We start from the raw sequence: 55,522 nt of genomic DNA on the forward strand, positions 1-55,522 counted from the left end.
CCGGGGCCTCGAGCGGCATCGGCCGCGCCGCGGCAGAGATCTACGCCGACGCCGGAGCGACCGTCGTCGTGCTCGGCCGGGACCAGCACCGGCTGGATGAGGTCAGGGACGCGATTGCCGCCACCGGGGGCACGGCCCACGCCTATGCCGCCGACCTGGCCGCGCCGGGCGCTGTCGACGAGGTGCTGGCGCGGATCGTGGCGGAGGTGGGCCGCCCGACGGTGGTGGTGGCCAATGCCGGCATCGCCGGAGGCGGCAGCTATCGCACGGAGGACGGGGCCATCGGCCGGTATTCGGACGAGGAGTGGCGGGATGTGGTGGCCACCAACCTCAACGGCACCTTCGAGACCGTCCGGGCCGCCGCCCGCGTGCTGCCGGACCACGGCCGGATCCTCGTGACCTCGTCTACCGCCGGCCTGCGCACCGATCCGATGGTCTCCTATGCCTATGGCGCCACCAAGGCCGGGATCATCAACCTTGCCCGGCAGGCCGCCCTGGAACTCGCACCCCGCGGGATCCGCGTCAACGTGATCGCCCCCGGCCCCTTCAAGGGCACTCGGATCGGTGGGGACGCCGTGCTGGACGAGGCGGGGGAGCGGATGTGGGAGGAGACCATCCCGCTGGCCCGGATGGGCACCATGGCGGAGATCCAGGCACCGATGCTCTTCCTCGTGGCGCCGGGCAACTCCTTCGTCACCGGTGCCGTCCTGGCCGTGGACGGCGGAGCGCTCGCACTCTCACACGGCATGTTCTGACTGACCCGACCCTGACCCACCAAGGAGAATCCATGACCACCCTGACGAACAAAGTCCTGCTGATCACCGGCGGAGCGAGCGGCATCGGCCGCGCCACCGTGCGCCGCTGCGCCGAGAAGGGTGCCAAGGTGATCGTGGCCGACCTGAATCTCGCCGGCGCCCAGTCGGTGGCCGACGAGGTGGCGGCAGCCGGTGGCACGGCACACGCCGTGGCCGTCGATGTCTCGGACTTCGCCGCCGTCGAGCGGGCCGTGCAGTCCGCCGTGGACGCCTTCGGCCGCCTGGACGGGATCTTCAACAACGCGGGCATCGCCGGCGGCAAGCCGCTGCTGGACCACGATCCGGCCAAGGACTACCACCCCATGATCCGGATCGACCAGGACGGCGTGTACTACGGCATCCTGGCCGCGGCACGGCAGTTCGTGAAGCAGGGCGGGGGAGGGGTCATCGTCAACACGTCCTCCATCTACGGCGAGCAGGCCGCCGAGCTGTCCTTCACCTACAGCGCCGCCAAGGCCGCCGTCATCTCCTTCACCCGCTCGGCCGCCTACGAGCTGGCCGAGCACGGAACCCGCGTGCTGGCGATCACCCCGGGACGTGCGAACACCGCGATCATCCAGCAGTTCCCCCAGAAGCTGCGGGACCTGTTCGCCTCCGAGCAGCTGCGCAACAAGATGACCGAGCCGGAGGAGATCGCGAACGTGGTGGCCTTCCTGTTCTCCGAGGAGTCCAACGCCATGAACGGCACGGTGGTGAGCGTGGATGACGGCTACTCGGTGTTCAAGCACCGCTTCGAGCTGCCGGAGTTCTGAGGTGCGGGTGGACCTGGCCTGCCAGAGCGCGGCGTTCACCACGGACCCCTTCAGCGAGGAGTTCACCCGCTCGCTTCCAGTCCTGAAGGACGCCGGATACCGGCGCGTGGTGCTCGGCCCGCTGGATCCGTCCAGCCGCGGAATCGAGGCCCTCGGACAGCGGATTCACGACGCCGGCCTGGTCCCGATCACGATGGCCGTCCAGTCCCCGGGGGCGAACGTCACGTCTGACGAGCCGACCGTGCGCCGGCGCGGTTTCGAGCAATTGCGCCGGTTCGTGGACATGACAGGGCGGATGGGCGGGGATCATCTCAACGGGGTGCCCTACGGCGTCCACGGTGACACCACCGCTCGGCCCGCAGAGGGAACGCTCGCCAACACGGCGCAACTGGTGGGTGACGTGGCTGATGAGGCCGCCGCCGCCGGGGTCCTCATGACCTTCGAGGTGGTCAACCGGTACGAGACCGCCGTGCTGAACACCGCGGCCCAGGCCGTGCGGTTCGTGGAGCTCTCCGGCTCGAGGAACCTGAAGATCCACCTGGACACCTTCCACATGGCCATCGAGGAACCGGACCTGGTCGGGGCCGTGGCCCAGGCCCTGCCCCACCTCGGGTACCTGGAGTTCGGGCAGTCCTCCCGCGGGCTGCTTTCCACCGGTTCCCTGGACCTGGCCCGGATCCTGGAGGAGGTCCAGGCCCTGGGCTATGTGGGTCGGTACGGCGTGGAGGGATTCAGTCGTGCCGTCATGCAGGAGCCGGTGGCCGATGCGCTGAAGATCTGGGACACCACCTTTTGCACGGGCGAGGAGTTCGTCCGTGACGCTGCCGGCCTGTTCGTTTGACGCTTCACCGGAGGACCTGATCGAGACCTGCCCCACGGCCGGCGCGAGACGCCGGGCCGGGGTGGATAGATTGGGTGGCATGTCCCCGGAACGCGATGACCTGCTGGCCTATCCCCGCCCGTCCGTGGCGGCCGACGTCGTGCTTCTGACCGTGGCCGACGGGGAACTGAACGTGGTCCTGCGGAAGCGGGACCAGGGCAGCCATGCGGGGGAGTGGATGCTGCCGGGCACCATGCTGCGCGAACGCGAGCGGCTGGGTGACGCGGTGCTGCGGTGCCTGGACACGCGGATGCACATCCAGGGCCGCTCGCCGCGGCAACTGCACGTCTTCGACGACCCGGCCCGGGACGAACGCGGTTGGGTGCTGACCGTGACCCACCTGGACGTACTGCCGTTGTCCGCGTTGACGCTGGGTCTGCAGCATGGCCATGGCCAGCTGCGACCGGTGTCCCAGGTGCACGGCCTGCCCTTCAGCCACGACGAGATCATCGCGTGGGCCGTGAAGATGGTGCGCTGGGAGTACGGCCAGGCCCCGGACCCGTGGAACCTGCTGGACTCCCAATTCACCATGACCCAGCTTCGCCAAGCCCATGATGCCGTGGCGGGAGCCGTCCATCAGAAGGACACCTTCCGGCGGACCATGGAGCCGCTCCTCGAGGCACTCGAAGAGCGGGCCGTGCCGCCAGGCGGCAACGGCCTGGGCCGTCCGGCCCGGATCTACCGGAAACGCCCGGACGGGTACCAGCCCGTGCTGATCATGGCCTAGCGCTACGGGATCGGGAGGGTCTCCCCGCCGCGGATCCTCTTCATGACCATGGTGGAGCCCAGGCGCTGGACGCCGGGCAGGCTGCCGAGGGCGGTGTCGTAGAGCTGCTGGTAGGCCGCCAGGTCCGGGGTGAGGATGCGCAGGAGGTAGTCGGGCTCGCCGAAAAGCCGCTGGGCCTCGACGATCTCCGGGATCTCCCGCGCGGCGGCCTCGAACGCGCCGACGGTCTCGACGTCGGTACGCCCCATGGTGACGAAGACGATGGCCTCGAAGTGCAGGCCGATGGCCTCCGGGGAGACCACGGCTCGGTAGCGCTCGATCGCCCGCGACTGCTCGAGGTCCTTGAGCCGGCGGTGGCAGGCGGAGAGGCTGAGGCCGACTTTCTGGGCCAGCACGGTGGCGCTCATGCGCCCGTCCTCCTGCAGGAGGGAGAGGATCTCCCGGTTGATCGCGTCCATGCCGGAAAGTATTCCACCCCAGGGGCGATTTCGTGCGGTAATTCGAAGCACATCTCGCGCGATTCTCCGTACGATCTACAGCCAGGAGAAGGGGAGTGCAGTATGGACGCGGCATTGATGGCACAGTTCTGGCTCGTGGCGGTACTGCTCGCCCTGACGCCGGGGGCCGACTGGGCGTACGCGATCTCCGCCGGCCTGCGCGCGCGGTCCGTGGTGCCCGCCGTGGCCGGCATGGTCACCGGCTACGCGCTCGTGGTGACCCTCGTGGCCGTGGGTGCCGGTGCCCTCGTGACGCAGTACCCCGCGGCACTGACCGTGCTGACCCTGGCCGGGTCGGTGTACCTACTCCACCTCGGGATCACCACTCTGGTCGCACGGACGGAGGCGCCCTCCGCCAGCGACGAACCACTGGGGACCGGCCCGCTGTCCCAGTTCCTCCGGGGTGCCGGGATCAGTGGAATCAACCCCAAGGGGTTGCTCTTGCTGCTCGCGCTCCTGCCCCAGTTCACGTCGGGTGGCGGAGCCTGGTCCTCGACAACCCAGATGTTCGCCCTGGGGAGCCTGCACGTGGCCAACTGCGCGGTCATCTACCTCGTGGTGGCCCTGCTGGCGAAGCGCATCCTCCGCTCGCGGCCCCGCGTCAGCGCCGCAGTGGTCAAGGTCGCCGGGATCCTCATGACCCTGATCGGGGCCAGCATCCTCCTCGAGCAGGGGCTGGCCGTCCTCTGAGGGGTGTCAGTCCCCCAGGGGTGCCTTGCTGCCTGATGGGAGTGAGATACCCGGCACCGTCCGGTTGTTCCACGGCGCGAAAGTGGCCGGTCCGGCACCGGCCTCACGGGTACCCTGGCGGATGAACCCTGGGCGGTCTTCCCGGGGACCAGACCGTTCCGCGTGGCTGTGGAGAAGACGGCCGCCAGGACCGACTGATCAGGAGACTCCGCTGTGAAGATCCAAGCACTCGTCGTTGAGGAGAAGAACGCCCCGTTCGTCAGGGAGGAGCTTGAACTCGAGCGGCCGGGCCCGGGGGAGGTGCTGGTGCGGGTGGTCGCCTCCGGGGTGTGCCACACGGACGCCATCACCCAGGCCGGAGACATGCCCCTGCCGCTGCCCGGAGTGCTCGGCCACGAGGGTTCGGGGGTGGTGGAGGCCGTCGGCGAAGACGTGGGTTCGGTAGCGGTGGGGGACCACGTCATCCTGGGCTGGCCCTACTGCGGCCAATGCCGGAACTGCCGCCGTGGCGAGCACCGCTACTGCGAGCTGCTCGGTCCGGCCGTGGCCAGCGGACAGCGGTTCATCGGCCCACAGGCCGGCACCTCCGCGTATACCCGTGCCGACGGATCCACGCTGTCCGGGCACTTCTTCGGCCAGTCCTCCTTCGCGACCTATGCACTGGCCAACGCGAATGCCATCGTGGCCGTGGACCCCGAGGTGCCACTGGAGTTGGTGGGCGTGCTGGCCTGCGGCATCACCACCGGTGCGGGTGCCATCCTGAACACCGCCCGTCCCGCCGCCGGGGAGTCCGTGGTCATCTACGGCGCGGGCGCGGTGGGACTCGCGGCGATCATGGCGGCCCGGAACACCCCGGCCACCACGATCATCGCCATCGACCTGCATGATTCCCGCTTGGACCTGGCTACCCGGTACGGCGCCACCCACGTCATCAACTCCGGCCGGGAGAACGCGCTGGAGCGGATCCTGGAGATCTGCGGCGGGCCGGCGGACTATGCCGTGGACTGCACCGGGGTGGTCGCCGTGATCGAGGAGGCAGCCGAGGCGATCGGGATGCTCGGCACGCTGATCCTGATTGGCGGGGCGCCGGCTGAGGCCCGGTTCAGCCTGGACCACCAGCGGACCCTGTGGGGCAAGCACGTGGTGGGCACCCTGGGCGGGTCCGGCACCTCTCAGGACCTGGTCCCCGCCCTGATCGCGCTGTACCAGCAGGGCCGGTTCCCATTCGACGAGCTGGTCCGGTACTACGACTTCGACCAGGTTGACCAGGCCTTCGCCGACTCCAAGTCCGGCGAGACCATCAAGCCGGTGCTGCGGATCGGCTAGTGCAGGGTGTTCGATGAACCGGAGCCGGACTATCGGCGTTGCTCGAACGCCGCGTCGAAGGACGCGGACGGCGCCGGGAAGTCCAGCTTCCTCAGCACCGCGAGGGCCTCCGGTGCACCGTGCAACCGGTCCATCCCCGCGTCCTCCCACTCGATCGAAATCGGGCCGTCGTAGCCGATCGCCGCCAGCGAGCGGAACGCGTCCTCCCACGGCACGTCACCCCGTCCCACCGAGACGAAGTCCCAGCCGCGCCGCGGGTCACCCCACGGCAGGTGTGAGCCGAGCACGCCGTTGCGGCCTCCGCCCATCCGCATCCGCGTGTCCTTGCAGTCCACGTGGTAGATCCGGTCGGCGAAGTCGGAGATGAACGCCACCGGATCGATCCCCTGCCACATCATGTGGCTCGGGTCCCAGTTCAGGCCGAACGCCTCGCGGTGGCCCACGGCTTCCAGCGTCTTGACGGTCGACCAGTAGTCGTAGGCGATCTCGGTCGGGTGTACCTCAAGGGCGAACCGCACCCCGCACTCGTCGAAGACATCCAGGATGGGGTTCCACCGGTCGGCGAAGTCTTGATAGCCGGCGTCGATGACCTCCCGCGGCACCGGCGGGAACAGGGTCACGTACTGCCAGATCGAGGACCCGGTGAATCCGACGACGGTGTCCACTCCCAGCCGCCGGGCCAGCCGAGCGGTGTTCTTGAGCTCCTCGGCCGCCCGCTGACGGACGCCCTCCGGATCGCCGTCGCCCCACACCCGGTCGCCGACGATCGCCTGGTGGCGGAAGTCGATCGGATCGTCGCAGACCGTCTGACCCGTCAGGTGGTTCGAGATGGTCCAGACACTCAACCCATACCGCTCCAGGATGCCGAGGCGCTCGGCGATGTAGTCGTCATCGTCCCAGCGCCAGGCGTCGAGGTGCCCGCCGGAGACCGCGATCTCCAATCCGTCGTAGCCCCAGCCGGACGCGAGGCGGGCGACCTCTTCGAGGGGCAGGTCGACCCATTGGCCGGTGAACAAGGTGTAGTTGAGTGCCATCCGGTTGCTCCTTCGGTACGGGGTTCTGTGCTGCTGCTCGGTGGTGCGGCAACGCTGTCGCTAGCCCGTCGCCGTCCAGGCGCTGCCGTGCTCCGCGCTGCGCTGGACGCCATCGAGAACGCGCTGCACCTGGTAGCCGTCGGCGAAGGAGGGCTCGGGCTGCCGACCCTCGGTGACGGCCTCGACGAAGTCCCGGGCCTGGTGCACGAAGCCGTGCTCGTAGCCGAGTGCGTGACCGGTGGGCCACCAGGCGGACATATAGGGGTGCTCGGGCTCAGTGACCATGATGTCGGTGAAGCCCTGCCGGGTGCCGGGGGCCGTCGCGTCATAGAAGCCCAACGAGTTGTAGTCCTCCAGGTCGAACGCGATCGCGCCGAGGGATCCGGAGACCTCGATGCGCAGGGAGTTCTTGCGCCCGGTGGCCATGCGGGTGGCCTCGAAGGAGCCGATGGCGCCGCCATCGAAACGGGCGGTGAACAGCGCGGCGTCGTCCACGGACACCCGGCCGCGCTCCGACGCCGAGTTCGGGAGGGGCCGTTCCTCGACGAACGTGTTCAGGATGCCGCTCACGCCGGCCACCTTCTGGCCGGTGATGAACTGAGACAGGTCGACGGCATGGGCCCCCAGGTCACCGAGCGCGCCGGAGCCGGCATGCTCCTGCTGGAGCCGCCACGTCAGGGGTGCCTCGGCGTCGTGCAGCCAGTCCTGCAAGTAGGCGGCACGGATCTGGCGGACCTCGCCGACAGCACCGGACCGGACGAGATCGCGGGCGAAAGCCGCCGCAGGCACCCGGCGGTAGGTGAACCCGATCATGGCGAAGACGTTCGCCCCGGTCCGTTCAGCGGCCTCGGCCATCGCCGCGGCCTCCTCGAGGGTGTTCGCCAGTGGCTTCTCGCACAACACGTGCTTGCCGGCCTGCAGTGCGGCGATGGCCATCTCGGCGTGAGAGCCGCCGGGGGTCACGATGTCCACCACGTCGATGTCCTCACGCTCGATGGCGGCCCGCCAGTCCGTGGCGGTCTCCGCCCACCCCCACCGGGCGGCGGCGGCCTCGACGCCGGCGGCCTGACGGCCAACCAGCAACGTCATCTCCGGACGGGCAGACAGATCGAAGAACCTGGGCGCCACCCGCCATCCCTGCGAATGGGCGGCTCCCATGAAACCGTGCCCGATCAGGGCGATCCTCAGTGGTGGTACGGGGCGGGGCATGGTCTCTCCTGCAGGGGGCGTCGGCTGGACGACGGATGGATGACGGCTCGTTGAGGGCGGCCTGCGGGGCGGGGCGTTCCGCGGGGGAACGTCCCGCCCCGCACTGGATGGCTCTACGACTCGAACGCGGTGGGGAGGTACTCCTCAACGTTCTCGCTGGTGACCACCGGGGCGTTCAGGACGATCCGCTTGGGGACCTCCACCTCCACCAGATCGCTCATGGCCTTGTCCTGGGCGATCAGCCGCGCCAGCCGGACCCCGTCGGCCGCCTGGGTGGACGGATAGATCACCGTGGCCTGGAGGACGCTTTCACCGGACTGGATCTCCCGCATGGCGTTGGCGGAGCCGCCGCCGCCGACCATGATGAACTCATCGCGGCCGGCATTGTCGATAGCCGACAGGACACCGATGCCCTGGTCGTCGTCATGGTTCCAGAGGGCATCGATCTCCGGGGCGGCTGCGAGCAGCTGAGACGTGGCGGCCTCGCCTCCCTGGACCGTGAAGTCGGCGGCCACGCGATTGTCCACGTCGAGGCCGCAGGCCTCCAGAGCGTCGGCAAAGCCCTGGCTGCGGTCCTGGGTCAGCGGCAGGGAGTCGATGCCGGCCACCTCCGCGACGACGGCGTCCGGAGTGTCACTCATCTGCTCGCAGATGTAGTTCCCGGCGCTCTGGCCCATGCCGTAGTTGTCCCCGAGGATCGTGGTGCGGGCCGCTGCCGGGCTGGAGAATTCGCGGTCCACGTTGACCACCGGGATCCCGGCTTCCATGGCCTTGGTGGCGACGGCCGTGAGGGCGGCACCGTCGGTGGGGAGCAGGACGATGGCGTCCACGCCGTCGTTGATGAACTGCTCCACCTGGCTGATCTGCAGGTTGGCGTCGTTGGTGCCCTCGGCCACGCGGAAATCGATGTCACCGTACTGCTCCGCCTCGGCGGTGGCGGCGGCGTTGATGGCCCCGAGCCAGCCGTGGTCTGCCGCGGGGCCCGAGAAGCCCACGACCACGGTCTCGCCCTCCTCAGTGTTTCCCTCCACGGAGGCATTGGTGGGCTGGGTACTGTCACCGGCTGATCCGGATGAACAGCCGGCGACGAGTGCACCGACCGCCAGGAGGGCGCCGGTGGTGACGAGCATTGACCGTCCGGTTCGAATTGCGAGCATGTCTGTCTCCTCGATGAGTGGTGCGTCTGCGTCGGGTGGAGCCTGCTTCCGAAAGACGGCTCATCGACGTGATGCGAGTCACAATAACAGAACCACGGGAAAAATCGACGCCCTTGTACCGATGATCGACATAATGTGTTAGCTTCGTCACATGTCGGAACAGGATCAGGCGTCGCCATTGCTCGAGGTGCGGGGACTCTCCAAGCGCTTCGCCGCCGTCCAGGCGCTCAAGGGAGTCGACCTGGACGTGCGCGCCGGGGAGGTCCACTGCGTCATGGGCCAGAACGGGGCCGGCAAGTCCACCCTCATTAAGACGCTCTCCGGCGCACATCGACCGGAAGAGGGCGAGATCCTCTGGGAGGGCCGCGCGGTCGAGTTCGACAGTCCGGCCGCGGCGCTGGAACTCGGCATCGCCACGATGTACCAGGAACTCGACGTGGTCGGCGGGCTGACCGTCGCGGAGAACATCTTCCTGGGCCACGAGCGGGCAACCGGGGGTGTGTTGCACGTGAAGAGGGCGAACGCGGCCGCGCGGTCCCTCCTGCAGCGGCTGGGCCACGGCGGCCTCTCCCCGTCGCGGGAGGTCGGCTCGCTCTCCGCCGCGAACCAACAGATCGTCAGCATGGCCCGCGCACTCTCGCGGGACACCAAGCTGATCATCATGGATGAGCCAAGTGCCATCCTGGACTCCGGTGAGGTCCAAAACCTGTTCCGGGTGATCCGCGAACTCACGGCCCAGGGCATCGCGGTCGTTTACATCTCGCACCGCCTGGAGGAGATCCGCCAGATCGGGGACCGCATCTCCGTCATCAAGGATGGCCGGAGCACCGCGAGCGGCCTCCACGTCACCGAGACCCCGAAGGCGGAGTTGATCAGGCTCATGACCGGCCGCGAGGTCGCGAACGTGTTCCCGCCGCGGGCGCCCCTCGCGGCGGATGCTCCCGTGGCGCTCGAGGTGGACGGCCTGGAGCTGAAGGGTCACTTCGAGCCGGTCAGCTTCACAGTCCGCGCCGGCGAGATCCTCGGCCTTGCCGGATTGGTCGGTTCGCAGCGTTCGGAGATCATCGAGACCATCTACGGCGCCCGGAAGGCGACCGCCGGACGCGTCTGCGTGAATGGCAAGCGGCTCACGCCCGGTTCGGTCAGCGCGGCCGTGGGTGCCGGCCTCGGCCTGTCCCCCGAGGAGCGCAAGAGCCAGGGGCTCATCCTGGACGAGCCGCTCTACCGGAACGTGACCCTGTCCACCTTCGGGCGCTTTGCCCGGGCGGGCCTACTAGACGAGTCGGCCGAGCGCCAGGCGGCGCGGGCGCAGATCGACGCCCTGGAGTTGCGCCCGGCCGATCCCAACCGCCCGGCGCGGGCGCTGTCCGGTGGAAATCAGCAGAAGATCCTCCTGGCCCGGTGGCTGGTGCATGGCACGCCGGTGCTCCTGCTGGACGAGCCGACCCGAGGCGTGGACGTCGGCGCCCGCGCGGAGATCTACACGCTCATTCGGCGGCTGGCCGCGGGCGGCACCGCCATCATCGTGATCTCGAGTGAGATCGAGGAAGTCCTCGGCCTGGCTGACCGCGTGCTTGTCATAGACGACGGTCGCGTCCTCGCGGAGTCCGATGCCAACGAAATCGACGAGCACGGAGTGCTCGACCTCGTCATGAAGGGAAGTGCCGCGTGAGCGAGCAGAAGACACCCGTGGCCGAGCGGCATCCGTCCCCGGCCTCCAGCCACAGCGCCCCCGGCGGCAGGACCTCCGGACGGAACCTCCTCCACGGCTCCGGTGCCCGCAGCCTGGGCCTCGTCATCGCCCTGGCCGCGCTCGTCGCCATCGGCCTCATCACCAGCGGCGAGAGGTTCCTGGCGGTCGAGAACATCCTCACCATCCTCCGCCATGCCTCGATCATCGGCGTGATCAGCATCGGCATCACCTTCGTGATCACGGCCGGCGGCATCGACCTATCCGTCGGCTCGGTCATGGGTCTGACCACGGTGGTGGCCAGCCTGGCCAGTGTCCAGTTAGCCGCCACGCAGTCCACGTGGCTGGTGATGGTGCTCGTGGCGCTCCTGGTGGGCGGGATCGCCGGACTCGTGAACGGCGTGATCATCGCCTACGGCAACGTGGTCGCCTTCATTGCCACCCTCGCCATGCTGGTGGCCGCGCGTGGACTCGCCGAGCTCATCTCCGGGCGCAGGACGTTGATCGTGAACAACACCGACTTCCTGGACTTCATGCGTGCCGACTTCCTCGGCGTCCCCGTGCTGGTCTGGATCTTCGCCCTCGTGGCCGCGGCCGGCTGGTTCCTGCTCAATCGCACCACGTTCGGCCGCCGCACCGTCGCGATCGGCGGCAACATCGAGGCATCGCGCCTGGCCGGTGTCAAGGTCAAACGCCATCTTGTCTACCTCTATGTCCTGGCTGGGCTCGCGGCCGGCATCGCCGGGCTCATGATGATGGGCCGCACGACGGCCGGCACCTCCACGCACGGCCTGCTCTACGAGCTGGACGCGATCGCCGCCGTCGTGGTGGGCGGCACCCTGCTCATCGGCGGCCGCGGCACCATCATGGGCACCGTGCTCGGTGTGCTGATCTTCAGCACGCTGACCAACGTGTTCACGCAGAACAATATGGACACGTCCGTGCAGGCGCTGGCGAAGGGCCTGATCATCGTGGTGGCTGTCCTCCTGCAGCAACGCTTCGCCGCCCGCAACGAACGCCGGGCCACGGCGAAGCCACTCAAGGTCTAGGGTGATCCGCGCGGAGGGGAGGACCAGTGAACTGTTGCGTCGAGACGTGTGCTGTAATGAGTCGATGAACGACATAAGCAGGTTCGACGGACTGGACGGATTAGGCGGATCGGGCGCCAGCGAACTGTTCCAGATCCTGCGGGACGGACGCCCCCGCACCAGGACGGAGCTGGCGGAGCGCATGGGACTGTCCCGGTCCACCGTGACCCTTCGCATCGAGGCGCTGATGGAGCTGGGCCTGGTCGGTTACGTCGAGGAGGCTGTCTCCACCGGCGGCCGCCCGTCCTCACGAATCGCCCTGCAGGCGGGCAGCAAGGTGGTTCTCGGCGTGGACATCGGCGCGTCCCACCTGCGGTCGGCCGTGACGGATCTCGCCGGCCACCGCCTCCGGGAGACCACTCGCACCATGGCGGTGGCGCAGGGCCCCGAGGTGGTGCTGCAGGCCGTCGTCGAACTCGCCACCGGACTGCTCGGGGAGTCAGAGCGCACCACGGGTGACCTGCTGGCGATCGGCATCGGCGTCCCCGGCCCCGTGGAACACCGCACCGGCCGGCCCATCAACCCGCCGATCATGCCCGGCTGGAACGGGTTCGATGTGCCCGGATTCCTGCAGGACCACTTCCACGTGCCGGTACTAGTGGACAATGACGTCAACATCATGGCGCTCGGGGAGCGCAACGTCGCTTGGCCGCACGTGGACGACCTGATGTTCGTGAAGGTGGCCACGGGCATCGGTGCCGGCATCGTCGCCAGCGGCCGGCTCCAGCGCGGCGCTGACGGCGTGGCTGGGGACATCGGCCACATCCGCGTGCACCGCGGCGGCGGCGTCCCCTGTCACTGCGGCAACCTGGACTGCCTGGAGGCCGTGGCCTCCGGTCCGGCCGTGGCCGCCCAGCTGCGCGCGCAAGGCCTGGACGCCCATACGGGCGAGGACGTGGTGCGTCTGGTTCAAGCCGGCCATACCGAGGCGGTCCACGCGGTCCGGCAGGCGGGGCGGGATGTCGGCGAGGTCCTGTCTGCCTGCATCAGCCTCATCAACCCGTCCGTGATCGTGATCGGCGGCTCCATGACCCTGACCGGCGAACACTTCATCGCGGGCATCCGCGAGGCGGTGTACTCCCGGACCGTCCCGCTGGCCACGCAGCACCTGCAGATCGTCCAGTCGGGCTCCGGGCTGGACGCCGGCGTTCTCGGAGCCAGCATGCTGGCCATCCATCACGCCATGTCCCCGCAGCGGATCGACGCCATGGTCAACGGGCTCACGGCACCGGCCGCCGGCTGATTCAATGGGGCATGATGTCCAGCCCCCAGCCCGATCACCAGCCCACCATCCCGCTACCCCCGGCCCCACCCCTCGGACCGTCCTCGCGCTCGCAGGTGCCCGCCTTCCAGGTGATGACCATCCTCGGCCGGGTGGCGGAGCTGCGGGCGGCGGGAGTCGACGTCGTGAGCCTGTGCGCCGGTGAACCCGGCGGGGGAGCGCCCGCGGGGGTCAGTGCGCGGGCCGCCGAGCTGCACGCGTCCGGACGAGCCCTGAACTACACGCCGACCCTCGGCATCGAGGAGTTGCGCACCGCGATCGCCGGCCACTACGCCCGCTGGTACGGGGTGGACGTGGACCCGGCGCGGGTGGCGGTGACCACTGGCTCCTCGGGGGCGTTCATGGCCGGGTTCCTGGCCGCGTTCAACCCGGGGGATCGGGTGGCGATGGCCCGCCCCGGCTACGCCGCCTACCGCAACATCCTCGCCGCGCTCGGCTGCCAGGTGGTGGAGCTCGACGCCGGCCCCGCCGTCCGCTTCCAGCCCACCCCCGCGCTACTCGAGGAGGCGGAGTCCGTCCACGGTCCGTTGGCCGGCCTGATTCTCGCCTCCCCGAACAACCCGACCGGCACCATGGCGACCCGGGCCGAGATGGCGGAGCTGGCCGCGTGGTGCCGGGAGCGCGGCGTGCGCCTGGTGTCGGATGAGATCTACCACGGCATCACGTACGGCTCCTCCGACGGGATTGGCGCGGCGGACAGAGCTGACACAGCTGAAACAGCTGACGCGTTCGACGGGATAGACGGGATTGACGGGGCCGACGCTGACGGTGCGGCGGGAGCGCCGGGTGACCGGGCCGGCGTCGAGCGTGGGGTCTGTGCCTGGGAGTACTCCACGGAGGCGATGGTGATCAGCTCGTTCTCCAAGTACTGGGGCATGCCGGGCTGGCGCATCGGCTGGATGCTGATGCCGGAGGACCTGGCGCCGGCGATCGGCGGGCTCTCCGGATCGGTGTCCCTCTGTCCGCCGGCCCCCGCGCAGTACGCGGCGGTCGAGGCCTTCTCGGAGGAGTCCTACGCCGCCTGCGACGCCCAGGTGGCCGGTTTCGCCCGGGCTCGCGCCCTGGTGCTGGAGAACCAGGCCCGGCTGGGCTGGACGGACGCCGCGCCGGCCGACGGCGCCTTCTACTTCTGGGCGAAGCCAGGGGAAGCCATGCTCGCGTGCTACGGCACCTCAACCGCCTACTGCGAGGCGTTGCTGGAGCAGGCCCATGTGGCACTGACGCCCGGCACCGACTTCGACACCGCGCACGGGGAGGACTACGTCCGGTTGTCCTTCGCAGCCGGGTACGACGCAGTGGCGGAGGCGATCGAGCGGATCGTGGCATTCCAACGGGGCTAGTCTGCGGGGTCGACGGGCAAGTCGGCGGTGGCCAATGCTGGGCAGGTCGCCGTACATTGTGGGCATGACCAGCCCAGGGGTCGAGGCCCTACCGGTGGGGTTTGAGCACTTCCATCGCAGGGACTTCATCAACTACCAGTTCAACCGGGCATATGCGCTGGGCTTCGCCGACCGCGGCGAACTATACGGTGCTGCGGCCCGTGTCCGGTCCGCGGCCGACTGCATCGCCGTGTTCGAGGACCTTTCGGCGCGGTCTGCAGTAGCCGGGAGGACACGACATGCCGCAGGCTACCTTCGCCTGGCGGAGTTCTTCACCCCGCCGCGGTCGGAGCAGAAGCCCGAACGCTACCGGCGCCTCCGGAAACTGTACGAGGCCGCGTTCGCGGGCGCCGGCGTCGTACGCCACGAGGTGCCCTATGCCTCGGCGAGCCTGCCCGCCTACCGGCTGCCCGCGGCCGGCCCGGGCGCTCGGTCCACGGTGTTGCTGCACGGCGGATTCGACTCACTCATCGAGGAATTCCACTCCATCTGGCAGCGCCTCGCCGCCGCAGGTTTCGAGGTCATCGCCTTCGAAGGGCCGGGGCAGGGCGGAGCGCGGACGCTGAATGGTCGGACCTTCGACCATGACTGGGAGAAGCCGGTCGGTTCGGTGCTGGATCACTTCAGCGTGGAGCAGGCCACCCTGATTGGCCTCTCGATGGGTGGGTACTGGGCGTTGCGAGCTGCAGGGTTGGAGGACCGCATACAACGCGTGGTGGCCTGGCCTCCTGTCTATGACTGGCTCCACCGGCTGCCGCCCACGGTGCGTGGCCCGGTCCGGGGCATGCTGAGGCACCGTGATTTCATGCGCTGGAGCGTTCGCACCCGCGTCCGCCTGAGCCCGACGCTGCGCATGGTGGTTGACCAGGTGCTGTACATGGTGGGCAGTGACGACCCAGCCGACGCGGTCGACTGGTTCATGGGCATGAACGCCCGACATCTGGGCAGCAAGCGGGTGCGCCAGGACGTGCTGTTGATGTGCGGTGAGCATGACGCGTTCCAGCCGCCGGTGCTGGCTCGGGCGCAGGCCCGTGCGCTCACGATGGCTCACAGCCTCACGGTGCGCACCTTCACCGAGGCCGAGTACGCCGATCAGCACTGTCAGATGGGGAACCTGGACCTGGCCTGTCAGGAACTGACCACGTGGTTGCTGGCCACGCCGGACTGGCGGGATGAGGCCAGAGCGAGGTGATGGACACAGCGTGGGCACGGCATGGTGGCGGCCGTCCAATGGGGGAGCTGAGGTTAGGGGTTCTCCGCCAGGCGCTCCGAGAGCAGGCGCCGGGCGGCATCCTTCAGGTGCGCCAGGGAGGCGGCGACGATGGGCGCGGTCGCCGTGCCCCGCCGCACGGCGGCGAGGATCCGCCGCGTCGGCCGCGCCGGGCCCGAAATGGGCACACGCCGCACGTTCTCGGACCCCGCCAGACTCGCCAGGCGCGGCACCAGGCCGAGGCCCATCCCGGCCCCGACGAGCGCCGTCGTCGTCTCCCACTCAGTCACCTCGTGCTGGACCTTCGGGTTCACGCCGACCGCGGTGAACGCGGCGGAGAACAGCGCGCGGTAGGCGGTACCCGGCGCGTCCGTGATCCAGACCTCGCCCACGAGTTCGTGCAGCGAGACGGATGAGTTCTCGGCCAACCGGTGGTCCAACGGCAGCATGACGTCCAGCGGATCGTCGAGCAGCCGCGTCTCCTCGACGCGGGAATCGGAACCCACGTCGGCCTCGGCCTCGGTGGCCACGACGACGGCGAGATCGATCCGCTCCGCGAGGAGCAGGTCCAGGCACCGCGACGGGCTCGCCTCGACCACCCGCACGGTGACCTTCGGTTGCGTGGCCCGCAGTTCCGCCGCGAGCGGGACGAGCAGGCTGGACGCCGCAGTCGAGAAGCCGCCCAGGCCGAACTCGATGGGCGTGGACCCGGCGACGGACGCCATGGTCGAGGTGATGCGGTCGCACTCTTCAATCAGGCCGTCCGTCTGCTCGACGAGATAGCGCCCGGTGGCCGTGAGGTGTAGCCCGCGGCCCTCCTTCAGCAGCAAGCGCATGCCGAGCGACTGCTGGAGCTCTCGCAGCTGCGCGGAGACGGCAGACGGGGAGTATCCGGTGAGCTCCGCGGTCGCCGCGATGCTGCCACAGGAGGCGAACGTCCGGAGGGTGAGGATGCGTCGATCGATCATGCACTGATTCTGCACGGTTCCCACCGGATATCCGAGCTTTTTATTGCATTGTTCGGACTACTACGATCGATGTGTCATTGATCACAGCACCGTAACGGACCCGCCCCCGCTCGGCCCGCAGCACCATCCCGAACCCCGCAGACTCGAGGAATCAGTACCGTGACCCTTGCCGTGAACTCCAGAGCCGCCAGCCGCGGCCGCCTCGCCGCCGCCCCCACCGAGGAGCAGGCCGCCCAGCTGCGTCTTCTGCTCGACGAGCGCCGTACCGGCTACTCGTTGGAGGCGCCGTTTTACACCGATCCTGAGATCTTCGCCGCGGACATGCAGGGCATCTTCGGCCGGCACTGGCTCTTCGCCGCCAGCCTCGCCGAGATCCCGGAGCCGGGTGACTACGTCACCGTCGACTACGGGCCGTACTCCCTGATCGTCCTCCGCACCGACGAGGGCGTGAACGTCCTGCACAACGTGTGCCGCCACCGCGGCGCCCGGGTGCTCCCGGAGAAGACGGGCACCACCGGCAACCTGGTGTGCGGCTACCACTCGTGGACCTACTCGGCGGACGGCGACCTGATCCATGCCTCCTCACCCGGTGAGACGTCCTTCGACAAAGCGTGCTTCGCGCTCAAGAAGGCGCACGGACGGGTGGTCGCCGGGCTGGTGTTCATCTGCCTGGCGGACGAGCCGCCCGCCGACTTCGATGAGGTCGCAGGGATCTTCGAGCCGTACCTGGCCCCGCATGAGATCGCCAACTCCCGGGTGGCCTACCAACAGGACATCATCGAGGAGGGCAACTGGAAACTCGTGATGGAGAACAACCGCGAGTGCTACCACTGCGACGGCCACCCCGAGCTGGCCTGCTCGCTCTTCCCGACCTGGGGCCTCTCCGAGGGGATCGTCCCGCCTCACCTGGAGGACGTCTGGAACCGCAACGTCGAGGCCGAGGATGCCCTGCGGGGGCGCTGCACCCGCTACGGACTGCCCTTTGAGATCGTCGAGGAACTCGACACCCGCGTCACCGGGATCCGCATCTCCCGTGAGCCGCTCGACGGCGCGGGCGAGTCCTTCTCCGCCACCGGCCGCCGCCTGTCCAAGAAGCTGCTGGGTGACCTGCGTGACTTCCGGCTGGGCCGCTGCTCCATGCACCTGCAGCCGAACTCCTGGTTCCACCTGATCTCCGACCACGTGATCACGTTCGCCGCGTTCCCGATCAACGAGCACCAGACGCTGGTGCGGACCACCTGGCTCGTTGCCGACGACGCCGTCGAGGGGGTGGACTATGACGTGGACACACTCACCCACACGTGGAAGCAGACGAACCTGCAGGACAAGAACTTCGTGGAGATGTGCCAGCAGGGCGCGAACAGCCCGGCCTACGAGCCAGGGCCCTACATGAAGAGCGAGTATCAGGTCGAGGCGTTCATCAACTGGTACACCCAGCGCATGCGTGAGCACGTGGCATGACCGTCAGCACCACCCTCACCACGATTCCGGAGGTCCGGCGCGTCCGGGGTCTGGAGATGCCGTGGAACCGGGTGGCCCAGGCCACTGCCGACCTGCCCTTCGCGGCGGCGGCCCGGGCCTTGGACCCCTGGTATCCGCAGGAGTTCCTGGCCGAGTGCGTCCAGACCATCCCGGAAGCCGGGGGCATGCTCACCGTGGTCATGCGCCGGATGGACGGCGCTCCGCTCGCCTTCCGATCCGGGCAGTACCTCAACATCGCCTTCCCGGTGTTCGGTCAGGACGCTGATCCGGTCAACCGCAGCTACTCGTTGTCCAGCGCTCCGACGGAGCCGTGGACCTTCGCCATCACGGTCAAGCGTGAGGAGGGTGGCACGGTCTCGCCGTGGATCCACGAGAACATCCGGCCCGGCAGTGTGCTGGAGGTGCTCGGCCCCGTGGGCGCCTTCCATCTGCCCGACTATGACCGCCGGGCGCGCTACCTGTTCCTGGCGGCCGGCTCGGGCATCACCCCGCTGATGTCGATGATCCGGACGATCCACTCCCTCCCGGGCCGCGCCGACGTGGTCATGCTGTATCACGGGGCTGCGCCCGGGACCTTCGCGTTCTCCCACGAGCTCGAGCACCTGGCCGCGGTCGATTCGCGGATCACCGTGTACTACTCGCTGGGTGATCGCAGCGTCCCCGGCACCTGGGAGGGGATGGTCGGGCGGCTCACCTCCGAGATGGTGGACACGGTGGTCCCCGATGCCAACGGACGCAAGGTGTTCGCCTGCGGACCGGAGGGGTATATCGATGTCGCCGCCGAGCTGCTGGAGAAGGTGGGCGTGGACGAGACGTCGATCTTCGTCGAGTCGTTCTCCGGCACCCGCGAGACCGCGTTGGAATACCGGGAGGAAGTGGCCCTCGCCGGCGGCATCGCCGAGGAGATGGCTGCCGCCCAGGACGCTGCCCGAGAGGCTGCCCTGGAGGCCCCGGCCGACGTCGTCGATCCGCCCACGGGTGCACTGGACCTCTACCGGATCGCGGAACTCAACACCCCCGACGACGGCGGCGCCGCAGCTGCCACGTTGAGTCCGGCCCCGTCAGGTGCGGCCGCGTCTGGTCCGACCCCGTCAAGCCCGGCAGCGTCGAACACGACCGGGCCGGTCGACCCGTCCACTTTCGAGGTGGTCGGGGAGGGCAGCCTGACGATGTCGTTCCTGCGCACCCGCCTGAACGTGCGCATCGACCCGGAGGCGAACGTCCTGGACGCCGCCCGGGAGGCCGGAGTGCGCATCGGGGCGAACTGCCGGGAGGGCATGTGCGGTTCCTGCAAGGTCGTCAAGATCAGCGGCGAGGTGGACATGAACCACCAAGGCGGCATCCGTGCCCGCGAGATCGACGCCGGAAAGTTCCTGCCGTGCTGCTCGACGGCGCAAACTGACCTGATCGTCGACGCCTAACCACCCTGAATCAGCACAGCAAGGAGTGATCAATGAGTCCTACGCCCTCTCCCCGGGTCGTCATCATCGGAGCCGGCATCGTCGGCGCGAACCTCGCGGACGAGCTCGCCCAGCTCGGACACACCAACACCCTCGTCCTCGAGCAGGGGCCGCTGGGGATTCCCGGTGGCTCAACCTCGCATGCGCCGGGCCTCGTCTTCTCCTCCAACGGATCGAAGTCGATGACGGCGTTCGCGCAGTACACGATCGAGAAGCTGACCTCGCTGACCGACTCCGACGGCCGCGGCTCCTACCTGACCGTGGGCGGCCTCGAGATCGCCACCACGGAAGAACGCCTGCAGGACCTCCACCGCCGCGCGGGCTGGAACCGCTCGTACGGAGTGGAGGCGCACGTCGTGGACGCCGACGAGTGCCTCCGGCTCTTCCCCCTGCTCAACCCGGACATCCCGCTCGGCGGGCTCCTCACCCCGGGCGACGGCCTGGCGCTGGCCGCCAAGGGAACCCAACTGGTCATCGAACGGGCCCGGGCCGCCGGAGTCGAGTTCCGCGACCGGACCGTTGTCACTGACATCGAGCAGTCCGGCGGCCGGGTCACGGCGGTCGTGGCGGGCGACGAGCGCTTCCCGGCCGACGTCGTGGTGTCCTGCGCCGGTTTCTGGGGACCGAACATCGGCAAGATGGTCGGCACCGAGATCCCGCTGCTGCCCCTGGCCCACCAGTTCGCCTGGTCTACGCCGGTCCGGTCCCTGGCCGGGGTCAACGAGCTGCCCAACGGTGCCAGCCGCCCGATCCTGCGCTACCAGGACCGTGACCTGTACTACCGCGAGTGGGGTGACACCATCGGCATCGGCTCCTACGCGCACCGCCCCATGCCGGTCGACCTCGACACCCTGCCGGCCTACCGGCCGGAGGACATCACGGGCGAGCGCATGCCCTCGTCCCTGCCCTTCACCCCGGAGGACTTCGCCGCGGAGTGGAAGGCCAGCCAGGAGCTGCTCCCGGACTTGAGGAACACCGAGATCAAGCGCGGATTCAACGGCATCTTCTCCTTCACGCCGGACGGCGGCTCGCTGGTGGGCGAATCCCGCCACGTGGACGGCTTCTTCGCGGCCGAGGCCGTCTGGGTCACGCACGGTCCGGGCATCGCCAGGGCCGTCGCCGAACTGATCGCGACCGGGCAGTCGAGCATCGACCTATCCGACTGCGATCTGAATCGGTTCGAGGACGTGCAGACCACGCCCGAGTACGTCTCCGAGACCTCGCAGCAGAACTTCGTCGAGATCTACGACGTGCGCCACCCCTTGGAGCCCCGGCTGTCCCCGCGCAACGTGCGCGTCAGCCCGTTCCACGAGCAGCAGAAGGCCCTCGGCGCATTCTTCCTGGAGGGCACCGGCTGGGAGCGCCCACACTGGTTCGAGGCGAACGCCGCCCTGCTGGAGGAGCTGCCCTCCGAGTGGGCCGCTCCGGAGCGTGATGCCTGGTCGGACAGGTTCCACTCCCCGATCGCCGCCGCCGAGGTCTGGAAGACCCGGACCGCCGTGGCCATGTTCGACATGACCCAGCTCAAGCGACTGGAGATCACGGGGCCGGGTGCCGGCCGCCTGCTGCACGGCCTGACGACATCGAGCATGCTGCGGGCCCCTGGCGCCGTCAGCTACACGCTTCTCCTCGACGAGGCCGGCGGCATCACCAGCGACATCACGGTCGCACGCCTGTCCGAGCAGTCGTACCAGGCGGGCGTGAACTCCAACGTGGACCTGGCCTACCTCTCCCGCAAGGCACGCCACCAGAGCGAGGAGGACCCGGCCCAGTGGGTCACCGTCAGGGACATCACCGCTGGCACCTGCTGCATCGGCCTCTGGGGCCCGCTCGCCGCCGCCGTCATGGAGAAGGTCAGCCGCGACGATCTGAGCAAGGACGGGCTGAAGTACTTCCGCGCCAAGGAGATCTCGATCGGTGGCATCCCGGTGACCGCCATGCGCCTGTCCTACGTGGGCGAGTTCGGCTGGGAACTCTATGCCTCGGCCGACGTTGGGCACCGGCTCTGGGATGTGCTCTGGGAGGCGGGCCGGGAGCACGGGATCATCGCCGGCGGCCGCGAGGCCTTCAACTCGATGCGCCTGGAGAAGGGCTTCCGGTCCTTCGGCACGGACATGACCAGCGACCACGAGCCGGACCAGGCCGGGCTCGGCTTCGCCGTCAAGGCCTCGAAGACGGACGACTTCGTCGGCAAGAGTGCGCTGTCGGAGCGGGCAGCGGTGGCGACCACGCGACTGCGCTGCCTGACGGTCGACGACGGGGTCTCGGTGGTCCTCGGCAAGGAGCCGGTGTACGTGGGCGGCGAGGCCTCGGGCTACGTCACCAGTGCGGCGTACGGATACACGGTGCGCCAGCCGATCGCCTACGCGTGGCTGCCTCAGCGGGTGGAGACCGGGGACGCGGTGGAGATCGAGTACCTCGGGCGTCGGATCCCGGCCACCGTGGTGGACGATCCGCTGTACGACCCGGAGATGACGCGATTGCGCGGCTGAGCCCGCCCCGTTGGAACACCCACAGAAATGAGGAACCGAAATGCCAGGAAATCGTGCCGTCGCCTACAAGGAACCGGGCGTCGTCGAGGTCATCGACACCGAATACCCCACCTTCGAGCTGAAGGACGGACCGGGGGTGAACCCCGCCAACGTGGGACGCAAGGTCCCCCACGGGGTCATCCTGAAGACCGTCGCCACCAACATCTGCGGCTCGGACCAGCACATGGTGCGCGGCCGGACCACGGCCCCGGCCAATCTGGTGCTGGGTCACGAGATCACCGGTGAAGTGGTGGAGGTCGGCCCCGACGTCGCGTTCATCGCGGTCGGGGACCTCGTCTCCGTGCCGTTCAACATCTCCTGCGGCCGGTGCCGCAACTGCAAGGAGCGCAAGACCGGCATCTGCCTGAACGTGAACCCGGACCGTCCGGGCAGCGCCTACGGCTACGTGGACATGGGTGGCTGGGTCGGCGGACAGGCCGAGTACGTCCTCGTCCCCTATGCCGATTGGAACCTGCTGAAGTTCCCGGACCGGGACCAGGCGCTGGAGAAGATCATGGACCTTACGATGCTCTCCGACATCTTCCCGACCGGCTTCCACGGCGCCGTCACCGCCGGGGTGGGTGTCGGTTCCACCGTCTACGTCGCCGGTGCGGGACCCGTCGGCCTGGCCGCGGCCATGGGCGCGCAGCTGCTCGGGGCCGCCGTCGTGATCGTGGGGGACTTGAACGAGGACCGCCTGGCGCAGGCGCGCAGCTTCGGCTGCGAGACCGTCAATGTCGGCGAGGGCGCGCTCCAGGACCAGATCGAGCAGATCCTCGGCGTCCCCGAGGTGGACAGCGGCATCGACGCCGTGGGTTTCGAGGCCCGCGGGCACGGCAAGGACGCTAGCCACGAGGCTCCGGCGACGGTCCTGAACTCCCTCATGGACATCACCACCGCCGGCGGATCGCTCGGCATCCCGGGCCTGTACGTCACGGGTGACCCGGGAGCCGTGGATGAGGCCGCCCAGAAGGGCTCCCTGTCCCTCTCGCTGGGCACCGGCTGGGCCAAGTCCCTGTCCTTCGCCACGGGACAGTGCCCGGTGATGAAGTACAACCGCCAGCTGATGATGGCGATCCTGCACGGCAAGGCTCCGATCGCGAAGGCCGTGAACGCGAAGGCGATCTCGCTCGAGGACGCCCCGCGCGGCTACGCCGAGTTCGACGCCGGTGCTGCGACGAAGTTCGTGCTCGACCCCAACGGGTACCTCACCGACTGACCACCGTTCGTTCGCGCGGGAGGCCGCCGGAGGAGCCCGGGCCAGAGGATGCAGGCTCTCCGGATGAAGGAAGGGCGGGAGCTTCACCGGGGGGCGGCCGCCGGTCTACGGTCGATGATGTGGCCGGCCAGGCCCGGCCGTGCCGTCTCTCATAGCTATCGATGAAGGAGCTCGTCATGACCCATTACGTGAGCACGATGTTGGAGACCTACCCGAAGGACCTGGGGGCGGTGGACCGGGACGCGTTGGCCGCCTGCATCGAGGCTTGTTTCGAGTGCGCCCAGACGTGCACCGCCTGCGCCGACGCCTGCCTGGCCGAGGACATGGTGGCGGAACTGAACGGATGCATCAGCATCAACCTGGACTGCGCGGACGTGTGCGCGGCGACGGGCCGGGTCCTCACCCGGCGCACCGGTGACAACGCCGAGGCAACCCGCGCGCTGGTGGAGGCCTGCCGTGCCGCCTGCCGGGCCTGCGCCGAGGAATGCGAGAGCCACGCCCAGATGCACAAGCACTGCAGGGTCTGTGCCGAGGCCTGCCGACGCTGCGAGCAGGCCTGCACCGATCTGCTCGCCACCCTGGGCTGAGCCGTGGCGAGCCGGCCGCCCAGGGGGTACCGGGTTCTACGAGTGGTGAACGGCCGTGCTATCGGTGGCGATCACGGCCGTCCATCGGTGCTCCTGTCAACGTGATCGGTGTGCTGCGGTGGCTCGCCCCGCAGAAAGTAGGCGCCGAGCGACCCGGCGAGCGTGGCGAAGACGGCCACGGAGTAGACGGCCAGGACCAGGTGCAACACCTTGGAGAATCCGTCATCGGTAGTGAACCCGCTGCCGGTCACCGTGGCCAGGGCGGCCTCGTACAGGGCCGTCGAGTAGTCGGTCTGGATCTCGAAGGCGTACAGCAGTTGGCTGGAGGCCAGGATGACCACGGCGGTCACGGCGGCGAGCCAGCCGATCCTGCTGGACAGCAGCCGTCCGGCCGAACGGGAGCCGCGCACCCCGGCGGAGACGATACTGCCCACCCGTGCCACCCGTGCCACCCGTGCGACGCGCAGCAATCGCACCGCCTGCAGCGCCCGGACGAATCGCAGGAACGGCACCAGCAGGAAGATGACCTGCCACCAGTTGCGGCGCCAGAAGGCCGCCTGGAACCGAGCGATAGAGGCCCGCAGCAGGAACTCCGCCACGAAGAGGGCCCAGAACACCCATCCGGTGATCCCCAGGATGCGGGACCAGCCCGGGTCGGTTACCAGGAGCTGACCCAGGAACACGAAGAGGAACAGTACCCCCAAGACCCCCATCGGGCGGTCGAGCCGGGCAGCCAGCGCCTCCGCCGCTGCGGCGGACTCTGCCTGTGCGGAGGGCTGGCGAATCGGTGAGCTGCTCACGGTCGGGTGACCTCCGGGGATCGGTCAGGGTGGTTCCGTGCTGCCCACTCTACGAAGAGGGGCCGCGCCGGGATATCCGGCGGTCACTCCGGACTGACGCCGGTCTCTCCGGTCACGGACCGCACCACCCGGGCCGGGGAACCGAGGACCACGGAGTCCGCCGGCACGTCTTTGGTCACCACGGCGGCCGCGGCCACCACGGCGTTGTCCCCGATGGTCACGCCCGGCAGGATCGTCGCGTTGGATCCGACCCAGACGTTGGTGCCGAGCACCACGGGCGCCGGTTCCATGTCCAGGCGGTGCATCGGATCGAGGGCGTGGTTCAGCGTCGCGATGACAGTGTTGTGTCCGATCTGGCAGCCGTCACCGATGGTGATCCCGCCCTGGTCCTGGAACGCGCAGCCGGAGTTGAGGAAGACCCGCTCGCCCAGCACCGTGTTCTTGCCGAAGTCGGTGCGGAACGGCGGGAACAGCATCACCGTCTCCGGGACCGGCCGGCCGAACAGCTCGGACAGCAGCTCCCGGACCCGGGCCGACTCGTGGTAACCGCCGTTCAGCTCGCCGGTGATGCGCAGCGCCTCCTGACTGGTGCGGTGCATGACCTCGTGCAGGGGCGAATCGCCCGTGATGGTCTCGCCGGCGTTCAGAGCTGCGAGCAGGTCCTCGAGTTCCATCGGTTCTCCTCTTCCGGTATTCCGGCCGAAAGCTTCACTTTCAGTCGAGTTCGGGTGGGTGTTGGGACCGAACACCCACCCGAACTCGACTGAAAACGGAATGGGGAGTGCCGGCGTCGGGCATCAGAGGGTGAGCATGACCTTGGTGGCGCGGCGTTCGTGCATGGCCAGGTAGCCCTCGGCGGCCTGGTCCAGCGGGAGGGTGAGGTCGAAGACCGTGCCGGGGTTGATTTTCCGGTCCCAGATGAGCTGGATCAGCTCGGGCAGGTACCGGCGCACCGGGGCGGGCCCGCCGTGCAGGTGCACCTGGGCGAAGAACACCTCGTCCATCGGCAGCGTCACACCCTCATGGGCCACGCCGACGAAGCCGATGTGGCCACCGGGGCGGGTGGAACGGATGGCCTGCAGGAACGACTCATCGGTGCCGACCGCCTCGATCACGCTGTGGGCGCCGAGCCCGTCCGTGAGCTCCTTGATGCGGGCCGCTCCCTCTTCCCCGCGTTCGGTGACAATGTCCGTGGCCCCGTACTCGCGGGCCAGGGCCTGGCGGTCGGCATGGCGGGACATGGCGATGATGCGCTCGGCCCCGAGCTGTTTCGCGGCCAGCACGCCCATCAGGCCCACGGCCCCATCGCCGACCACGGCGACCGTCTTGCCCGGGCCGGCCTCGGCGGCGTCGGCGGCGAACCAGCCGGTGCCGAGCACGTCCGAGGCGGCGAGCAGCGAGGGGATGAGGTCGGCATCTGGCTGGCCGGGGGTGGCCACGAGGGTGCCGTCGGCATGCGGGATGCGTGCCTTCTCTGACTGGGTGCCGATGTTGCCGGCCACGAACACGGCGTGGACGCAGCGGGACGGGTAGCCGGACCGGCAGATCTCACACCGGCCACAGGAGATGACGAAGGACCCGACGACGAAGTCCCCGGGCTTCACGGTGGTGACCTCAGCCCCGACCTCCTCCACGACGCCCACGTACTCATGGCCCATGGGGGTGTGGTCCGCCGGCTCCACGCCGCGGTACGGCCACAGGTCCGAGCCGCAGATGCAGGTGGCCGTGAGCCGGACGACGGCGTCGGTCGGCTCGATGATCCTCGGGTCATGGCGCTCGCCCACGGTGATCTGGCCGGGGGCGTCCATGATGACTGCGCGCATGGCATTCTCCTTCGGGTGGGTTTCTGGGGTCAGGTTCCAGACAACCATGCACGACGGCGGCCCGGGAGGCTCTGCTGAAAGAGGTACCGCTGGTACCCCTGTCAGTTCAAGGCAAGGGCACGATCCACGTTCGGACCGGTGAAGGCACGTTCCCACGCGTCGATGGTTTCATGATCCGCCCCGAGGTCCCGGGCCTCTTCGGACCAGTGGGAGACGGCCTGGGCCACCCGGCGCAGGATGGCGACTGCATCTGCCGGGGTGAGCCGGAAGCTGCCGGCAGCCTCCAAGAGGTCGCGGATATCCCGGTCTGGGATGCTCGCCGTCCGTGAGTTGCAGGGCGCTGCGCATGCTCATGTAGGGGATCCGGCGGTCCCCGTCGCGGTCGAAACGATGGGTGAGGAAGATGTTCCTGTATTCACCCAGTGGCATCAGTCTGGATGGTTGCACGGTGATGCCGGCGAAGGATTGCAGGCGGATGGCCACCATCTCCCAGAGGTGCACATCCCCCGGGTCTGAGGTCTTGGGGAATTTGCCCAATCGGACAGGAACCGCCGTGCTGGCGGAACCGCAGTGCTCCCTGCCGGGTGTCGTCATTGACCATCAGCAGCCCTCTCGCTGCCGTCAGGCGGGGGACGTGGGTGCCCGACTCGACGGCCTGCAGGCGCAGCCGTTCGAAGAGGAGCTTGCGTCCCCATGAGTCCGGGGCGGCGTCTTCGAACGAGGCGAAGAGTTCGCGGCCCAGCCTGGGGCGTTGCGGGCCGCGCCGGAGGGGGAGGTCGGGGGAGAGGGTGAACCCGTCGTCGAGCCAGTCCGGGTGGTACGTGAAGGTGACGTGTTCCAGCGGGCACACCGGATCGGATTCGACGCCCATCGAACCGGCCTGCCGGGTGCCGCAGAAGACCTCGACGGTCTCGACATGCGGGGCCATCACTGAGACCTCGCCCGCCGTCGACCCAGGTGCCGGACCCGAGCCTGGCCGAGATCTGTCCTGAGAGGATCGAAGCCGGCCAGGACGTGGTCCTGAATGCCGAGTGCCCGGGCCACGGCGAGGACAGAGCCCAACCGGGCGCCGTCGCCGTGTTCGAGGCGCGCCAAGGTGGCCCGGGAGATGCCGGCCCGTTCGGCGACGAGGTCCTGGGGCAGGTCCAGGAGCAGCCGCCATCGGCGGAGGTGGTCTCCAACGACTTGCTCTGCTTCCAACTGAATGCCTCACTTCTGTGATGTCCTATGACTCAACGTATCAAAGGTGAGACGTTATGAATATGGTCACGGGCCATGATTCAGGCCCCGGAGCGGCCTGATAATCTCGGCCTGTGGAGCCCACCTCACCCTTCGACGATCCGGACGTTCAGGCTGCCCTGCAGAAGGCGGGCGTGGTGCACCGTCCCGGCCTGGCCGACGAGATGATGGCCGAGCTGGCCCCCTTGCTGGCTGCAGACGGCATCGACCTCAATGATCCGGAGTCCGACTTCGACCTGGACCAGCTCAACGCCGCCCTGAGCGACGCCACGGAGCGGTACAACATGGAACTGTCCACACCCGTGGGCGATGACCGCTCCCGCACGCTCGCGACCCTGCGGGAGATTTGTGATGCGATCCATCACGACGATGTGGCGCGGGCCGAGCGGATCTTCGACGCCGTCCGGCCCGAGGCGAGTTCGCGCCGGCCCAGTGCCGCCCAGCTGATCGGCGTCAGCCTGGAACTGTTGGACTCCTGGCACTCTCAGGACCCCACCCGGGCCCAGCTGGCCCGGCTCAGTGTGCCACGGTGGCTGGAGCGGGGCCGTTCGGTGGCTCCTGACCTGCTGGCGCTGGCGCGCAAAGGCCGTGCCCATGCCGCCATGGGCCGGCTCATCCTCAACCACGGCGGCCAGGTGGTGGCACATGCTGGCGCACTGCTCGTCGCCGGCTCGCTGAACCACCTCGCCGTGGAGGATCAGCAGGACTACGCGCAACTGACGGCGCGGTACCTGCCCGGGGCACCGCCCTCGGACCAGCGGGCCGCGCCCTCCGGTAGCGGCAGCGCCTTCGGTCCGGCCGCCGCAGCCGCGGTCTCGTCCCAGAACACCGTCAAGGGCTTCCGCCGCTGGCTGGGGGACCAGCCGGGCCTCACCACGGAGGCTGCCGACGTCCAGGCCGCGTCGTTGAAGGACGTCCTCGACCTGGCCACTGCCGAGGGGATCGACCCGCATGATCCGGAGGAGTTCGACCTCGTCTTGGACATCGCCGATGGGTCCTATCCCGATCATCACGTGGGTCAGGTGTACGAGCTGCTGCACGACTACGTGGACTTCCGCCTGCAGACCGAGCCCTCCACCGAGGGATGGGATGCCGCCCATGATGTGATCAGCGAGGAGCTGTCTGCCCATGTCGGGGGTGCGGCCCCCGAGCTGCTGGCCGCGCTGCGCGAGGCGGAGGGCCTCACCGATAGCCAGCGCCGCGCCGTCCTCGAGGACCTGCCGCTGATCTCGGCCTCCCGGGCCTTGCTGGGTTGGATCGGGGCCTCTCAGCCCATCACCCAGGCAGGCGTGCCGCGGCGCGCTGACATCGAGACGGTCGCGGCGCTGATCGGTGTCTCCGCCGAGGGCGTCGCCAAACGGCCGGAGCTCATCGGCTGGGAAGCACGGGCCGAGGAGATGGGCCGCCCCGTGCGTGAGCGCCACCGGGTGTCCGTGCAGTCCGCGAAGGGGATTCCCGAGCTGGTGGCCTGGTGGGAGGGACTGGAGGACGCCGGGGTGATCGAACTGACGGCCACCAGGGTCCGCCCTGGTCCGCACGCGGAATCGCTCATCCCCGGAGAAGGGTTCTCCCTGGAGGTGGCCGACGAGCTCATCTCCGGGTATGTGGCCTCGATCCTCCTCTCGCCGATCGAGTCCTCGGCCACGATCGCATCGTTCGTCCGCCCCGTCGTGACACAGACCATCGCGCGGGTTCTCGAAGCGCTCATGCCAGACTATTCCGAGGGAGCGGGCGTACCCGAGAATCCACTGCAGGGGATGGTCCAGCTGAGGACGCAGGAGGAACTGCGCCGTCTAGAGGTGGCCGGCCTGTTGGAGTTCACCCGTGACGGGGTCGGCAAACCCGTAATCCCGCTGGCGCTGCGCACCCCCGTGATGATCGGCGTGATGACGGCCTCTGCCGTGCTGGAGGGTGAGGAGACCGAGGACGCCGAGGAGGTCTGACCGGCCGATCATGACGCAGGCCCCGCTGGTGGGGGTACCGGCAGGGACTCCTCCACGCGGGCTGGCCTCACTACGCTGGATCCATGGACAACCAGGCCGAAGTGCGCGAGTTCCTCATGTCCCGCCGCGCCAAGGTCACCCCCGAGCTGGCGGGACTGCCGGCGGGGACGAACCGGCGCGTGCCGGGACTGCGGCGCAGCGAGGTCGCCGTGCTGGCCGGGGTCAGCGTGGAGTACTACACGAAGCTGGAGCGGGGCGCGATCGCCGGGGCCTCGTCCTCCGTACTGGAGGCGCTGTGCCGGGCGCTGCTGCTGACGGACACCGAGCGCGCCCACCTCTTCGACCTGGCCCGCGCCGCGGACGGCATCCCCACCTCCGGCCGGGCCCGCCGGCCCGCCTCCCCGGCGCGGCCGCCGCGCGAAGGCCTGCAGCGGACCCTGGACGCCATCACCCACGCGGTCGCCTTCGTGCGCAACGAGACCCAGGACCTGGTGGCCACCAACCGGCTCGGCCGCGCCTTCTACTCCCCGGTGATCGGCGACGGCGGCCGCGTGCCCAACCTGGCCCGGTTCCAGTTCCTGGACCCGGCCTCCCGCGACTTCTACCCCGACTGGGAGCTGTTCGCCGAGATGTGCGTGGGGATCATGCGCTCGGAGGTGGGCCGGGACCCGCAGCACCGCGGGCTGCAGGACCTGGTGGGGGAGTTGTCCACGCAGTCGGAGACCTTCCGCCGCCTCTGGGCCGCCCATGACGTGCGTACCCACGGCGCCGGCACCAAGCGCTTCCACCACCCCGAGGTCGGCGAGCTCGTCCTGGCCTACGAGGAACTGGCCATCACCGCCGACCCCGGGCTGGCGATGTTCGTCTACACGGCGGAGCCGGGTTCGGCCTCAGCCGAGCGGCTGCAGCTGCTCGCCTCGCTGGCGGCGGGCGATCCCGGGCCGGTGGCCGCGGAGGTCCGCGAGGACACGCGGTGACCATGCGGACCTCAGGCACGACGCCGGCCCGTCGCCCACGCGTCAGCCTCGCCGCCGCGCTGGCCGCAGGGTTCGGCGCCGCCGCTGCGATCGGCCTCGCCGCCTGCACGCCCGTTCCGTCACCGGAGCGGGCGGGGCCCGAGTCGGACGGGACGGCCCGCTCCGGTGCGCCGACCGCGGAACCGGACGCGGCCGGCGTCGTGGTGGCCTCCGGGTTGGAGGCACCCTGGTCCCTGGCCTTCCACGGCCAGGTGCCGCTGGTCAGCGAGCGGGACAGCGGCCGCATCCTCGAGCTGGACGAGACCGGGGCCACCCGGGAGGTCGGCGTGGTCGGTGGCGTGACCCCGCGCGGCGAGGGCGGCCTGCTCGGCCTCGCCGTCCACGGGGACTTCCTCTACGCCTATCTCACGGCCGGCGGGGAGAACCGCATCGACCGGTTCCCCCTGGACGGCGGACCCGGGGCGCTGGCCCTCGGCGAGGCGGAGACGGTCCTCGAGGGCATCCCGGCCGCCGGCAACCACAATGGCGGGCGGATCGCCTTCGGTCCGGACGGGATGCTCTACGCCACCACGGGGGACGCGGGCCAGGCCTCCAGCGCCCAGGACACCGGGAGCCTGGCCGGGAAGATCCTGCGCCTGACGCCGGAGGGCGGCGTGCCCCAGGACAACCCCTTCGAGGGGTCCCCGGTGTACAGCTACGGGCACCGCAACCCCCAGGGGATCGCCTGGGATGTCGCGGGCACCCTGTATGCGAGCGAGTTCGGGCAGAACACGTGGGACGAGCTCAACGTAATCGAGCCCGGCGCCAACTACGGCTGGCCCGAGGTGGAAGGCATGGCCGGTCAGGAGGGGTTCGTGGACCCGGTCCAGCAGTGGGACCCCGCCGAGGCCAGCCCCAGCGGGATCGCGGTGAGCGGCGACGCGCTGTGCGTCGCGAACCTCCGGGGCGAGGCGTTGCGGGAGGTGCCCCTGGTCGCGCTCGGCGAGTCCACCGAACACTGGGCCGGCGAGCACGGCCGACTGCGGGACGTGGCGGTGGCACCGGATGACTCCCTGTGGGTGCTGACCAACAACACCGACGGCCGCGGGTTCCCCGGACCGGAGGACGATAGGATCCTGCGCCTGGAACCCGGGTCCTGAGCCCTGCACCCGGGCCGTGGCCCGGACACCCGGACCACGGCCCGAGAGCGTCAGGCCGTGAACGTGGAGGCGTCGATCACGAAGCGGTAGCGCACGTCCGAGGCCAGGACCCGCTCCCAGGCCTCGTTGATCTGCGCGGCGGCAATGACCTCGACCTCGGCGGCGATGCCGTGCTCAGCGCAGAAGTCCAGCATCTCCTGGGTCTCGGCGATCCCGCCGATCATGGAACCGGCGTAGGTGCGGCGCCCGCCCAGGAGGGAGTTGACGTTCAGGCTCATCGGCTCGGCCGGGGCGCCCACATTCACCAGGGCGCCGTTGACGGCCAGCAGGCCGAGGAAGGCATCCACGTCCACCGGGGCGCTGACCGTGTTGATGATCAGGTCCAGGCTCTGGGACAGGGTCTTGAAGGTCTCCGGGTCACTGGTGGCGTAGTAGTGGTCCGCGCCCAGGCGCTCGCCGTCGTCCTGCTTCCGCAGTGACTGGGAGAGCACGGTGACCTCGGCGCCCATGGCGTGGGCGATCTTCACGGCCATGTGCCCGAGCCCGCCGAAGCCGACCACCGCTACGCGTTTGCCTGGCCCGGCACCCCAGTGCTTGAGCGGGGAGTAGGTGGTGATCCCGGCGCACAGCAGTGGGGCGGCCTTCTCGAAGGGGATCGACTCGGGGATGCTCAGCACGAAGTCGGCATCCACCACGATCCCGGTGGCGTAGCCGCCCTGGGTGACGGTGCCGTCCCGGTCCGTGGCGCCGTAAGTGCCCACGGCGCCGTTCAAGCAGTACTGCTCGTCTCCGTTGGCGCAGTTGGAGCAGTCGCCGCAGGAGTTCACCAGGCAGCCGACGCCGGCCCGGTCGCCCACCTGAAGGGTGGTCACCTCGGAGCCGACCTCTGCCACGATCCCGGCGATCTCATGGCCGACGGTCAGCGGGTAGGGCTGCGGACCCCAGTCGCCCCGGACGGTGTGGATGTCCGAGTGGCAGATGCCGGACCAGTGGATATCGATCCGCACGTCATGCGGGCCGACCGGGCGCCGTTCGATGGTCCCGAGGGTCATCGGGTCGGTGGCGTTGGCGGCGATGTAGGCGGGAACAGCAGTCATCAAGGTCCTTTGCACGGTCTGTCCGGATGGAGGTGGCCGCCGCAGGGGTTGCCCGCCGGGGCCACCGAACCAGTCAACCACCGGACTGACAGGGCAGGGAGTCTCTGGCAGTACCCCTGTGATGGAGTCCTCAGGACAAGGTGAGCCCTGCCATGCAACGCCATCACGCGGCATCATGGGGACGACGACGTCGGCCGTTGCCTGACCGACCGTGAGCACCACCGGTAAGGAGCCCCATGAAGACCGTGCCCCTCGGCAGCACCGAGACCCGAGCGCCCAACATCATCGCCGGCATGATGCGGATCGCGGACAAGACGCCCGAGCAGGTCCGGGCGCTCTACAGCGCGGCCCGGGAGGCCGGTGTCGACTTCTTCGACCACGCCGACCTCTACGGCTTCAACCACCCCGGTGGCTACCACCACTGCGAACGTGTCTTCGCCGAGGCGCTCGGCCTCAGCAGCGCCGAGCGGGAGCAGATCACGCTGCAGACCAAGACGGGGATCGTGGACCGGGATTGGCACTATGACTCCTCCTACGAGCACATCGTGGCCTCCGCCGAGGACTCGCTGCGGGCGCTCGGCACCGAGTACATCGACGTGTTGCTCCTGCACCGCCCGGACGCCCTCGTGGAGCCGGAGGAGGTGGCCCGCGCCTTCGACGAGCTGGAGTCCGCCGGCAAGGTGCGGGCCTTCGGTGTCTCCAACCACACCCCGCGCCAGATCGACCTGCTGAAGACCGCCGTCCGCCAGCCGTTGGTGGCAAACCAAGTCCAGCTCTCGGTCACGCACTCGGCGATCGTGGCCCAGGGTTTGGCCTCGAACATGACCGGGCAGGAGGACTCCCTGACACGCGACGGCGGCGGGATCGTGGACTACTGCCGCGTCCAGGGGATCACCCTCCAGGCCTGGTCGCCCTTCCAGAAGGGCGTCGAACCCGGCGTTTTCCTCGGGGCCGAGGACTATCCGGGGCTCAACGCGGAACTGGACCGGCTGGCCGCGCTGTACGGCGTCACCCCGACGGCGATCGCCACCGCCTGGATCACCCGCCATCCCGCCAATATGCAGGTGGTGCTGGGCACCACCAACCCGCCGCGGATCGCCGACGCGGTGGCCGGCTCAGACCTCCCGCTCACCCGGGGTGAGTGGTACGGGCTGCTCCAGGCCGCCGGCCACCACGTTCCCTGACCGATCGGAGCGAGACCACCCCGGTGGCCGTGGCCAGCCGTTTCACCGTCCGAGTTGCCTGCTCGTACTCGCGCTCAGCCGTTGGGCGTCAGCTGGAGGGGCAGTCGGGCGAAGCCGCGCAGCACGTTGTGGATCCAGGGGGTGACCTCACCGGTCAACTCGATCCGATCCACGCGCTTCGCCAAGGCCTGCAGCATGAGCTCGATCTCAGTGCGGGCGATCGGCTGGCCGACGCACTGGTGCAGTCCCATGCCGAAGGCCACGTGGCCGGAGGCGTTGCGGTCCAGGTCGAACACGTCGGCGTCCTCGCCCCACTGGCGTGGGTCCCGGTTCGCGGCCCCCATGAACAGGAGGATCTTGGAATCCGCCGGGATCTGCACGCCACCGAGCTCGGTGTCCACGGTGGCGGTGCGGTGGAACATCTGGAAGGGCGATTCCACGCGCAGCGCCTCGTCCACGGCGAACTTGGCCAACTGGGGTTTGGCCTTCAGCTTCTCCCACTGCTCGGGGTACTTCGCCAGGTTGTAGAGGGTGTTGCCGATGCCGAAGATGGTGGTGTCCACGCCGGCAGAGAGGAGGGCCCGGACCAGCAGGGTGGCCTGCTGGGGTTCGATCCGGCCCTCGTCGGCGACCGTCCAGATGTCCGCACCGAGGCCGGTGTCCGTCAGGTTCTCCCGTTCGCAGCTGTCCATCACCCAGGCGGCCACGCGCTCGCCCTCCGCGAAGGCTGCGGAGCGGATGTCATTGTCCGCCCCGAAGGCGTTGAAGACCATGGAACCGTAGGGCAGCAGATTCTCCCGGCCGTCCGGGCGCAGGCCCACGGCGTCCGGGAACACCTTCAGCGGGTAGCGTTCGGCGATGTCCACGATGCCGTCCACGGTGCCGCGCTGGGCCACCTCCTCGGCGAGCTCCTCGGCGAAGGGCGCGAACTGCTCGCGCAGCCGACGCATGGTCGAGGGGGAGATGACCCCCGCCAGGCCGCGGCGCATCACGGTGTGAGTGGGCGGGTCGGATTCCAGGATGGACGGCGGGCGCCACTCAGCCTCCTTCCGGATGTCCTTGGGCCCGAGGCCGCCGCTGGAGCAGTAGGTCTCGAAGTCCGTGAGGATCTCGTACACCCACTCGTAGCGGGTGACCGCGTAGCAGCCGTGCTTCTCCAACCAGACCACCGGTCCGGCCTCGCGCAGCTTCTCGTGCAGCGGGTAGGGGTTCGAGATGTTCTCGAGGGTGAAGGGGTCGTCCGGCAGGGAGACGACGCTGGTGGGGGACAGGGTGACGGTCATGGGTTCTCCTGGTGGCGTCGGGTCAGAGGTCGAGGACGAGCTTGGGGCAGCCGGCGGCCGCGCGGGAGACGCAGACCATCATGCAGTCGCCAGACCGCTTCTCGTCCTCGCTGAGGATGGCGTCGCGGTGCTCCACCTCGCCGCTGACCACGTGGGTCTCGCAGGTGCCGCAGATTCCGCCGCGGCAGGAGGACAGCACCCGGACGCCGTGCTCCTCCACGGCCTCCAGGATGGTCTGGTCCGGGGCCACGGAGATGGTCTTTCCGGTCTGCGTCAGCTCCACGTCGAACGGCTCGGCGCTGGCACCGGCATCCAGACTCGCCGCGACGAAGCGCTCGGTGTGCAGGACCCCGGGGGGCCAGCCCATGCAGTAGTCCTCGATGACGCGCAGCAGCGGCTCGGGGCCGCAGGCGTACACGAGCATCTTCGCCCGTGGCAGGGCCAGCAAGCCCTCGAGGTCGATCCGTCCCGTCTCGTCCTCCGGAAAGAGCAGGATCTGCTCCCCGTAGCGTTCCACCAGTTCGTCCGCGAACGCCATCGAGGCGCGGGAGCGCCCGCCGTAGGCCAATCGCCATTCGCGGCCGGCGGCCTCGGCGGCCTCGATCATCGGCAGGATCGGGGTGATGCCGATGCCCCCGGCGATGAAGAGGTACTTCCGGGAGTCGACGAAGGGGAAGTTGTTGCGCGGGCCATTGATGCGGATCACGTCACCCTCGGCCAGGGACCGGTGCACGTATTCGGAACCGCCGCGAGAGTCACGGGTGTGCAGCACTGACACCTGGATGCGGCTGCGGTCGGTCAGCGGGGAGCACAGGGAGTACTGGCGCACGTGGTCCGGGAGCACCAGGTCGATGTGGGAGCCGGGCTCCCACCGGGAGAACTCCGAGCCGTCCAGGGTGCGCAGTGTGAGGCGCCGGACCCCCTCGGCAGGGCTCTCCACCCTCTCGACCACGACCTCCTCGAGGTCGTACCCGGAGCGGGCGGCACGCTGTGGCACGGGGGCCACCGCAGTCGCCGCGGTGCTGGAAACGGTGTCATGGTTGCTCTGCATGGTCTGCCCTTCAGACGGCGGCGGTGGCCATCGCGGTGACGGCGCGGTGGGCGAGCAAGCCGCCGTCGACGCACAGATCCGTGCCGTTGAGCCAGACAGCCTCCGGGCTCAGCAGGAAGGCGATCGCGGCGGCGATGTCCTGGGGCTGGCCGGCGCGGCCGAGCAGCGCCACTGCGCCCTCGACCTTCTCGCGGCCGTGGTCCTTCTTGAAGTCCTCCAGGATGGGGGTCTGCACCGGCCCGGGGCTGACGGAGTTCACCCGGACCCGGCCCAGGTTCTCGGAGGCCTGCACCTGGGTCAGCCAGCGCACGCACTCCTTGGAGAACCGGTACGAGTTCCCGGTCACCTCCGGGTCGTCGGCGACGGCGGCGATCGCCTCCCGCGCGTCGGCGGCCTGGACGAAGCGGGCCACCTCGAGCTGGCGGGCGGCCCATCCGCTGGCCACGTTCGAGGCCAGGTTGACGATGGCGCCGCCGTCGGCGATCTTCGGCAGCAGCAGGCGAGTCAGGTCCCGCACGCCGAACACGTTGACGGACAGCACGGTCTGCCAGGGCGCGGTGCCGGGCACCCCGGCGATGTTGAGCAGCCCGGCCAGGCCCTCGGGGACGCGCTCGGCGACGGCGGCCACGCCCGCGGGCGTGGAGAGGTCGCCCTGGATGAAGGTCCCGGCGAAGTCGGCGGGGACGTTGCGGTCCACGCCGATCACGGTGGCCCCGCCCCGCTGGAGCAGGGCCGCCGTGGCGGCGCCGATGCCCGAGGCGACGCCGGTGACGACGAGGGTCTTCCCATCGATGGTCATGGGTGTGTCCTTCCGGTGGTCCGCATCCGATACCCCTGAGGCCTCCGGGCCTGCCGGATGCGTCAGGATGATGATGCCTGCTGAGGGTGTTTCCACCTACTATGTGGCGTCGGGCACGTTGAGATCAGCCCATGTTTTTACTGGACGAAAAGACACGTGGGGCGGCTCACAGACGAGCGCGCAAGCTGGGATCAACAAGCGCGCCCGCCGGCCGGTGGGCGCTTGGTCTGTTGAGCCCGAGGAGGACGCGTGAGCGCGACCTATGCAGTGATTGACCCGGCGACCCTGGAGCCGGTGGGTGAGGTGCCGCTGCACCAGCCCGAGGACGTCGAACGCGCCATCGCCGCCGCTCGGCAGGTCGCCCGCACCTGGGCCGTGGACCGCGAGGCGCGCCGCTCGGCCCTACGCGCCGCCGCCGGCGCCGTGGACGCGGAGTCCGAGGAGCTCGGGCGCATCCTGTCCCTGGAGCAGGGCAAGGTGTGGGCGGAGGCCGTGCAGGAGTTCCGCGTGGCGGCCGGGCTGCTGCGGCACTACGCGGACCTCGACTGGGACGAGTCCGAGACGCTGACGCCCCGCGACGGCCGGCAGGTCCAGGTCCAGTACGCCCCCGTCGGGCTGGTCGGGGCCATCACCCCCTGGAACTTCCCGATCTCCCTGCTGGCGGTGAAGCTGGCCCCTGCGCTGGTGACCGGTTGCACCGTGATCGCCAAGCCCTCGCCGTCGACCCCGATGTCCACCATCGCGCTGGTCGAGGTGCTGAACCGGTTCCTGCCGGCCGACGTGCTGCAGGTGGTCACCGGCCGCGGGGTGCTCTCCCGGGCGCTGTCCGAGCTGCCGGGGGTCCGCAAGATCTCCTTCACCGGTTCCACCGAGATCGGCGCGGCGATCATGGCCCAGGCCGCCCCGACGGTGAAGAAGGTGACCCTGGAACTGGGCGGCAACGATCCGGCCATCGTGCTGCCGGACGCCGACCTGCCGGTCACCGCCCGGCGGATCGTGGGCTCGGCCTTCCGCAACGCGGGGCAGGTCTGCATGGCGGTCAAGCGGGTCTACGTGCCCCGTGCACGGAGCGCGGAGCTGACCGAGGCGCTCGTGGCCGCGGCCTCCGCCCTGCGAGTGGGCCACGGCGTGGCCGAGGGCACCACCATGGGTCCCATGCACACCAGCGCGCAGCAGCAGCTGGTCCAGGACTACGTGACCCAGGCCGTGTCCCAGGGCGGGCGCATCGCTCACGGCGGTCAGTCCGGCACGTCCCTTCCGGGATACTTCCTGGAGCCGACCATCGTGGCGGACGCCCCGCAATCCTCTGACCTGGTCGCCTGCGAACAGTTCGGCGCCGCCCTGCCCGTGGTGGCCTATGACGACCTGGACGCGACGATCGATCAGCTGAACGCGCAGGAGTTCGGCCTGGGGGCCTCCGTCTGGTCGCCGGATCTGGACCGCGCCCACCAGGTCGCCTCCCGTCTGGAGGTCGGCACGGCCTGGGTGAACCAGCACACCGTCGTCGAGCTCGATGCTCCCTTCGGTGGCTGGAAGGGTTCCGGTCTCGGCCGCGAACGCGGACGCTGGGGACTGGAGGAGTACCTGGAACCCCGCACCGTCAACGTCCGGGCGCACGCCGACTGAGCCACGGCCCGCGCCCTGCAGGCCGGCCAGAACGGAACGGGCCCCGCACCAGCTGGTGCGGGGCCCGTTCCGTGGTGGGAAGATGGCGGCCTCAGGCCTCGATGCCGAGCTTGCGCCGCTGGCGCTGCTGGTTCACGAACACCAGGGCCAGCAGGCCGAAGACCGTCAGCAGCACGGCGGTGACCTGGAAGGCCAGCTGGTAGCCGTCGGCCGGCGTCGCGGCCTGGCCGATGAGCACGCCACCGATCGCCGGGGCGAAGACGCCGCCGGTGGTCAGCACCGCGTTGGCGACGTTGAGGTGCGCCCCGCGCTGGGAGATCGTGGTCAGCTCACCGACGATCAGGTAGGTGATGGCGAACAGCGCCGGGGCGGTGCCGAAGCCGAAGCTCATCAGGACCAGGGCCAGGACCGGTGAGGCGACGAACGTCGAGGCCAGCAGGGACAGTCCTGCCGCGGTGCCGGCCAGGCCCAGCGTCCAGCCGCGGGAGCGGCGGCTGGGCACGCCGCGCTGGTCCAGGCGTTGAATCATGGCGTTCAGGCCGATCGTGGCCACGACGCCCCAGGCAGCGGGCAGGGCGATGAGCGAACCGGCCTGCTGACCGGAGAAGCCCATGACGTTCTGGAAGTATGCCGGGCCCCAGGACATGGCCAGTGTGAAGGTCCAGTACCCGAAGAAGGACGCCAGTACGGCGAAGAGCCACGTGGGATTGGCGATGGTGCGGAAGAAGGGCACCTTCTCCTCGCTCACGCTCGTGGCCCCGGTGGGCATGGTCGGCACAGCGGTGCCCTCGATCTCCCGCTCCACCGCCAGGGAGGTGTAGGGCCCCTCCTTGCCCAACCACATCCAGACCGCGCACCAGGCCACGCCGACCACGGCCAGGGCCACGAAGGCCGTGCGCCAGCCATGCTGGGTGACCACCCAGGCCAGCACCGGCGCGAAGACCACGATGCCGAGCGTGACGCCGGAGGAGGCCACCGCTGCGGGCGTCGCGCCCTTCTTGGAGGGGAACCACTTGTAGATGGCGTGCATCAGGACCGGGGCCAGCGGGCCCTCGCCGGCCCCCAGGGCCAGCCGGCTGATCCACAGGGCGGGCAGCGTGGCGAAGACGACGACGGGCATCACGGACAGGGACCAGATCAGGCACATCACGAGCAGCAGGCTCTTGGCCTTGACCTTGTTGGCCAGGGGCGCCGCGACGAGCTGCGCCAGCCCGAAGGTCAGGAACATGGCGCTGGAGACCAGGCCGAACTGCTCCGGGGTGATGTTCAGTTCTTCCATCAGCGGCACGGCCGCGATGCCCAGTACGGCCTTGTCCGCCCAGCTGAGCATCATCAGGAACAGCAGCAGGCCGGTCAGCATCCACGCGTAGCGGGTGCGCTTGCGCGGGGACCAGTACCGCGGATCGCCGCTCTCGAAGGGCGGGGCTGCCGGTAGGCGCGTCTGCGCCTTCGGCGTTCTGGTGAGGGTCATCGGATTCTCCTGAAGGGGACCAAGGGGGTGTGGAGGTGAGACGTCTGCAGGCGAATCTAGGAGCGTGTGAACTGGGGCACATAGGCAGCTTTTCGTCCAGTGAGAAGCGCGCCTGTTGGACCGGTGGGTGGTCGGGCACAGTGGTGGAAACCATTGGATCCACGGAAGGCCCGCAGCAGATGGACGAGCACCGCACCGCCGAGCACCCGGTCCCGGACAAGCGCGGGCTGAAGGTGGTCGCCCTGGGCACGGCCGCGGGCCCCGCCATCCGCTCGGAGTGCGCGGGCATCGCCACGGCGATCGTCGTGGACGGCGCGTACTACCTGGTCGACTTCGGCTTGGGCGTGACCCGGGCGGCCCACGAGGCCGGGCTGCTCGGGGAGAGTCTGCGTGCCTGCTTCGTGACCCACCTGCACTCGGACCACGTGGCCGAACTGCCCGCCTACCTGCTGTGGAACTGGGGCCAGCCGGTGCGGGGATTCACCGGACTCGTGCCGATCCTCGGCCCCGGCTCGGCGGACCCAACGGCAGGCACCGTCGGGCTGGCCGGGCTCGTAGACCATGTGCTGCGGGGCTACTCCTATGACATCGATGTCCGCATCGTGGATGAGGGGCGGCCCCCGCTGTACGACCTCGTGGACGTCCGGGAGATCGACCTGCCGGAATCGGCGGCCGGGGCCACGGGGGAGTCGACGCCGGCGATGGACCCCTTCCTCGTCTACTCGGACGACCGCGTCCGCGTCAGCGCGATCCTGGTGGAGCACCCGCCGATCTTCCCGGCGTTCGCGTTCCGGTTCGACACCGCCTACGGGTCCGTGGTCGTCTCCGGGGACACCACGGAGTCGGACAATATGGCCCGGCTCGCCGCCGACGCCGATCTGCTCGTCCACGAGAGCGTCTACCTGGACTTCTACCGCGCCCAGGACTTCGCCCCGGAGTTCCTCAACCACCAGCTGATCTCCCACACGACCCCGGAGGGGGTCGGCCGGGTGGCCACCCGGGCCGGCGCCCGGCGGGTGGTCCTCTCCCACCTGGCTGGCGTCGCCACGGACGAGCAGTGGACCGCCGGCGTCAGGGCGGAGTACGCGGGTCCGGTCACCGTGGCCCGGCCGGGCACGGTCTTCGCGGTGGATGGCACCAACACCCTGGCGGCTGCGCCGGCGGGCGCAGCCGTGACGGCGTCCACCTGAGCGGCTCGGCGCCCGAGCCGCGGGACGCCGTCACACCGCCCGCTTCAGGGACCGGGTGATCGCGGCCGAGGCCACCTGCAAGGCCGGGACGATCCGCTGGAAGTCGGTGATCCGGGACAGGTTGACGATCCCCAGCGCGGCGATGACGTCACCCTCCACGCCGCGGACGGGCACCGCCAGGCCGTAGGCGCCGGAGGAGTGTTCACCCTCGGTGGTGGCGTACCCCCGCTCGCGCACCATCACCAGCTCGCGCTCGAGCCGGGGCCGGTCCGCGATGCTCTGGTGGGTCTCCCGGACCAGCTTCCCGGAGGCCAGCTCGACCAGCCCGTTCGGGCCGTGGGCCAGCAGGATCTTCCCCGCGGCGCTCGTATGCAGGGGCAGCCGGTCGCCCGGTCGGGCGATCGGTGCCCCGACGCGGGTGCCCGCGATCCGGTCCAGCAGCAGCGCCTCCGTCCCGTCCAGGATGAACAGGTTGACGATCTGCCGGGTGGCGAACAGCACGTCCTGCATGAAGGGCGCCGCCGTCTGGCGCAGCCCGCGTTCCACCGGGGCAAGGAGGCCCAGCTGGGCGATGCGCTGGCCGACCGTGTAAGTCCCGTCCTCGTGGCGGGTCACCGCACCCCACTCGGTCAGGTCACGCAGCAGCCGGTAGCACGTGGCCACCGGCATGCCGGTGCGCCGGGCGATCTGGGACAGGTTCTGGCGGATGTGCTGGGTATCGAAGGCCCCGAGGACGTCGAGCGCGCGCGAGGTCACGGAACGTCCCGGAGTGTGCGCGTTGCCGGCCACGAATCCGCCTTTGTCACTGGGTGAAAAGTTCAGCGTCAGTCTATGTCCCGGTCCGGCCAGAATGACCCCATGGACCTCCAGGCGATCACCGATGTCGTGGGGGCCGTGTCCGTGCCGCTGTTCGCCGTGGCCAGCATGGCCGCCGTCGGGCTCGGCCAGACAGTGCGCCAGTTCATCGCCCCGCTGAGCAGCTTCCGGCTGCTGGTCTCCGGCACCGTGGCGAACTTCCTGGTGGCGCCGGGCCTGGCCCTGGTGCTGACCGCCCTCCTTCCGATTCCGGCGGACGCGCGCATGGGGCTGATGGTCCTGGCCTGCGCCGCCGGTGCACCCTTCGCCCTGAAGCTCACCCGGCTGGCCGGCGGGGACATGCCCACGGCGTCCGCGCTGCTGGCCGTCATGCTGGTGGCCACCACGGTGTTCATGCCGATGGCCCTGCCGCTGCTGTTGCCGGGTGTGGAGGTGTCCTCGGGCAGCATCGCCGCCGTGCTGATCCCCACGATGCTGCTGCCCCTGGGGGCGGCCATCACGGTGCGCCAGCTCCGCCCGGGGCTGGCCGGTCGGCTCCAGGGGCCGGTCCAGCGGCTGAGCTTCTGGTCCATGCTGGTGATGCTGGCCAACCAGTTCGTGGCTGACCACCGGGAACTGGCCGGGCTCATCGGCACCGGCACGGTCCTGGCCATCGTGCTGTTCACCCTGGCGAACCTGGGCGCCGGATGGGCGCTCGGGACCGCCAAGCCCGGGGTCGGGGCCATCGTGGGCATCTCCGCCTCCCAGCGCAACATGGGCGTGGCCACGCTGGTGGCCGTGGCGAACTTCGGGGACTCCTCCGCGGTGGTCACCGTGGTGCTGGCGGGATTCCTCGCCCTGATCCTGCTCCTGCCCCTGACCTGGTTGGCCGGGCGAGTCGGGACGTCCTGGCAGGCAGGACGGCTCAGGCACGGTTAGGCCGGGCGCGCCGGAACCGGGGATCAGGTCCGCTGCGCAGGCCCCGTCTGCTCCCGGCCCGCGATCAGGCGGCCGTAGCCCTCTCGGTAGGTGGGGTGCTCCAGGGTGCCGAGAACGCCCAGGAGCCGCGAGCCGTCCAGCACCGTCCCCGTGGTCTCCTCGGGCTGGAGGCGCGGAGGCGCCGGCACCCCGAGCCGTTCGGCGATGAAGGTGATTACCTCGCCCAGTGGTGCGGGGGAGCGGTCCACCGCGTGCAGCAGCCGCGGCGGTTCCTCCGCCGTCAGCACGGCCTGGAGGGTGCGGACCAGGTCGTCCTCGTGGATGCGGTTCGTGCGGCGGGCGTACTGCACCGGGTCACCGTCAAGGACCCTGCGCAGCAGCATCTCCCGGCCCGGACCGTAGATCCCGGCCGGCCGGAGGACGTGCGCGTCGAAGAGCTCCGTGGCCAGCCGCTCGCCCTCGAGCAGGACCTCGGCCCGGGGCCCCACCGGGGCCGGCTCGTCCCCCTCGGTGAGGGGCCGGCCGCCCGTGTGCCCGCCGAGGACCCTGGTCGAGGAGACGAGGACCACGCGTTCCGGGACCCGGGGCAGAGCGGCGGCGAGGTTCCGCAGGGAGGCGAGGTAGCCGTCGTCGGGCCCGGGACCCGGACCCAACGCCGGGCCAGACACCGGACCACCTGGTGGCAGGGTGATGACCATGGCGTCCACGGCCGGCAGCTCGCGGCCGACCGGAACGCTCAGGTCCACCGCCAGGGCGGTGAAGGCGGCGGGCAGCCCGGCCGGGGAGCGGCGCAGGGCGAACACCTGCCCGCCGTCCCGGACCAGCTGCTGACCGAGCCGGGTGCCGAGGGCGCCGCAGCCCACGAGCAGGGTGCGGCCGGGGGTGCGCTGGGAGGGGGGAGGAGCGGACATTCGCGCAGTCTATCCGCGCCGGCCTCCGTCAGGCGCAGGGTCAGACGCTGAAGAGCTGCCGGTCGGCGGCCAGGGTGTAGGGCCCGTCGTAGGTGTCGGCGATGCCGGCCAGGTCGGCATCGGAGAAGACGCCAGCCATGTGGCTGACCACCACCTTCTTGACCCCGGCCTCAGCTGCGATCCGCCCGATCCCCTCGGGCGTGGTGTGGCTGGACTCCAGGTGGTGCAGGAACTCCTCGGTGAAGTCCTGGTCCCGGTAGTAGTCCATGTTCACGACCTCGTGGACCAGGAGGTCGGCGTCCTGGCTGAGGCGGACCATGTTGGGCGTTTCGGCGGTGTCCCCGGAGAAGGTGATCACGCCATACTCCGTCTCGAAGCGGAACCCGAAGGACGGGAACACCGGCAGATGCTCCACCAGGGTGGCCTTCACGAGCACGCGGTCGTCCTCGTAGATGGTGAACGGCTCCATGTCCGGGACGGGGTTGCGGTCCGGATCCGCCCGCGGGCGCCGGGGCAGCTCGATGTCCACGCCCTCGAAGAGTTCATCGAGCGGGATCCGGGCCTCGTCCGTGGTGCGGATGTTGATGTCATAGGCGTTGGCGCGCATCAGGTTCTGAATGACGTCCCTCATGCCGGTCTGCGGCGGGGAGACGACCGGCCGGATGCCCCTGGGCAGGCGGGCGCGGCCGGGGCCCATGATCCCCACCCGGGAGGTGACGCCCTGCACCGGGGTGTCCCAGTTGTAGAGCATGTAGGCGGTCAGCTCGGAGATGTGGTCCGAATGCAGGTGCGTGACGAACGCCTGACGCAGCTTGTTGCCGGTCAGGCCCGCCTCCGCAGCCTGGCGGGGCATTCCCAGCCCGAAGTCCACCAGGTAGTGCAGCCCATCAACGACGACGGCGCTCGCGATCCCGTGCCGCGTCCCGCGGATCGCCGGTCCGGCAGCGGTCCCGAGGGTGACCAGGTGCATGCCGGTGTCCGGCACGTTCGCGGCCGTGGCCAGCACGGGTCCGGTGGCGGCGGTGGCGGCGCCCGCGGAACCCGCGCCGAGGATCGGGGCGCTCAGGGCGGCGATGCCGCCGGCGCCCAGCAGGGTGCGGCGGGGGACATTCGAGGTGCGAGGCGTGGACGGCATGATTCCTCCGGGGTCGGGCCAGGTCTTCGCGCGCGAGTATGGTGTGATGTAGATCACGCAACCATCATCACTATGGATGAAGGCGTGGAGCGGTGCAAGGGCTGTTACGGGGTGCCCGGCCGGTCGAGTCCCGGATGGCAAGGCTGGAGGCCCGGGCCGTGAGGTGGTTCCGCCGGGTCTACGCCTGGTCCCTCAGGCACCGCACCTGGTGCGTCAACTGGCGATTCCGGGCTTCGAGCTGCAGGACGAGTCGGACTCCGGCCAGGTTGAGGCCCTCGGCCAGCAACTCTCCGATGCGCCGGAGCGCGGCGACGTCCTGGTCACTGTAGAGGCGGGTGCCTCCGGGGGTCCGCTCTGGCTTCAGCAGTCCACGGCTCTCGTACTGGCGCAGATTGTGCTGCTCCATCCCCACCATCCTGGCGGTGACCGAAATGCTGTACACACCCTGGTTGTCCTTGCTCAAAGCGGGAAACCTTTCCACTCGTCCGGGAATCTACCCTTGCACACCTTGTGTCCGTGAGTTATATAAATATGTACCAGCCAGTTGAGATCCTCAAGGCTGGGACCACTGAATACATCGATCATCTGTTGGGAGTGAGTCATCATGCTGATGCGTACCGATCCGTTCCGCGACCTTGACCGTCTCGCCGAGCAGGTGCTGGGCACCCGCTCCAGGCCCGCGGCCATGCCGTTGGAAGCCTGGCGGGAGGGTGACCAGTTCGCCATCGCGTTCGACCTGCCCGGGGTGGACGCGGACTCCATCGATCTCGGGATCGAGGGCAACGCCCTGACTGTCCGGGCCGAGCGAGCCCCACGGGCCCCCGAAGGCGCCGAGATGCTGGCCTCGGAGCAACCACGCGGTGTGTTCAGCCGCCAGGTCATCCTCGGTGAGCAACTCGATACCGGAGCCATCACTGCTGGCTACGAGGCGGGGGTTCTCACCGTTCGCATACCTGTGGCGGAGCATGCGAAGCCGCGGCGGATCCAGGTGGAGGCGGCGGGCGAGCCGAAGCAGCTCGTGGAGTCCGGCGCCTAGGGACGGGGACCAGGGGCCCCGGAGGCCGTCCGGGGCCCCGGCCCCTGTGCCTTCGGTCTGGGGGAGGTGTGCTTCGCGCACAGAGACCATGAACGAGGTGACTGGAATGAGCTCGTGGCGACCCTATAACCACTCGCTGGTCCCGGCCTTCTATGAGAGGTTCGAGGAGCGGTGGGGCAAAGGTGCCGCCCCCTTTCTCGATCCCGAGGCGACGGAGCCACCATTGCCTCGCGCCCAATGGATCAACGTGGATACGGGCGCGGCCGTGGCGGTGGTGCCGATGTGGGCGGATGACTCCGAGCATCGCTCGTTCGGGGTGTTCTATCTGCCACCGCAGGGCGACATCTGGGTTCTGCATCCCGGCCCGACCCAGTACATCGAACCAGAAGATGGGAGGGACCGGGAGCGGGTGACGCTGCGCAACCAAGCGTTCAGCAAGGCCATCCGGCATGCAGAGGAGTTCATCTTCGGGCTCATCGCCTGAGGAATGTGCCGGTACGGACGCGGCTCACCAGGTCAGGAATCCTGCCGCAGGTTGTTGCCCGCGGTCTCACCGCCGTCGATCGCGATGGAGGAGCCGGAGACGAACCGGGACTCGTCCGAGGCCAGGTAGAGCACGAGCGCGCTGATCTCCTCGACCTGGGCGGCGCGGCCGGCGGGGACCTGGCCGTAGCCGCGCTGCAGGCCGGCGGTCAGAGGCGTCTCCACGGAGCCGGGGTGGATGGAGTTCACCCGGATGCCGTCCGCGCCGAAGTCAAGGGCGGAGGTCTTCGTCAGCCCCTGCACGCCCCATTTCGCGGCGGAGTAGGCGGCGCGGTTCTTGAAACCGACCAGCCCGGCGATCGAGGAGACATTGATGATCGAGGAGGTCCGCTGCTTCCTCAGCTCGGGCACCGCGGCTTTCATGCCGAGGAACGTCCCGGTCAGGTCGATCTCGATGGTCCTGGACCAGTCCTCCACGGAGGCGTCCTCCACGGTCCCGGGCGTGTAGATGCCCGCGTTATTGACCAGCACGTCCAGCTTCCCGAACTCCCGGACGCAGTGCCCGACGGCGGCCGTCCAGTCCTCCAGTCGCGTCACGTTGAGCGGGGTGAAGGCGGCGGCCCGCCGGCCGGCGGCCGCGTTGATCTCCTCGGCCAGGGCGGAGCCGGTCTCCTCCTGCAGGTCGCCGATCACGACGCACGCCCCGGCGGCGGCCAGTGCGCGGGCATGGGAGGCGCCCATGCCTTGCGCGGCACCCGAGATCAAGGCGACCTTGCCGGCGGCGCGGCCGGAGCCGGCGTCGTGCTCGGCGTTCTCCGGGACGGTTTCGGCCGGGCGGGTGGGGGAGTCGGCGGTCTCAGTCATGGGCTCACCCTAGGAACGGGCGGGCTGGGGGAGCGTGGGGGTGTTCCGTTGATCGGTATGATCGGAGTCACCTCTGCGTCGAAAGGCATTCCGTGGCCAACTCGCCCTCCGGCGAATCCGTCATCCACCGCGTGGTGCGCATCCTCTCCGCCTTCGGGGACGAGGCGCCAGCCCTGCATCTGCGGGAGCTCGCGCGGATCGTCGGGCTGCCGGTCTCCACGGTGCACCGGCTGGTGGCCGAGCTGGAGGTCGAGGGGCTGCTCGTCCGGGACGGCTCCGGCCGGCTGCGCCACGGGCACCGGATGTGGGAGATGGCCTCCCGCGGCTCGCGAGCCTCCTCCTTGCGGGAGGCAGCCCTGCCGCCCATGGAGGACCTACTCAACCACACCGGCAACCACGTCTCGCTCGGCGTGCTGGAGGGCACGGACGTGCTGTACCTGGAGCGACTGGCCGCGGACGATGCCACGATCAACATCACCCGGATCGCCGGCCGCCTGCCCGTCCACGGCTGCTCCGCCGGACTCGTGTTCATGGCTTATGCGCCGGAGGAGGAGCAGGAGCGGTTCCTGCACCGGCGGCTGGACAAGCTCACCCCAGACACGGTGACCGAGCCGGAACAGTTGCGCGGCATCCTCGCGGACATCCGGCGCAATGGCTACGTCTCCATGGCCGGGATCATCGTGCCGGAGTCCAGTGGGATCTCCGTGCCGATCTTCGTGGAGGACCAGCACGCCGTGGCCACGCTCTCCCTGATCGTGCCCCGGGGCGAGGAGCACCTGGCCGTCTCCATCCCGCAGCTGCAGTTCGCGGCCCGTGCCATCACGCGCCGGCTGGGCCACGAGCCCGCGGCCCGCGCCATGCAGCGCCGCAGTGAGCCCCGCACCCGCGCCTGACCGTGGGTCTCTGACCGCCGCGCCACCGTGGACCGCCGCGTCATCGTAGGAGTGGGGTGGTCAGGAGCGGGGCCAGGGCTGGCCCCGCAGGGCTTCGATGCCCTCGTTGAAGCTGCGCATCAGGGCCACGAACGTGTCGACCTCCTCCGGAGTCCAATCCGCGGTCACGGTGCGGAAGGACGCTGCACGTGCGGCCATCTCTTCGCCGAAGCGGCGGGAGCCCTCGGCGGTGGGGCGGTGCTTGCGCGCGGGGCCGCCGTCGGGGTCCGGAATCCTCTCTACCAGCCCGGTCCTCAGCGCGGCGGCCACCTGGCGGTGCACCGTGGAGACGTCCAGGCCGAAGGCCTCGGCCAGCTCGCCCACGGACAGCGGCCCCGAGGCCTCAAGCCGGGCGATCAGGACCGCGGCGCTGCGGTCCAGCACCCACTCACGGTTCTTCGCCGGTGTTCCCTGCAGTGCGGCCCGGGTCAGCAGCATCTGCTCGTAGGCCAGCTCGTCGTGGGTGCTGCGGGCCATGGTGGCGGCTCCTTCGGGGTCTGCGGGTGCGGCGGTCGCGCCGCGTCGGTGGGCTGTGACAGGCGGGGTGCGGGAGGGGAGGTAACGGTCGGGACGGTGGGGCGACGGGTGAGGAGCCCTGCCCCGACATTTGCATCATACAAAACAGGAGTACGATGTGCATGATGCAAAACCACCGACTGCTGACCCGAACCTTCACCCTGGCGTGGCTCGTCAACTTCTCCCAGTTCCTGACGTTCTACTTCCTCGTCACCACGTTGGCGCTCTACGCCGTCCGCGAGTTCGCGGCCTCGGACGCCGCCGGTGGGCTGGCTTCCAGCGCCTTCGTCATCGGGGCCACCGTCGCGCGGCTGTCCACCGGCTACGTGGTGGACCGGTTCGGACGCCGGCGCACCATGCTCGTCGCCCTCGTGCTGGCGGCGGTCTCCTGCGCGCTGTACTTCGCCGCCGGATCCCTGGCCCTGCTGATCGGCGTGCGCATCCTGCATGGGTTCACCTACGCCTTCGCCAGCACAGCGGTCATGGCCCTGGCGCAGGCCGCCATTCCGCCCACCCGCCGCGGCGAGGGGACCGGCTACCTGGCTCTGGGCACCACCCTGGCCACGGCGGTCGGCCCGGCCATGGGCCTGTGGGTGGCCGGCGGATTCGACTACGCGGTGCTGTTCGCCGTGGCGTTCGGCTCGACCGTGGTCGGTCTGGTCCTCGCGCTCTTCCTCAAGAGCCCCGCGGCCAGCCCCGCGGACAGTCCCACGTCCAGCCCCGAGTCCAGCCCCGAGTCCGGCCCCGAGTCCGGCCCCGAGTCCGGCCCCGAAGCACAGGCCGCTTTGCAACCGCGGTTCTCGTGGTCGGCCATCGTGCACCCGGCCGTGGTGCCGATCGGGATCTTCATGGTGGTCATCGGCCTCTGCTACGGCGGCGTCATGACCTTCCTCAACGCGCTGGCGGAACAGCGCGACCTCGCCACCGGGGCCGGGCTGTTCTTCGTGGCCTACGCGGTCGCGATGCTGCTCATGCGCCTGACCCTCAGCACGCTCCAGGATCGCCGGGGGGACAACCCCGTGGTGGCCTTCGGGCTGGTGTTCTTCGCGCTGGCGCTCGTGCTGTTGGCGGTCTCCAGTCGGGACTGGCACGTGGTGGTGGCCGGTGCGCTGACGGGCCTGGGGTACGGGACCCTCATGCCGGCGGCGCAGGCCATCGCGGTGTCCCGGGTCGAGCCGCACCAGTATGGCTCGGGCGTCTCCACGCTGCTGCTGTTCGCGGACGTCGGCCTGGGGCTGGGGCCCGTCGCCCTGGGCGGGCTCGTCACCGCGGCCGGTTTCGGGGTGATGTATCTGGTGCTGGCCGGGTTCGTGCTGGTGGCGGCGGTCTGGTATGTGGCCGCGCACGGCCGGCATGAGCACGCCAGGAGAGGCCACGCCGGGTCCTGAGTGGACGGTGGTAGCCAGGGCCCTGCTACGGAACTCGATCACGATCCGCAAGGCCGGTGACGAGGTCGAAGCTGAGCCCGGCTTCTTTGAGGCTGACACCGTCGCCCACTGCGGGCCGTGCCTGAAGGGCGAGTTCGTCCGATCGGTGAACCTGACCGATATGACACCCCGACCGAACTGACGGTCCTGAACGAGCTCTGGCCGTCGGTCAATGACCGGCTGAACTTCTACATGCCCACGAAGAAGCCGATCGGCTGGTCTTCCGACCCCTCCGACCCCTCCGGGCGCTGCAAGCGCGTCTACGACACTCCGAAAACCCCGTACCACCGCCTGTTGGACTCCCGAATCCTCAGTCGGGCCCAGCAGAGAGAGCTGGCCGCCTACAAAGCCAGCCTGGACCCCCTATTCAGTGGCGGTACCTGCGTTTTCCCCCGATCTCTTAAGATGATCCAATGGTGACCAGCGTAGACGTGGCTCAACTTGTGGGTCTGTCCCAGTCGACTGTTTCGCGTGCCTTGCGCGGCGACCCAGCAGTCGCCCTGGCGACCAAGGAGCGAGTATTGTCTGCGGCTCGCGAACTAGGTTACGTCCCGAACGAAGCGGCCCGCATGATGGTCACTCGACGAACGCACGCCGTAGGCATCGTGGTGGCTGACCTTGCTAGTGCCGTTTACCCGATCATCATGGAATCGCTGCAGAGCCGACTGCTCCAGCATGGATACCGGATGATCCTGATCCGAGATCCGGACGCTTCTCCAGACCCTCAAGCGGTCGATACGTTGGGCAAAACCACTGTGGACGGCATGATCCTCTTGTCTGCTCGGGACAAGTCCACGGCGCTCAGCAGAGTTCTCGATCGACAGACCCCGGTCGTCTTGCTCAGCCGTGACGACGTCAGCGTAGATGTCGAAGCGGTTCTCGCCGACGACATCAGTGCAGGAGAGCAGGCGATCTCCCACTTGCAGGATTTGGGGCATACGGAGATCGGGGTGATCTCCACCCTCCGGGACCGCTCCAACGGACGTGACCGAGAGGATGGCGCCAGAGAAGCGATGGGGCGCTTGAATATCCCAGTACGGCAGGATTGGCTCCAGCGTATTCGCTTGACGCATGAAGACGGCGTTCGGGTCGCCCGGCGATTGTTGGACCAAGAGGGCCGGCCGACCGCATTGTTCTGCGTCAATGACGTCTTCGCACTAGCCGCCTTGGACGCAGCGTCCCAATTGGGCCTACGGGTTCCGGATGACTTGTCGATCGTCGGGGTGGACGATTCTCCGCCCGCCCGCTGGAGCTTCATCAATCTGACAACCGTCCACCAGCCGATTGCGGACATGGCGAAAGACGCAGTCGATCGTTTGATTCGAAGGATCGACGGCGGCCTTCCGAACCAGCCCAGCAAGGCCATACATCCTGTCCGGCTGGAAGTACGGGGGACGACTGCTCCGCCGCCTCAGGCGGTGTTGCGGCCTCCACTGAGGTCCAGAGTCTGACCAGTCATGTAGCTCGCTTCCTGGGAGAGCAACCATGCAGCTAGGGCAGAGAACTCCTCGGGCAGCCCGATCCGTCCCATCGGCACCTTCGCCAACAGCTGGGCGTTACGTTCTGGGCTGAGGTCCTGGAGGAGCCTGGTCTTCATCATGGACGGGGCGATGGAATTCACGGTCACTCCCATCGGGGCAACTTCCTTCGCGGCCGTCTTGACCAATGCCACGAGCCCGGCCTTGGACGCCGAATAGGCGGCCTGGTACGGGTTCCCTTCCCGCGCTGAAATGGAGGAGAGGATGGCCACCCGTCCGTATCCCCGGCCGGTAAGCACCGGAAGGACGCTCGCCAAACCATGCAGACAACCATCGAGGTTGACGCCCAGGGTTTTGGCCCAGCCATCCGAGGGCATTTCCGTCACCGCTACTTCGGGCCCCTGGATTCCGTGGGCGAAGAGCGCGCCGTCGAGCCGGCCGTACCGGTCGAGCACAGCCTTGACAATGCGGTCCCAATCCGGTCGGTGCGTGACATCCAGCGCCACGCAATCCGCTGGACTGCCGCCGTCGCCTTGGCCGGAAGCAGTGACATCTGTACAGACGACATGAGCGCCTTCCCGCGCGAGCCGATCTGCGGCATTCGAGCCGAGTCCGCCTGCCGCGCCGGTCACGAGGAATACCTGGCCTTGAAATCGGTCCGGCCAGTAGATCTGGTCATTGGCGATGCGAGTCTGCTGCGAGTCTCGTGCCGCCGTGTTCGGGATGGTGGCTGAGGATGGTTCACTCATGATGTGGGCTCCGTTTCGGTCATGTGGAGAGAATCGAGCAGGCTTTCGGCCGCGGTGTAGATTCGGCGTAGATGGACGTCAGTGCCTTCCGCGTCGGCAGACCAGACATCAGGAACCTCGACGCTGATGGGGGCGTCCGGAAGGGCCCGCAAGATCTCCGTCAGAGGGAAATCCCCGCGACCCGGAGCCAGCCTCTTTGCCCGTGATTCGATCTGCCTCGCCGACCCGTTCACGTCCTGCCCAAGCGGCATGAGATCCGGTGTCGGGAGGCTCGGAGTCGAAGCCGGGCCATCACACAACTGGATGACGGCAACCGCGTTTGGCGGCAGGTCTCTCAACTCTGCAACGCGTCCGCCTGCGCGGACAAAATGCAGGACATCAAGCATGATTCCGCACCCGGTCTGCTCGACCAACGCTCCCGCCGCGGTGACGGAGTCGAGTGCTTGATACGAAATCGGTTCAACCGATGGGCGAATCTTGTACGCCTTGGCATCCTCGACCAGCGCTGACAACGCGTCCTTGAGTCGGCCTGAATCGGGATCGCCACAGATCACGTTGAGAATCTCGGCCTCCAGCGCAGCTCCGGATTCCAACGCCGGTATCCACTGTTCTTTGCTTCTGATGCCATCAAGAGTGAACGCTTCGACGTCGCGCACGGTCAGCCCGGTGGCTTCCATACGCCCAAGGGTCTTCTTCGACATGGGAGAGCCGGCACTCACGGGGTACGGGCGTTCATTCTGCGTTGCCGGATGCACGCGTATCCCGACAGAGGTGAAACCCGCAGCGGCTGCGGCGTCGATCAGTTCGGGTGGGCTCAGATGTAGCGCTGACAAGTGTGCCAGCCCCAGATTCCTGTTCATCGTTCTCATCCTGTTCGAAAGGCATTTGACGTCCGGTGAAGCACGTCCATATGATGTGCATCACCCAATGACTACGTAGTCATTGAATCACTCCTCCCGTCTCCGGCCAAACGCAGCGAACAATAGAAAGGTTGCGGTGAACCGCAATGTCAACTTCACCAGCTTCGGGCACCGTAATTCCCGATGGCGTCGGCTCGAATCCACGCCCAGTCGCTAGCGATGCTAAATCTGGCCGCCGTGCGGCTCTCGCCAGCACCGTCGGCGCCATCGTTGATTGGTACGACTTCTTCCTCTACGGCACGGCAGCGGCCGTGGTGTTCGGCCCCCTGTTCTTCCCTTCGGGCAACGAGGTTGTCGGACTTCTGGCTTCTATGGGCTCGTTCGCCGTTGGTTTCGTGTTCCGGCCTCTGGGCGGGGCCATTTTCGGCCACTTCGGGGACAAATACGGGCGCCGCACCATGCTGTTCATCACCGTCATCATGATGGGGATCGCCAGCACTGCCATCGGCTTGCTCCCCACCTACGCCGCCATCGGGATCGGCGCTCCGATCCTGCTCGTGGCACTCCGGGCAATCCAGGGTATTGCGGTCGGCGGAGAATGGGGAGGCGCCGCCCTCATGGCAGTGGAAAGTGCGCCCGCAAACAAGCGGAACTTTTTCGCCACCGGAGTGCAGATCGGATCGTTCGTAGGACTACTCCTCGGCACAGCGGCGTTCTCTCTCATGACTGCGTTGACCACTGAAGAGCAGTTCCTCGACTGGGGCTGGCGAATCCCATTCGTGATCAGTATCCTCTTCGCTCTCATCGGCCTGTGGATCCGCGCCGGAGTGCCTGAGTCGACAGAGTTCACTGAGGCCAAAAGTGATCATGAAGAAACTCGCGCACCCCTAGCGGAGGCTATCCGCACCAGCCCGAAGAAGATCCTGGCCGTGATCGGCATGCGCATGGTGGATCAGAGCACGTTCTACATGGGCTTCACTTTCTCCCTGGCGTATGTGGAGAACTTCACCGACACCCCGACGTCGACGGTCTTGACAGCTTCTATGGTCGCCATGATTCTGGCCATCCCGTTCTTGGGCCTATGGGGAAGCCTCGCAGACAGGTTCGGCCGGAAGTGGTTCTACGTTGTCGGACCGTTGCTGGCCGCCCTGTCAGCAGCACCATTCTTCATGGCGCTCAACAACGGCGAATTGTTGCCGATGATTCTGGGCTTCATGGCCCTCATCAACCTTGGGCACAACATCTCGACCTGCGTCCAGCAGTCCTGGTTCACCGACATGTTCGATGTGCGCATCCGGTACAGCGGTGCCGGATTCGCCTACGCACTGGCCGGTGCCGTTGGTGGCTTCATCCCATTGATCGCCACGGCCTTGCTGGCCAGTACTGGCAGCTGGATGGCCGCCGCAGCGCTGCTTGCCGCACTATGCCTCGTGGCCTTGGTCTCCGGCCTGTGGTCTTACAAATGGGCCAGCCAGGAACATCGCTGAGCCCACCCAAGACCTCACAACAACTAACTGCATTGAGTCATGGCCGAGTGCATGAACAACGGACGGCAAAGCCCCGGCGTTCATGCACTCGGTTCGTCCCCGACATCTCCCAGTACCAAGAATAAACACACCGAAGAGGGCCAGTCCTGCATGAAGAGCGTTGCATCCGAACCATCACAGACCGCCGCCACCGAGACTTTGACCTGTGATGTCCTCGTCGTTGGCTCCGGCGCTGGTGGTCTTTCAGCCGCCGTGACCGCGGCATACCACGGGTTGAAAGTCATCGTGGCGGAACGAGCTTCCGT

General features: G+C 68.9%; 54 protein-coding genes (2 of these 54 only partly in view). 30 read left to right on the plus strand and 24 right to left on the minus strand.

Annotated features, from left to right (window positions below; genetic code table 11):
- The 4 genes from AB0333_RS06030 to AB0333_RS06045 form a co-directional block, all read left to right on the plus strand.
- Positions 1-755, plus strand: partial view of an SDR family NAD(P)-dependent oxidoreductase gene (locus AB0333_RS06030; protein WP_366217783.1) — the 3' portion only. 103 nt of this gene lie to the left of the window's left edge; only the last 755 of its 858 coding nucleotides appear in the window; the start codon falls outside the window, past its left edge; its stop codon occupies positions 753-755.
- A 32-nt stretch (positions 756-787) separates the two neighbouring features.
- Positions 788-1,567 (plus strand): SDR family NAD(P)-dependent oxidoreductase, encoded by a 780-nt coding sequence (locus tag AB0333_RS06035; RefSeq protein ID WP_366217784.1) that lies wholly within the window; start codon positions 788-790, stop codon positions 1,565-1,567.
- A gap of 7 nt (positions 1,568-1,574) precedes the next feature.
- Entirely contained in the window at positions 1,575-2,408 is an 834-nt protein-coding gene (locus AB0333_RS06040) for a sugar phosphate isomerase/epimerase family protein (RefSeq protein WP_366217785.1), read from the plus strand.
- A gap of 79 nt (positions 2,409-2,487) precedes the next feature.
- Positions 2,488-3,174 carry an NUDIX hydrolase gene (locus tag AB0333_RS06045; RefSeq protein WP_115932624.1) on the plus strand — a complete coding sequence of 229 codons (687 nt, stop codon included), beginning with the start codon at positions 2,488-2,490 and terminating at the stop codon, positions 3,172-3,174.
- A 2-nt stretch (positions 3,175-3,176) separates the two neighbouring features.
- On the opposite strand, the gene AB0333_RS06050 is transcribed toward AB0333_RS06045, so the two are convergent.
- A complete protein-coding gene (locus AB0333_RS06050; protein ID WP_115932625.1) occupies positions 3,177-3,632 on the minus strand; it encodes an Lrp/AsnC family transcriptional regulator in 456 nt (151 codons plus the stop codon).
- 117 nt (positions 3,633-3,749) lie between these two features.
- Here AB0333_RS06050 and AB0333_RS06055 point away from each other — a divergent pair, with 117 nt between their 5' ends.
- Positions 3,750-4,361 (plus strand): LysE family translocator, encoded by a 612-nt coding sequence (locus AB0333_RS06055; RefSeq protein ID WP_366217786.1) that lies wholly within the window; start codon positions 3,750-3,752, stop codon positions 4,359-4,361.
- 213 nt (positions 4,362-4,574) lie between these two features.
- Positions 4,575-5,687: an NAD(P)-dependent alcohol dehydrogenase gene (locus AB0333_RS06060; protein ID WP_366217787.1), complete on the plus strand. Its 1,113-nt coding sequence runs from the start codon at positions 4,575-4,577 to the stop codon at positions 5,685-5,687.
- A 29-nt stretch (positions 5,688-5,716) separates the two neighbouring features.
- Here AB0333_RS06060 and AB0333_RS06065 read toward each other — a convergent pair whose 3' ends face one another.
- From AB0333_RS06065 to AB0333_RS06075, 3 genes are all read right to left on the minus strand, one after another.
- Positions 5,717-6,721: a sugar phosphate isomerase/epimerase family protein gene (locus AB0333_RS06065; protein ID WP_366217788.1), complete on the minus strand. Its 1,005-nt coding sequence runs from the start codon at positions 6,719-6,721 to the stop codon at positions 5,717-5,719.
- Positions 6,722-6,781: 60 nt separating this feature from the next.
- Complete coding sequence (locus AB0333_RS06070) at positions 6,782-7,930, minus strand: Gfo/Idh/MocA family oxidoreductase (protein ID WP_366217789.1); 1,149 nt, start codon at positions 7,928-7,930, stop codon at positions 6,782-6,784.
- 113 nt (positions 7,931-8,043) lie between these two features.
- Positions 8,044-9,087, minus strand: a complete 1,044-nt coding sequence (locus AB0333_RS06075; protein WP_115932629.1) for a substrate-binding domain-containing protein — start codon at positions 9,085-9,087, stop codon at positions 8,044-8,046.
- Positions 9,088-9,238: 151 nt separating this feature from the next.
- Between AB0333_RS06075 and AB0333_RS06080 the strand changes: the two genes are divergently transcribed.
- The 5 genes from AB0333_RS06080 (at position 9,239) to AB0333_RS06100 (ending at position 15,718) form a co-directional block, all read left to right on the plus strand.
- Positions 9,239-10,759 (plus strand): sugar ABC transporter ATP-binding protein, encoded by a 1,521-nt coding sequence (locus AB0333_RS06080; RefSeq protein ID WP_366217790.1) that lies wholly within the window; start codon positions 9,239-9,241, stop codon positions 10,757-10,759.
- Positions 10,756-11,826: an ABC transporter permease gene (locus tag AB0333_RS06085; RefSeq protein WP_115932631.1), complete on the plus strand. Its 1,071-nt coding sequence runs from the start codon at positions 10,756-10,758 to the stop codon at positions 11,824-11,826. Before AB0333_RS06080 ends, AB0333_RS06085 begins: the two co-directional genes overlap by 4 nt.
- Before the next feature lie 64 nt (positions 11,827-11,890).
- Positions 11,891-13,108, plus strand: coding sequence for an ROK family transcriptional regulator (locus tag AB0333_RS06090; RefSeq protein WP_366217791.1), 1,218 nt, complete (start codon positions 11,891-11,893; stop codon positions 13,106-13,108).
- 113 nt (positions 13,109-13,221) lie between these two features.
- The gene (locus AB0333_RS06095) at positions 13,222-14,487 is read left to right on the plus strand and encodes an aminotransferase class I/II-fold pyridoxal phosphate-dependent enzyme (protein ID WP_366217836.1); all 1,266 of its coding nucleotides are present in this window, start codon (positions 13,222-13,224) and stop codon (positions 14,485-14,487) included.
- A gap of 64 nt (positions 14,488-14,551) precedes the next feature.
- Complete coding sequence (locus AB0333_RS06100) at positions 14,552-15,718, plus strand: alpha/beta hydrolase (protein WP_170144605.1); 1,167 nt, start codon at positions 14,552-14,554, stop codon at positions 15,716-15,718.
- Positions 15,719-15,771: 53 nt separating this feature from the next.
- On the opposite strand, the gene AB0333_RS06105 is transcribed toward AB0333_RS06100, so the two are convergent.
- A complete protein-coding gene (locus AB0333_RS06105; protein ID WP_366217792.1) occupies positions 15,772-16,704 on the minus strand; it encodes a LysR family transcriptional regulator in 933 nt (310 codons plus the stop codon).
- 159 nt (positions 16,705-16,863) lie between these two features.
- Between AB0333_RS06105 and AB0333_RS06110 the strand changes: the two genes are divergently transcribed.
- From AB0333_RS06110 to AB0333_RS06130, 5 genes are all read left to right on the plus strand, one after another.
- The gene (locus AB0333_RS06110; protein WP_366217793.1) at positions 16,864-18,165 is read left to right on the plus strand and encodes an aromatic ring-hydroxylating dioxygenase subunit alpha; all 1,302 of its coding nucleotides are present in this window, start codon (positions 16,864-16,866) and stop codon (positions 18,163-18,165) included.
- Positions 18,162-19,607: a 2Fe-2S iron-sulfur cluster-binding protein gene (locus tag AB0333_RS06115; protein WP_366217794.1), complete on the plus strand. Its 1,446-nt coding sequence runs from the start codon at positions 18,162-18,164 to the stop codon at positions 19,605-19,607. The genes AB0333_RS06110 and AB0333_RS06115 overlap by 4 nt, the downstream gene beginning before the upstream one ends.
- 32 nt (positions 19,608-19,639) lie before the next feature.
- The gene (locus AB0333_RS06120) at positions 19,640-22,138 is read left to right on the plus strand and encodes an FAD-dependent oxidoreductase (protein ID WP_366217795.1); all 2,499 of its coding nucleotides are present in this window, start codon (positions 19,640-19,642) and stop codon (positions 22,136-22,138) included.
- A 40-nt stretch (positions 22,139-22,178) separates the two neighbouring features.
- Positions 22,179-23,396, plus strand: a complete 1,218-nt coding sequence (gene fdhA / locus AB0333_RS06125) for a formaldehyde dehydrogenase, glutathione-independent (protein WP_366217796.1) — start codon at positions 22,179-22,181, stop codon at positions 23,394-23,396.
- A 176-nt stretch (positions 23,397-23,572) separates the two neighbouring features.
- Positions 23,573-23,983: a four-helix bundle copper-binding protein gene (locus tag AB0333_RS06130; RefSeq protein WP_366217797.1), complete on the plus strand. Its 411-nt coding sequence runs from the start codon at positions 23,573-23,575 to the stop codon at positions 23,981-23,983.
- Between the two features lie 71 nt (positions 23,984-24,054).
- Here AB0333_RS06130 and AB0333_RS06135 read toward each other — a convergent pair whose 3' ends face one another.
- From AB0333_RS06135 to AB0333_RS06160, 6 genes are all read right to left on the minus strand, one after another.
- Positions 24,055-24,783 (minus strand): hypothetical protein, encoded by a 729-nt coding sequence (locus AB0333_RS06135; RefSeq protein ID WP_366217798.1) that lies wholly within the window; start codon positions 24,781-24,783, stop codon positions 24,055-24,057.
- An 83-nt stretch (positions 24,784-24,866) separates the two neighbouring features.
- Positions 24,867-25,457, minus strand: a complete 591-nt coding sequence (locus AB0333_RS06140; RefSeq protein WP_366217799.1) for a DapH/DapD/GlmU-related protein — start codon at positions 25,455-25,457, stop codon at positions 24,867-24,869.
- Positions 25,458-25,580: 123 nt separating this feature from the next.
- Positions 25,581-26,606: a zinc-dependent alcohol dehydrogenase family protein gene (locus tag AB0333_RS06145; RefSeq protein ID WP_366217800.1), complete on the minus strand. Its 1,026-nt coding sequence runs from the start codon at positions 26,604-26,606 to the stop codon at positions 25,581-25,583.
- A 168-nt stretch (positions 26,607-26,774) separates the two neighbouring features.
- A complete protein-coding gene (locus AB0333_RS06150) occupies positions 26,775-27,092 on the minus strand; it encodes a HipA domain-containing protein (RefSeq protein ID WP_366217801.1) in 318 nt (105 codons plus the stop codon).
- Positions 27,022-27,534 carry a HipA N-terminal domain-containing protein gene (locus AB0333_RS06155; RefSeq protein WP_366217802.1) on the minus strand — a complete coding sequence of 171 codons (513 nt, stop codon included), beginning with the start codon at positions 27,532-27,534 and terminating at the stop codon, positions 27,022-27,024. Before AB0333_RS06155 ends, AB0333_RS06150 begins: the two co-directional genes overlap by 71 nt.
- A complete protein-coding gene (locus tag AB0333_RS06160; RefSeq protein WP_366217803.1) occupies positions 27,534-27,806 on the minus strand; it encodes a helix-turn-helix transcriptional regulator in 273 nt (90 codons plus the stop codon). Before AB0333_RS06160 ends, AB0333_RS06155 begins: the two co-directional genes overlap by 1 nt.
- Positions 27,807-27,919: 113 nt before the next feature.
- Between AB0333_RS06160 and AB0333_RS06165 the strand changes: the two genes are divergently transcribed.
- The 3 genes from AB0333_RS06165 (at position 27,920) to AB0333_RS06175 (ending at position 31,904) form a co-directional block, all read left to right on the plus strand.
- Positions 27,920-29,788, plus strand: coding sequence for a hypothetical protein (locus tag AB0333_RS06165; RefSeq protein ID WP_366217804.1), 1,869 nt, complete (start codon positions 27,920-27,922; stop codon positions 29,786-29,788).
- 83 nt (positions 29,789-29,871) lie between these two features.
- On the plus strand, positions 29,872-30,765 hold the full coding sequence (locus AB0333_RS06170; protein WP_366217805.1) for a helix-turn-helix transcriptional regulator: 894 nt from the start codon (positions 29,872-29,874) through the stop codon (positions 30,763-30,765).
- A 2-nt stretch (positions 30,766-30,767) separates the two neighbouring features.
- The gene (locus AB0333_RS06175) at positions 30,768-31,904 is read left to right on the plus strand and encodes a PQQ-dependent sugar dehydrogenase (protein WP_366217837.1); all 1,137 of its coding nucleotides are present in this window, start codon (positions 30,768-30,770) and stop codon (positions 31,902-31,904) included.
- Positions 31,905-31,954: 50 nt separating this feature from the next.
- On the opposite strand, the gene AB0333_RS06180 is transcribed toward AB0333_RS06175, so the two are convergent.
- Positions 31,955-33,001, minus strand: a complete 1,047-nt coding sequence (locus tag AB0333_RS06180) for an NAD(P)-dependent alcohol dehydrogenase (RefSeq protein ID WP_366217806.1) — start codon at positions 32,999-33,001, stop codon at positions 31,955-31,957.
- A 236-nt stretch (positions 33,002-33,237) separates the two neighbouring features.
- Between AB0333_RS06180 and AB0333_RS06185 the strand changes: the two genes are divergently transcribed.
- Positions 33,238-34,185 carry an aldo/keto reductase gene (locus AB0333_RS06185; protein ID WP_366217807.1) on the plus strand — a complete coding sequence of 316 codons (948 nt, stop codon included), beginning with the start codon at positions 33,238-33,240 and terminating at the stop codon, positions 34,183-34,185.
- Positions 34,186-34,259: 74 nt separating this feature from the next.
- Here AB0333_RS06185 and AB0333_RS06190 read toward each other — a convergent pair whose 3' ends face one another.
- From AB0333_RS06190 to AB0333_RS06200, 3 genes are read right to left on the minus strand one after another with little or no spacing between them, the layout of a single operon-like run.
- Positions 34,260-35,468, minus strand: a complete 1,209-nt coding sequence (locus AB0333_RS06190) for a cytochrome P450 (protein ID WP_366217808.1) — start codon at positions 35,466-35,468, stop codon at positions 34,260-34,262.
- A 22-nt stretch (positions 35,469-35,490) separates the two neighbouring features.
- Positions 35,491-36,519, minus strand: coding sequence for a PDR/VanB family oxidoreductase (locus tag AB0333_RS06195; RefSeq protein ID WP_366217809.1), 1,029 nt, complete (start codon positions 36,517-36,519; stop codon positions 35,491-35,493).
- Positions 36,520-36,529: 10 nt separating this feature from the next.
- A complete protein-coding gene (locus AB0333_RS06200; protein WP_347919594.1) occupies positions 36,530-37,318 on the minus strand; it encodes a coniferyl-alcohol dehydrogenase in 789 nt (262 codons plus the stop codon).
- A gap of 249 nt (positions 37,319-37,567) precedes the next feature.
- Between AB0333_RS06200 and AB0333_RS06205 the strand changes: the two genes are divergently transcribed.
- On the plus strand, positions 37,568-38,944 hold the full coding sequence (locus AB0333_RS06205; protein WP_366217810.1) for an aldehyde dehydrogenase family protein: 1,377 nt from the start codon (positions 37,568-37,570) through the stop codon (positions 38,942-38,944).
- A 91-nt stretch (positions 38,945-39,035) separates the two neighbouring features.
- Here AB0333_RS06205 and AB0333_RS06210 read toward each other — a convergent pair whose 3' ends face one another.
- Complete coding sequence (locus AB0333_RS06210; RefSeq protein WP_347919598.1) at positions 39,036-40,415, minus strand: MFS transporter; 1,380 nt, start codon at positions 40,413-40,415, stop codon at positions 39,036-39,038.
- 143 nt (positions 40,416-40,558) lie between these two features.
- Here AB0333_RS06210 and AB0333_RS06215 point away from each other — a divergent pair, with 143 nt between their 5' ends.
- Positions 40,559-41,605: an MBL fold metallo-hydrolase gene (locus AB0333_RS06215; protein WP_366217811.1), complete on the plus strand. Its 1,047-nt coding sequence runs from the start codon at positions 40,559-40,561 to the stop codon at positions 41,603-41,605.
- Positions 41,606-41,635: 30 nt separating this feature from the next.
- Here the strand turns inward: AB0333_RS06215 and AB0333_RS06220 are convergent, their stop codons facing one another.
- A complete protein-coding gene (locus tag AB0333_RS06220) occupies positions 41,636-42,361 on the minus strand; it encodes an IclR family transcriptional regulator (RefSeq protein WP_347919602.1) in 726 nt (241 codons plus the stop codon).
- Positions 42,362-42,463: 102 nt separating this feature from the next.
- Between AB0333_RS06220 and AB0333_RS06225 the strand changes: the two genes are divergently transcribed.
- A complete protein-coding gene (locus AB0333_RS06225) occupies positions 42,464-43,339 on the plus strand; it encodes a hypothetical protein (RefSeq protein ID WP_366217812.1) in 876 nt (291 codons plus the stop codon).
- A gap of 23 nt (positions 43,340-43,362) precedes the next feature.
- Here AB0333_RS06225 and AB0333_RS06230 read toward each other — a convergent pair whose 3' ends face one another.
- The 3 genes from AB0333_RS06230 to AB0333_RS06240 all read right to left on the minus strand — a co-directional run bounded on the left by AB0333_RS06230 (position 43,363) and on the right by AB0333_RS06240 (position 45,866).
- Positions 43,363-44,250 (minus strand): SDR family NAD(P)-dependent oxidoreductase, encoded by an 888-nt coding sequence (locus AB0333_RS06230; RefSeq protein WP_366217813.1) that lies wholly within the window; start codon positions 44,248-44,250, stop codon positions 43,363-43,365.
- A 40-nt stretch (positions 44,251-44,290) separates the two neighbouring features.
- Positions 44,291-45,385 (minus strand): MBL fold metallo-hydrolase, encoded by a 1,095-nt coding sequence (locus AB0333_RS06235; protein ID WP_366217814.1) that lies wholly within the window; start codon positions 45,383-45,385, stop codon positions 44,291-44,293.
- Between the two features lie 178 nt (positions 45,386-45,563).
- Positions 45,564-45,866, minus strand: a complete 303-nt coding sequence (locus tag AB0333_RS06240) for a MerR family transcriptional regulator (RefSeq protein ID WP_366217815.1) — start codon at positions 45,864-45,866, stop codon at positions 45,564-45,566.
- Between the two features lie 123 nt (positions 45,867-45,989).
- On the opposite strand from AB0333_RS06240, the gene AB0333_RS06245 reads away from it, so the two are divergent.
- Both AB0333_RS06245 and AB0333_RS06250 read left to right on the plus strand, forming a co-directional pair.
- A complete protein-coding gene (locus tag AB0333_RS06245; RefSeq protein ID WP_159553118.1) occupies positions 45,990-46,421 on the plus strand; it encodes an Hsp20 family protein in 432 nt (143 codons plus the stop codon).
- 106 nt (positions 46,422-46,527) lie between these two features.
- A complete protein-coding gene (locus AB0333_RS06250; protein ID WP_159555165.1) occupies positions 46,528-46,905 on the plus strand; it encodes a hypothetical protein in 378 nt (125 codons plus the stop codon).
- A 32-nt stretch (positions 46,906-46,937) separates the two neighbouring features.
- Here the strand turns inward: AB0333_RS06250 and AB0333_RS06255 are convergent, their stop codons facing one another.
- Positions 46,938-47,768: an SDR family oxidoreductase gene (locus tag AB0333_RS06255; protein WP_159553116.1), complete on the minus strand. Its 831-nt coding sequence runs from the start codon at positions 47,766-47,768 to the stop codon at positions 46,938-46,940.
- 92 nt (positions 47,769-47,860) lie between these two features.
- On the opposite strand from AB0333_RS06255, the gene AB0333_RS06260 reads away from it, so the two are divergent.
- Positions 47,861-48,661 (plus strand): IclR family transcriptional regulator, encoded by an 801-nt coding sequence (locus AB0333_RS06260; protein WP_159553114.1) that lies wholly within the window; start codon positions 47,861-47,863, stop codon positions 48,659-48,661.
- Between the two features lie 60 nt (positions 48,662-48,721).
- Here AB0333_RS06260 and AB0333_RS06265 read toward each other — a convergent pair whose 3' ends face one another.
- Positions 48,722-49,177 (minus strand): MarR family winged helix-turn-helix transcriptional regulator, encoded by a 456-nt coding sequence (locus AB0333_RS06265; protein WP_159553112.1) that lies wholly within the window; start codon positions 49,175-49,177, stop codon positions 48,722-48,724.
- Between the two features lie 161 nt (positions 49,178-49,338).
- Here AB0333_RS06265 and AB0333_RS06270 point away from each other — a divergent pair, with 161 nt between their 5' ends.
- The gene (locus AB0333_RS06270; protein ID WP_366217816.1) at positions 49,339-50,604 is read left to right on the plus strand and encodes an MFS transporter; all 1,266 of its coding nucleotides are present in this window, start codon (positions 49,339-49,341) and stop codon (positions 50,602-50,604) included.
- 452 nt (positions 50,605-51,056) lie between these two features.
- Positions 51,057-52,094 (plus strand): LacI family DNA-binding transcriptional regulator, encoded by a 1,038-nt coding sequence (locus AB0333_RS06275; RefSeq protein WP_159553108.1) that lies wholly within the window; start codon positions 51,057-51,059, stop codon positions 52,092-52,094.
- On the opposite strand, the gene AB0333_RS06280 is transcribed toward AB0333_RS06275, so the two are convergent.
- On the minus strand, positions 52,055-52,870 hold the full coding sequence (locus AB0333_RS06280) for an SDR family NAD(P)-dependent oxidoreductase (protein ID WP_366217817.1): 816 nt from the start codon (positions 52,868-52,870) through the stop codon (positions 52,055-52,057). The two genes, AB0333_RS06275 and AB0333_RS06280, sit on opposite strands and share 40 nt — an antisense overlap.
- Complete coding sequence (locus AB0333_RS06285; RefSeq protein WP_159553104.1) at positions 52,867-53,730, minus strand: sugar phosphate isomerase/epimerase; 864 nt, start codon at positions 53,728-53,730, stop codon at positions 52,867-52,869. Before AB0333_RS06285 ends, AB0333_RS06280 begins: the two co-directional genes overlap by 4 nt.
- Positions 53,731-53,876: 146 nt before the next feature.
- Between AB0333_RS06285 and AB0333_RS06290 the strand changes: the two genes are divergently transcribed.
- Both AB0333_RS06290 and AB0333_RS06295 read left to right on the plus strand, forming a co-directional pair.
- On the plus strand, positions 53,877-55,217 hold the full coding sequence (locus AB0333_RS06290) for an MFS transporter (RefSeq protein ID WP_366217818.1): 1,341 nt from the start codon (positions 53,877-53,879) through the stop codon (positions 55,215-55,217).
- A 39-nt stretch (positions 55,218-55,256) separates the two neighbouring features.
- Positions 55,257-55,522, plus strand: the start of a protein-coding gene (locus AB0333_RS06295; protein ID WP_366217819.1) for an FAD-dependent oxidoreductase. The gene runs 1,600 nt beyond the window's last position; 266 of the gene's 1,866 nt are visible here — the first part of the coding sequence; its start codon is at positions 55,257-55,259; the stop codon falls past the right edge of the window.

The sequence above is a fragment of the Citricoccus sp. NPDC079358 genome (genome assembly GCF_040702545.1).
GTDB lineage: Bacteria > Actinomycetota > Actinomycetes > Actinomycetales > Micrococcaceae > Citricoccus.

What these genes read in the sequence shown, in the direction of transcription:
- AB0333_RS06035 (WP_366217784.1), top strand. Translation starts at nt 788, where the DNA reads ATGACCACCCTGACGAACAAAGTCCTGCTGATCACCGGCGGAGCGAGC.
- AB0333_RS06045 (WP_115932624.1), top strand. Translation starts at nt 2,488, where the DNA reads ATGTCCCCGGAACGCGATGACCTGCTGGCCTATCCCCGCCCGTCCGTG.
- AB0333_RS06050 (WP_115932625.1), bottom strand. Translation starts at nt 3,632, where the DNA reads ATGGACGCGATCAACCGGGAGATCCTCTCCCTCCTGCAGGAGGACGGG.
- AB0333_RS06055 (WP_366217786.1), top strand. Translation starts at nt 3,750, where the DNA reads ATGGCACAGTTCTGGCTCGTGGCGGTACTGCTCGCCCTGACGCCGGGG.
- AB0333_RS06065 (WP_366217788.1), bottom strand. Translation starts at nt 6,721, where the DNA reads ATGGCACTCAACTACACCTTGTTCACCGGCCAATGGGTCGACCTGCCC.
- AB0333_RS06070 (WP_366217789.1), bottom strand. Translation starts at nt 7,930, where the DNA reads ATGCCCCGCCCCGTACCACCACTGAGGATCGCCCTGATCGGGCACGGT.
- AB0333_RS06075 (WP_115932629.1), bottom strand. Translation starts at nt 9,087, where the DNA reads ATGCTCGCAATTCGAACCGGACGGTCAATGCTCGTCACCACCGGCGCC.
- AB0333_RS06080 (WP_366217790.1), top strand. Translation starts at nt 9,239, where the DNA reads ATGTCGGAACAGGATCAGGCGTCGCCATTGCTCGAGGTGCGGGGACTC.
- AB0333_RS06090 (WP_366217791.1), top strand. Translation starts at nt 11,891, where the DNA reads ATGAACGACATAAGCAGGTTCGACGGACTGGACGGATTAGGCGGATCG.
- AB0333_RS06095 (WP_366217836.1), top strand. Translation starts at nt 13,222, where the DNA reads ATGACCATCCTCGGCCGGGTGGCGGAGCTGCGGGCGGCGGGAGTCGAC.
- AB0333_RS06100 (WP_170144605.1), top strand. Translation starts at nt 14,552, where the DNA reads ATGACCAGCCCAGGGGTCGAGGCCCTACCGGTGGGGTTTGAGCACTTC.
- AB0333_RS06105 (WP_366217792.1), bottom strand. Translation starts at nt 16,704, where the DNA reads ATGATCGATCGACGCATCCTCACCCTCCGGACGTTCGCCTCCTGTGGC.
- AB0333_RS06115 (WP_366217794.1), top strand. Translation starts at nt 18,162, where the DNA reads ATGACCGTCAGCACCACCCTCACCACGATTCCGGAGGTCCGGCGCGTC.
- AB0333_RS06120 (WP_366217795.1), top strand. Translation starts at nt 19,640, where the DNA reads ATGAGTCCTACGCCCTCTCCCCGGGTCGTCATCATCGGAGCCGGCATC.
- fdhA (WP_366217796.1), top strand. Translation starts at nt 22,179, where the DNA reads ATGCCAGGAAATCGTGCCGTCGCCTACAAGGAACCGGGCGTCGTCGAG.
- AB0333_RS06130 (WP_366217797.1), top strand. Translation starts at nt 23,573, where the DNA reads ATGACCCATTACGTGAGCACGATGTTGGAGACCTACCCGAAGGACCTG.
- AB0333_RS06140 (WP_366217799.1), bottom strand. Translation starts at nt 25,457, where the DNA reads ATGGAACTCGAGGACCTGCTCGCAGCTCTGAACGCCGGCGAGACCATC.
- AB0333_RS06145 (WP_366217800.1), bottom strand. Translation starts at nt 26,606, where the DNA reads ATGCGCGCAGTCATCATGGACGCCCCCGGCCAGATCACCGTGGGCGAG.
- AB0333_RS06150 (WP_366217801.1), bottom strand. Translation starts at nt 27,092, where the DNA reads ATGGTGGCCATCCGCCTGCAATCCTTCGCCGGCATCACCGTGCAACCA.
- AB0333_RS06155 (WP_366217802.1), bottom strand. Translation starts at nt 27,534, where the DNA reads ATGGCCCCGCATGTCGAGACCGTCGAGGTCTTCTGCGGCACCCGGCAG.
- AB0333_RS06170 (WP_366217805.1), top strand. Translation starts at nt 29,872, where the DNA reads ATGGACAACCAGGCCGAAGTGCGCGAGTTCCTCATGTCCCGCCGCGCC.
- AB0333_RS06175 (WP_366217837.1), top strand. Translation starts at nt 30,768, where the DNA reads ATGCGGACCTCAGGCACGACGCCGGCCCGTCGCCCACGCGTCAGCCTC.
- AB0333_RS06180 (WP_366217806.1), bottom strand. Translation starts at nt 33,001, where the DNA reads ATGACTGCTGTTCCCGCCTACATCGCCGCCAACGCCACCGACCCGATG.
- AB0333_RS06185 (WP_366217807.1), top strand. Translation starts at nt 33,238, where the DNA reads ATGAAGACCGTGCCCCTCGGCAGCACCGAGACCCGAGCGCCCAACATC.
- AB0333_RS06190 (WP_366217808.1), bottom strand. Translation starts at nt 35,468, where the DNA reads ATGACCGTCACCCTGTCCCCCACCAGCGTCGTCTCCCTGCCGGACGAC.
- AB0333_RS06195 (WP_366217809.1), bottom strand. Translation starts at nt 36,519, where the DNA reads ATGCAGAGCAACCATGACACCGTTTCCAGCACCGCGGCGACTGCGGTG.
- AB0333_RS06200 (WP_347919594.1), bottom strand. Translation starts at nt 37,318, where the DNA reads ATGACCATCGATGGGAAGACCCTCGTCGTCACCGGCGTCGCCTCGGGC.
- AB0333_RS06210 (WP_347919598.1), bottom strand. Translation starts at nt 40,415, where the DNA reads ATGACCCTCACCAGAACGCCGAAGGCGCAGACGCGCCTACCGGCAGCC.
- AB0333_RS06225 (WP_366217812.1), top strand. Translation starts at nt 42,464, where the DNA reads ATGGACCTCCAGGCGATCACCGATGTCGTGGGGGCCGTGTCCGTGCCG.
- AB0333_RS06230 (WP_366217813.1), bottom strand. Translation starts at nt 44,250, where the DNA reads ATGTCCGCTCCTCCCCCCTCCCAGCGCACCCCCGGCCGCACCCTGCTC.
- AB0333_RS06235 (WP_366217814.1), bottom strand. Translation starts at nt 45,385, where the DNA reads ATGCCGTCCACGCCTCGCACCTCGAATGTCCCCCGCCGCACCCTGCTG.
- AB0333_RS06245 (WP_159553118.1), top strand. Translation starts at nt 45,990, where the DNA reads ATGCTGATGCGTACCGATCCGTTCCGCGACCTTGACCGTCTCGCCGAG.
- AB0333_RS06250 (WP_159555165.1), top strand. Translation starts at nt 46,528, where the DNA reads ATGAGCTCGTGGCGACCCTATAACCACTCGCTGGTCCCGGCCTTCTAT.
- AB0333_RS06255 (WP_159553116.1), bottom strand. Translation starts at nt 47,768, where the DNA reads ATGACTGAGACCGCCGACTCCCCCACCCGCCCGGCCGAAACCGTCCCG.
- AB0333_RS06265 (WP_159553112.1), bottom strand. Translation starts at nt 49,177, where the DNA reads ATGGCCCGCAGCACCCACGACGAGCTGGCCTACGAGCAGATGCTGCTG.
- AB0333_RS06270 (WP_366217816.1), top strand. Translation starts at nt 49,339, where the DNA reads ATGATGCAAAACCACCGACTGCTGACCCGAACCTTCACCCTGGCGTGG.
- AB0333_RS06275 (WP_159553108.1), top strand. Translation starts at nt 51,057, where the DNA reads ATGGTGACCAGCGTAGACGTGGCTCAACTTGTGGGTCTGTCCCAGTCG.
- AB0333_RS06280 (WP_366217817.1), bottom strand. Translation starts at nt 52,870, where the DNA reads ATGAGTGAACCATCCTCAGCCACCATCCCGAACACGGCGGCACGAGAC.
- AB0333_RS06285 (WP_159553104.1), bottom strand. Translation starts at nt 53,730, where the DNA reads ATGAACAGGAATCTGGGGCTGGCACACTTGTCAGCGCTACATCTGAGC.
- AB0333_RS06290 (WP_366217818.1), top strand. Translation starts at nt 53,877, where the DNA reads ATGTCAACTTCACCAGCTTCGGGCACCGTAATTCCCGATGGCGTCGGC.